49 protein-coding genes (2 of these 49 cut by a window edge) are annotated in these 56,760 nt (G+C 63.3%); 27 read left to right on the forward strand and 22 right to left on the reverse strand.

The window, feature by feature from the left end:
• From AB9K35_RS21395 to AB9K35_RS21415, 5 genes are all read left to right on the forward strand, one after another.
• Positions 1-2,058 carry the 3' portion of a DUF3971 domain-containing protein gene (locus AB9K35_RS21395; protein WP_369929281.1) on the forward strand. 1,419 nt of this gene lie to the left of the window's left edge, so only the last 2,058 of its 3,477 coding nucleotides appear in the window; the start codon falls outside the window, past its left edge; it ends in the stop codon at positions 2,056-2,058.
• Positions 2,059-2,205: 147 nt separating this feature from the next.
• Complete coding sequence (queA, locus tag AB9K35_RS21400; RefSeq protein WP_369929283.1) at positions 2,206-3,270, forward strand: tRNA preQ1(34) S-adenosylmethionine ribosyltransferase-isomerase QueA; 1,065 nt, start codon at positions 2,206-2,208, stop codon at positions 3,268-3,270.
• A 188-nt stretch (positions 3,271-3,458) separates the two neighbouring features.
• Positions 3,459-4,733 carry an MFS transporter gene (locus tag AB9K35_RS21405; RefSeq protein ID WP_222453154.1) on the forward strand — a complete coding sequence of 425 codons (1,275 nt, stop codon included), beginning with the start codon at positions 3,459-3,461 and terminating at the stop codon, positions 4,731-4,733.
• A gap of 139 nt (positions 4,734-4,872) precedes the next feature.
• A complete protein-coding gene (locus AB9K35_RS21410; protein WP_222453153.1) occupies positions 4,873-5,451 on the forward strand; it encodes a DUF924 family protein in 579 nt (192 codons plus the stop codon).
• Positions 5,452-5,634: 183 nt separating this feature from the next.
• Positions 5,635-6,090: a GFA family protein gene (locus AB9K35_RS21415; protein WP_369929286.1), complete on the forward strand. Its 456-nt coding sequence runs from the start codon at positions 5,635-5,637 to the stop codon at positions 6,088-6,090.
• A 6-nt stretch (positions 6,091-6,096) separates the two neighbouring features.
• On the opposite strand, the gene AB9K35_RS21420 is transcribed toward AB9K35_RS21415, so the two are convergent.
• Positions 6,097-6,519 (reverse strand): hypothetical protein, encoded by a 423-nt coding sequence (locus AB9K35_RS21420; protein ID WP_369929288.1) that lies wholly within the window; start codon positions 6,517-6,519, stop codon positions 6,097-6,099.
• 194 nt (positions 6,520-6,713) lie between these two features.
• On the opposite strand from AB9K35_RS21420, the gene lpdA reads away from it, so the two are divergent.
• The 3 genes from lpdA to uvrA all read left to right on the forward strand — a co-directional run bounded on the left by lpdA (position 6,714) and on the right by uvrA (position 12,408).
• Positions 6,714-8,108 carry a dihydrolipoyl dehydrogenase gene (gene lpdA / locus AB9K35_RS21425; RefSeq protein WP_222453150.1) on the forward strand — a complete coding sequence of 465 codons (1,395 nt, stop codon included), beginning with the start codon at positions 6,714-6,716 and terminating at the stop codon, positions 8,106-8,108.
• A 103-nt stretch (positions 8,109-8,211) separates the two neighbouring features.
• Positions 8,212-9,387, forward strand: a complete 1,176-nt coding sequence (locus tag AB9K35_RS21430) for an MFS transporter (RefSeq protein WP_369929290.1) — start codon at positions 8,212-8,214, stop codon at positions 9,385-9,387.
• A 162-nt stretch (positions 9,388-9,549) separates the two neighbouring features.
• Complete coding sequence (gene uvrA, locus AB9K35_RS21435) at positions 9,550-12,408, forward strand: excinuclease ABC subunit UvrA (RefSeq protein WP_369929292.1); 2,859 nt, start codon at positions 9,550-9,552, stop codon at positions 12,406-12,408.
• Between the two features lie 226 nt (positions 12,409-12,634).
• Here uvrA and AB9K35_RS21440 read toward each other — a convergent pair whose 3' ends face one another.
• From AB9K35_RS21440 to AB9K35_RS21460, 5 genes are all read right to left on the reverse strand, one after another.
• The gene (locus tag AB9K35_RS21440) at positions 12,635-13,033 is read right to left on the reverse strand and encodes a hypothetical protein (protein ID WP_369929294.1); all 399 of its coding nucleotides are present in this window, start codon (positions 13,031-13,033) and stop codon (positions 12,635-12,637) included.
• A 98-nt stretch (positions 13,034-13,131) separates the two neighbouring features.
• On the reverse strand, positions 13,132-14,709 hold the full coding sequence (locus AB9K35_RS21445) for a choice-of-anchor L domain-containing protein (RefSeq protein ID WP_369929296.1): 1,578 nt from the start codon (positions 14,707-14,709) through the stop codon (positions 13,132-13,134).
• A 184-nt stretch (positions 14,710-14,893) separates the two neighbouring features.
• The gene (gene mmsB / locus AB9K35_RS21450; protein WP_222453146.1) at positions 14,894-15,766 is read right to left on the reverse strand and encodes a 3-hydroxyisobutyrate dehydrogenase; all 873 of its coding nucleotides are present in this window, start codon (positions 15,764-15,766) and stop codon (positions 14,894-14,896) included.
• Positions 15,763-16,809 (reverse strand): enoyl-CoA hydratase/isomerase family protein, encoded by a 1,047-nt coding sequence (locus AB9K35_RS21455; protein ID WP_369929299.1) that lies wholly within the window; start codon positions 16,807-16,809, stop codon positions 15,763-15,765. Before AB9K35_RS21455 ends, mmsB begins: the two co-directional genes overlap by 4 nt.
• Positions 16,810-16,881: 72 nt before the next feature.
• Positions 16,882-18,021, reverse strand: coding sequence for an acyl-CoA dehydrogenase family protein (locus tag AB9K35_RS21460; protein ID WP_369929301.1), 1,140 nt, complete (start codon positions 18,019-18,021; stop codon positions 16,882-16,884).
• Positions 18,022-18,254: 233 nt separating this feature from the next.
• Between AB9K35_RS21460 and AB9K35_RS21465 the strand changes: the two genes are divergently transcribed.
• Entirely contained in the window at positions 18,255-20,084 is a 1,830-nt protein-coding gene (locus AB9K35_RS21465; RefSeq protein ID WP_369929303.1) for a UDP-N-acetylglucosamine-peptide N-acetylglucosaminyltransferase, read from the forward strand.
• 137 nt (positions 20,085-20,221) lie between these two features.
• On the opposite strand, the gene AB9K35_RS21470 is transcribed toward AB9K35_RS21465, so the two are convergent.
• The 3 genes from AB9K35_RS21470 to AB9K35_RS21480 form a co-directional block, all read right to left on the reverse strand.
• A complete protein-coding gene (locus tag AB9K35_RS21470) occupies positions 20,222-20,824 on the reverse strand; it encodes a L,D-transpeptidase (protein WP_222453142.1) in 603 nt (200 codons plus the stop codon).
• Positions 20,825-21,005: 181 nt separating this feature from the next.
• Complete coding sequence (locus tag AB9K35_RS21475) at positions 21,006-22,040, reverse strand: fatty acid desaturase (protein ID WP_369929306.1); 1,035 nt, start codon at positions 22,038-22,040, stop codon at positions 21,006-21,008.
• Positions 22,041-22,243: 203 nt separating this feature from the next.
• A complete protein-coding gene (locus tag AB9K35_RS21480; RefSeq protein ID WP_222453140.1) occupies positions 22,244-23,743 on the reverse strand; it encodes a CoA-acylating methylmalonate-semialdehyde dehydrogenase in 1,500 nt (499 codons plus the stop codon).
• A gap of 162 nt (positions 23,744-23,905) precedes the next feature.
• Here AB9K35_RS21480 and AB9K35_RS21485 point away from each other — a divergent pair, with 162 nt between their 5' ends.
• The 3 genes from AB9K35_RS21485 (at position 23,906) to coaD (ending at position 25,946) form a co-directional block, all read left to right on the forward strand.
• The gene (locus AB9K35_RS21485; protein WP_222453139.1) at positions 23,906-24,802 is read left to right on the forward strand and encodes a LysR family transcriptional regulator; all 897 of its coding nucleotides are present in this window, start codon (positions 23,906-23,908) and stop codon (positions 24,800-24,802) included.
• 94 nt (positions 24,803-24,896) lie between these two features.
• On the forward strand, positions 24,897-25,331 hold the full coding sequence (locus AB9K35_RS21490; protein WP_222453138.1) for a CBS domain-containing protein: 435 nt from the start codon (positions 24,897-24,899) through the stop codon (positions 25,329-25,331).
• Positions 25,332-25,445: 114 nt separating this feature from the next.
• Entirely contained in the window at positions 25,446-25,946 is a 501-nt protein-coding gene (coaD, locus tag AB9K35_RS21495; protein WP_222453137.1) for a pantetheine-phosphate adenylyltransferase, read from the forward strand.
• Positions 25,947-26,033: 87 nt separating this feature from the next.
• On the opposite strand, the gene AB9K35_RS21500 is transcribed toward coaD, so the two are convergent.
• A complete protein-coding gene (locus tag AB9K35_RS21500) occupies positions 26,034-26,177 on the reverse strand; it encodes a hypothetical protein (protein ID WP_222453136.1) in 144 nt (47 codons plus the stop codon).
• 76 nt (positions 26,178-26,253) lie between these two features.
• Complete coding sequence (gene gap / locus AB9K35_RS21505; protein WP_369929310.1) at positions 26,254-27,255, reverse strand: type I glyceraldehyde-3-phosphate dehydrogenase; 1,002 nt, start codon at positions 27,253-27,255, stop codon at positions 26,254-26,256.
• A 246-nt stretch (positions 27,256-27,501) separates the two neighbouring features.
• Between gap and AB9K35_RS21510 the strand changes: the two genes are divergently transcribed.
• Together AB9K35_RS21510 and AB9K35_RS21515 are read left to right on the forward strand one after the other, a co-directional pair.
• Complete coding sequence (locus tag AB9K35_RS21510; protein WP_369929312.1) at positions 27,502-28,473, forward strand: DUF808 domain-containing protein; 972 nt, start codon at positions 27,502-27,504, stop codon at positions 28,471-28,473.
• 183 nt (positions 28,474-28,656) lie between these two features.
• Positions 28,657-28,989 carry a GYD domain-containing protein gene (locus AB9K35_RS21515; protein ID WP_369929314.1) on the forward strand — a complete coding sequence of 111 codons (333 nt, stop codon included), beginning with the start codon at positions 28,657-28,659 and terminating at the stop codon, positions 28,987-28,989.
• Between the two features lie 71 nt (positions 28,990-29,060).
• Here the strand turns inward: AB9K35_RS21515 and tkt are convergent, their stop codons facing one another.
• On the reverse strand, positions 29,061-31,082 hold the full coding sequence (gene tkt / locus AB9K35_RS21520; RefSeq protein WP_369929316.1) for a transketolase: 2,022 nt from the start codon (positions 31,080-31,082) through the stop codon (positions 29,061-29,063).
• 245 nt (positions 31,083-31,327) lie between these two features.
• Between tkt and AB9K35_RS21525 the strand changes: the two genes are divergently transcribed.
• From AB9K35_RS21525 to AB9K35_RS21535, 3 genes are all read left to right on the forward strand, one after another.
• Complete coding sequence (locus AB9K35_RS21525; protein WP_369929318.1) at positions 31,328-32,167, forward strand: colicin transporter; 840 nt, start codon at positions 31,328-31,330, stop codon at positions 32,165-32,167.
• Positions 32,167-32,568 carry a cell division protein ZapA gene (locus AB9K35_RS21530; RefSeq protein ID WP_222453130.1) on the forward strand — a complete coding sequence of 134 codons (402 nt, stop codon included), beginning with the start codon at positions 32,167-32,169 and terminating at the stop codon, positions 32,566-32,568. Before AB9K35_RS21525 ends, AB9K35_RS21530 begins: the two co-directional genes overlap by 1 nt.
• A 251-nt stretch (positions 32,569-32,819) precedes the next feature.
• Entirely contained in the window at positions 32,820-34,004 is a 1,185-nt protein-coding gene (locus tag AB9K35_RS21535; protein ID WP_369929320.1) for a calcium-binding protein, read from the forward strand.
• A gap of 74 nt (positions 34,005-34,078) precedes the next feature.
• Here AB9K35_RS21535 and grxD read toward each other — a convergent pair whose 3' ends face one another.
• The 7 genes from grxD to AB9K35_RS21570 form a co-directional block, all read right to left on the reverse strand.
• Positions 34,079-34,441 (reverse strand): Grx4 family monothiol glutaredoxin, encoded by a 363-nt coding sequence (gene grxD, locus AB9K35_RS21540; protein WP_222453128.1) that lies wholly within the window; start codon positions 34,439-34,441, stop codon positions 34,079-34,081.
• A gap of 155 nt (positions 34,442-34,596) precedes the next feature.
• Positions 34,597-34,836, reverse strand: a complete 240-nt coding sequence (locus AB9K35_RS21545; protein WP_369929323.1) for a hypothetical protein — start codon at positions 34,834-34,836, stop codon at positions 34,597-34,599.
• Between the two features lie 242 nt (positions 34,837-35,078).
• Complete coding sequence (locus tag AB9K35_RS21550) at positions 35,079-35,315, reverse strand: BolA/IbaG family iron-sulfur metabolism protein (protein ID WP_369929325.1); 237 nt, start codon at positions 35,313-35,315, stop codon at positions 35,079-35,081.
• Positions 35,316-35,380: 65 nt separating this feature from the next.
• Positions 35,381-35,899 carry a hypothetical protein gene (locus tag AB9K35_RS21555; protein WP_222453125.1) on the reverse strand — a complete coding sequence of 173 codons (519 nt, stop codon included), beginning with the start codon at positions 35,897-35,899 and terminating at the stop codon, positions 35,381-35,383.
• A 98-nt stretch (positions 35,900-35,997) separates the two neighbouring features.
• Positions 35,998-38,163, reverse strand: a complete 2,166-nt coding sequence (gene purL, locus AB9K35_RS21560; RefSeq protein ID WP_369929327.1) for a phosphoribosylformylglycinamidine synthase subunit PurL — start codon at positions 38,161-38,163, stop codon at positions 35,998-36,000.
• 225 nt (positions 38,164-38,388) lie between these two features.
• On the reverse strand, positions 38,389-40,665 hold the full coding sequence (locus AB9K35_RS21565; protein ID WP_369929329.1) for a mechanosensitive ion channel family protein: 2,277 nt from the start codon (positions 40,663-40,665) through the stop codon (positions 38,389-38,391).
• 521 nt (positions 40,666-41,186) lie between these two features.
• On the reverse strand, positions 41,187-42,092 hold the full coding sequence (locus AB9K35_RS21570) for a LysR family transcriptional regulator (protein WP_222453122.1): 906 nt from the start codon (positions 42,090-42,092) through the stop codon (positions 41,187-41,189).
• Between the two features lie 169 nt (positions 42,093-42,261).
• On the opposite strand from AB9K35_RS21570, the gene AB9K35_RS21575 reads away from it, so the two are divergent.
• The 10 genes from AB9K35_RS21575 (at position 42,262) to AB9K35_RS21620 (ending at position 54,007) form a co-directional block, all read left to right on the forward strand.
• Positions 42,262-45,681, forward strand: a complete 3,420-nt coding sequence (locus tag AB9K35_RS21575; protein WP_369929332.1) for an indolepyruvate ferredoxin oxidoreductase family protein — start codon at positions 42,262-42,264, stop codon at positions 45,679-45,681.
• Positions 45,682-45,871: 190 nt separating this feature from the next.
• A complete protein-coding gene (locus AB9K35_RS21580) occupies positions 45,872-46,750 on the forward strand; it encodes a lysophospholipid acyltransferase family protein (protein ID WP_369929334.1) in 879 nt (292 codons plus the stop codon).
• Between the two features lie 9 nt (positions 46,751-46,759).
• Positions 46,760-47,569, forward strand: a complete 810-nt coding sequence (locus AB9K35_RS21585; RefSeq protein ID WP_369929336.1) for a glutamate racemase — start codon at positions 46,760-46,762, stop codon at positions 47,567-47,569.
• Positions 47,570-47,687: 118 nt separating this feature from the next.
• Entirely contained in the window at positions 47,688-48,716 is a 1,029-nt protein-coding gene (gene argC, locus AB9K35_RS21590; protein ID WP_369929338.1) for an N-acetyl-gamma-glutamyl-phosphate reductase, read from the forward strand.
• Positions 48,717-48,764: 48 nt separating this feature from the next.
• Complete coding sequence (ccmE, locus tag AB9K35_RS21595; protein ID WP_369929340.1) at positions 48,765-49,208, forward strand: cytochrome c maturation protein CcmE; 444 nt, start codon at positions 48,765-48,767, stop codon at positions 49,206-49,208.
• Positions 49,209-49,412: 204 nt separating this feature from the next.
• Entirely contained in the window at positions 49,413-50,024 is a 612-nt protein-coding gene (locus tag AB9K35_RS21600) for a holin-associated N-acetylmuramidase (protein ID WP_369929342.1), read from the forward strand.
• Positions 50,015-50,590: a holin family protein gene (locus AB9K35_RS21605; protein ID WP_369929344.1), complete on the forward strand. Its 576-nt coding sequence runs from the start codon at positions 50,015-50,017 to the stop codon at positions 50,588-50,590. Before AB9K35_RS21600 ends, AB9K35_RS21605 begins: the two co-directional genes overlap by 10 nt.
• 93 nt (positions 50,591-50,683) lie before the next feature.
• Positions 50,684-52,648 (forward strand): heme lyase CcmF/NrfE family subunit, encoded by a 1,965-nt coding sequence (locus AB9K35_RS21610; protein WP_369929346.1) that lies wholly within the window; start codon positions 50,684-50,686, stop codon positions 52,646-52,648.
• On the forward strand, positions 52,645-53,127 hold the full coding sequence (locus tag AB9K35_RS21615; RefSeq protein ID WP_369929348.1) for a cytochrome c-type biogenesis protein CcmH: 483 nt from the start codon (positions 52,645-52,647) through the stop codon (positions 53,125-53,127). The genes AB9K35_RS21610 and AB9K35_RS21615 overlap by 4 nt, the downstream gene beginning before the upstream one ends.
• Before the next feature lie 103 nt (positions 53,128-53,230).
• Complete coding sequence (locus tag AB9K35_RS21620) at positions 53,231-54,007, forward strand: enoyl-CoA hydratase-related protein (RefSeq protein ID WP_369929350.1); 777 nt, start codon at positions 53,231-53,233, stop codon at positions 54,005-54,007.
• 52 nt (positions 54,008-54,059) lie between these two features.
• Here AB9K35_RS21620 and AB9K35_RS21625 read toward each other — a convergent pair whose 3' ends face one another.
• The 3 genes from AB9K35_RS21625 to gltX form a co-directional block, all read right to left on the reverse strand.
• Positions 54,060-54,926 (reverse strand): calcium-binding protein, encoded by an 867-nt coding sequence (locus AB9K35_RS21625; RefSeq protein ID WP_369929352.1) that lies wholly within the window; start codon positions 54,924-54,926, stop codon positions 54,060-54,062.
• A 268-nt stretch (positions 54,927-55,194) separates the two neighbouring features.
• Positions 55,195-56,490, reverse strand: coding sequence for a citrate synthase (gene gltA / locus AB9K35_RS21630; RefSeq protein WP_222453110.1), 1,296 nt, complete (start codon positions 56,488-56,490; stop codon positions 55,195-55,197).
• Between the two features lie 128 nt (positions 56,491-56,618).
• Positions 56,619-56,760, reverse strand: the 3' end of a protein-coding gene (gene gltX / locus AB9K35_RS21635; RefSeq protein WP_369929354.1) for a glutamate--tRNA ligase. The gene runs 1,259 nt beyond the window's last position; only the last 142 of its 1,401 coding nucleotides appear in the window; its start codon lies off the right edge, out of view — the gene reads right to left on this strand; the stop codon is at positions 56,619-56,621.

The following is a 56,760-nucleotide window of genomic DNA, read 5'->3' on the forward strand; positions in this document are numbered from 1 at the left end:
GATCAGGTCAGTGTGGCCCGGATCAAGGCGCTCTGGCCCGAGGCGGTGGCCCCCAAGCCGCGCCAGTGGCTGCGGGAGAACCTGCATTCGGGCGTGGTGCGGGACGCGGGCGTCTACATGCGGGGGCGTGGCAGTGGCAAACCGTTCATCGGGCTGGACCTGAGTTTCGCCGAGGTCGAGGCGCGGTTTCAGAAGCATATGCCGCTTTTGCGGCAGGCCGAAGGTCAGCTGAGCCTTTACGGCAACCGGCTGGTGGCGACGGCCTCCAAGGGCGTGGTGACAGCGGACGAAGGCGGCGACATCGATGTGACCGGCACCGCTTTCATCATCCCCGACATCACCGTGAAGGAGGGGACACCCGGGATTGTCCGGGCGGTGGCCAGCGGGTCCGTCACGGCGGCGCTGTCCTTGCTGAACCGGCCGCCCTTGCAGGTGATGGACAAGGCCAATCTGCCGGTTGCCCTGGCGGACGGGCGGGTCGCTGCAGCGGGCACGTTGTCCCTGCCGCTCAAGAAGAAAGTGCCGGTGGAGGAAATCCGCTATCACTACCAGGCCGAGCTGCGGGATGTGCAAAGCGACAGGCTGGTGCCGGGGCACGAGGTGGTTGCAGAGGTGTTGACGGTCGAGGGCGATCAGGGCCAGGTGCGGATCTATGGCGATGGCCAGTTGTCGGGTGTGCCGCTGAGCGCCAGCTGGCAGCAGGCTGTCGGCAAGGGCGCTGCAGCGGGCAGCCGGGTCGACGGGACGATCGAACTCTCGGCAGAGGCGGTGGAGGCTTTCAATCTGGGTCTGCCGCCCGGCGCGATCTTCGGCCGCGGCGCGGGGCAGTATCATGTGGAGTTGCGCCCGGACACGCCGCCGCGCTTGCATCTGCAGTCGGATTTGCAGGGCGTGGGCCTGCGCATCGCGGAAATCGGGTGGCAGAAGGGCGAAGCCGCCACCGGGCGACTGGACCTTGAAGCGGTGCTGAAGGCGCCCGCCATGGTCGAGCGGCTGGAGCTGGAGGCGCCGGGCTTGCAAGCCTCGGGGCGGATCACGACGCGCACAGGCGGTGGGCTGGACGCGGCGGAGTTCACTTCGGTGCAGGTTGGCAACTGGTTCCGTGGTGCAGTGACCTTCCGTGGGCGAGAGGGCGCCGCGCCAGCGATCGAGGTGCCGTCTGGACGGCTGGCCTTGAACCGGTCACCCTTTTCAGCCTCAGGCAGTGCCGGGTCTGTGGGCTCCGGCGCGGGTGCGGCAGTGCCGGTCTCGCTGCAACTGGGCACTTTGCAGGTGACGGACAGCATTGCCTTGCAGAACTTTCGGGGGCGTCTTTCGACGCAGGGCGGCGTGAACGGTGAATTTACCGCGCGACTGAACGGGCAGACGGCGGTGGAAGGCACGCTGGTGCCGCGAAATGGCGGCACCGCCGCCCGGATCCGCTCCAGCGATGCCGGTGGAGTGTTCCGCTCTGCCGGGGTGTTTGCCCATGGCCGGGGCGGCAGCTTTGACATGACGCTGGTTCCGACAGGAGAGGCAGGCCAGTACGACGGTCGGGTGGATGTTCGCAACATCCGGGTGCGCAATGCGCCGTCGATGGCGGCGTTGCTGAATGCGATCAGCCTGGTTGGGCTGCTCGACGAAATGACCGGGCAGGGCATCCTGTTCACCAATATGCAGGCGCGGTTCCGGCTGAGCGAAAATCACCTTGTGCTGCATGAAAGCAGCGCGGTTGGCCCGTCGATGGGCTTGTCGCTGGATGGGGTCTATGACCTTGCCAGTACGCGATTGAACATGCGCGGGGTGCTGTCGCCGATCTACCTGCTGAATGCCATCGGCCGCATCCTGTCGCCGCGGGATGGCGAAGGGTTGATCGGCTTTACCTTCACGCTGCGCGGAACGGCCCAGGATCCCTCGGTTTCGGTGAACCCGCTGGCGGGGCTGGCCCCCGGCTTCCTGCGCGAGATCTTCCGTGGTCCGGCCCCGTCTGCGCCGGGGCAATCGCAGGACAACGGCGCAAGTGGCGCACAAGGCGAACAGAGGCGCAATCCGCGTCCGCTGACAGGGAGTGAACGCTAGGATCGCGCCCATCTATTTCTGTAGCTCCGTGCGTTGTCAGATGTGAAAACAGTCTGACCGGCGGCGCAGCTGCAAGGGGGGCTGACTCGGGCGAAACCGCGAAAAATCCCCATGGATTTTCCCGCCGTGAAGGCTTATAGCGCGGCCATGAAACTCAGTGATTTCGACTTCGATCTGCCCGACGACCTGATCGCCACCCGCCCTGTGAGCCCGCGCAGCGCGGCCCGTCTGCTGGTGGCCGAAGGCGACACCCTGCATGACGGCCGCGTGACCGATCTGGTGCAGTGGCTCAATCCCGGCGACCGGCTGGTTCTGAACGACACCCGCGTGATCCCGGCCCGGCTGAGCGGCCAGCGTCACCGCGACAGTGCGCAGGGTCCCGTTGCCGCCCGCATCGAGGCCACCCTGCTCGAGCCGCGCGCCGATGGGACATGGGCGGCGTTGCTGAAACCGTTGAAGAAGATCAGGCCGGGCGAGGAGATCATCTTCTCCGACGCATTGAGCGCAACGCTGGAAGAAGTGGCCGAGGGCCAGGGACACCTGCGGTTCAACCTTTCCGGCACCGATTTCGACGCTGCCCTGGCCGAGGCCGGGGCCATGCCGCTGCCGCCGTATATCGCTGCGAAACGGCCCGCGGACGAGCGCGACAAGACCGACTACCAGACCGTCTGGGCGCGCAACAGCGGCGCCGTTGCGGCGCCGACCGCCTCGCTGCATTTCGACGAACCGTTGCTGGAGGCGCTGGCGGCGCGGGGGATCGAGATCTCCTATGTCACGCTGCATGTGGGGGCAGGGACCTTCCTTCCGGTCAAGGTCGAGGATGTGACCACCCACCGGATGCACGCCGAATGGGGCCGCGTGAGCGAGCAGGCCGCGGCGGAAATCGCGGCGACCAAGGCGGCGGGAGGCCGGGTGATACCCGTTGGCACCACGGCGCTGCGGTTGATCGAAAGCGCGGCGCGCGACGGGCAGATCCACCCGTGGGAAGGCGATACGGATATCTTTATCTACCCCGGCTTCACCTTTCAGGTGGCCGATGCCTTGATGACCAATTTCCACCTTCCCAAATCAACGCTGATGATGTTGGTCTCGGCGTTGATGGGGCAGGAGCGCATCCGGCGGATCTATGCCCATGCGGTTGCTGAGCGGTACCGGTTCTTTTCTTATGGGGATGCGTCGCTTTTGATCCCCGGCAAGGCGGTTACGCCTTAGAAAACGGACGCGAATCCGCGCAAAAGCGCCGCATTGTCCCGCTGCCGCCTGTTGCGCCAGCGGGCAATACGTCATTCTGCGACCGCGTCTCGCGGGCGTAGGGCCGCCACGGGCGGTACATCGAGATGAAACCAGACCCGGCCCGTCCCGCGTGGAGGGCCGTGTTGCATTGGTCAGGAGGCATGCGAATGCTGCAAGTGCTGTCGAGCGCCTGGGCGCTTCTCTTGGGGGTCTGCCTGCTGATGGTGGGCAACGGGTTGCAGGGCACCATGCTGGGTGTGCGTGGGGACCTTGAGGGGTTCAGCTCGTTCGAGATGTCGCTGGTGATGGCGGCCTATTTCGTCGGCTTCCTTGGCGGGTCGCGTCTGGCCCCCGAGATGATCCGCCGGGTTGGTCACGTGCGGGTCTTTGCTGCGCTTGCGTCCTTCATCTCGGCCGTGATGATCCTCTATCCGATCCTGCCCAACACGATTGCCTGGGGACTGGGGCGGGTCATCATCGGCTTTTGCTTTTCCGGCGTGTATGTCACCGCCGAAAGCTGGCTGAACAACGCCGCTGACAATACCAACCGCGGCAAGGCGCTGTCGCTGTACATGATCGTGATGATGGTGGGGATCATCGCCGCGCAGGGGCTTATCCTGGTGGGGGATCCGGGCGGCTACGAGGCCTTCATCATCGCCTCGATCCTCGTTTCGATCTCCTTCGGGCCGATCCTGCTGTCAATTTCGCCGACCCCGGCCTTTGACACCACCAAGCCGATGACCCTGAAACAGCTGATGAATATTTCACCGCTGGGCTGCGTCGGCATGTTCCTTCTTGGTGGCGTGTTCTCGGCCCAGTTCGGCATGAGCGCGGTTTACGGCACCGCGGCCGGGCTGAGCCTGAGCCAGCTGTCCGTCTTCATTGCCGCGTTCTATGTTGGCGCGACGGTGATGCAATATCCGCTGGGCTGGATCTCGGACCGGATGGACCGGCGGGTGCTGATCATGTTCGTCGCACTTGGCGGCGGCATTGGCGCGGTGGCCGGGTTCGTCTTTGGCGGCGATTTCTACATGCTGCTGCTGTCGGCCTTCTTCATCGGTGGCCTGTCGAACCCGCTCTATTCGCTGCTGATCGCCTATACCAATGACTACCTCGAGCATGACGACATGGCGGCGGCCTCGGGCGGTCTGGTGTTCATCAACGGTCTGGGCGCCATCGCCGGTCCGGTGATCACCGGTTGGCTGATGAGCGATGCGGTTTTCGGACCTCCGGGCTTCTTCGCGCTGCTGGCGGCGCTGATGTTCCTGACCGCCGCCTATGCGTTGTACCGCACGACTCAGCGTGCCTCGATCCCTGTCGAGGAGACCGGTACCTTCACCGCGATGTCGCCCGCCGCGACACCGGTGGCGGTGGAATTTGCCCAAGAATATGCCATCGAGACCGAACTGGAAGAGCAAGAAACCGCCGCTGGCGAAAATTGATTGCGCTAACCCGCCGGGATTGTGAGGTTTATTTCAGCAGCTGCCCTTGCCTGTTGCAAATTGTGACCCAAGGTTACTTGTAAAGGCAGCAGAAAATGTCCTGTTGTGGGCGTCAGGAAAACACTTGGAGAAAAGACCGATGGCTGGTCCCGAAGAGATACTTTCATTCTGGCTCGATGAGGTGGGAGAAAAGGGATGGTATCTGCAGGATGAGGAGTTGGATCAGAAGATCCGCGACAAGTTTCTCAACACCTGGGAGGCGGCCTGCGACGGGCGGTTTTCCTTCTGGCTGACCTATCCCAGTGGCACGCTGGCCTATATCATCCTGCTGGACCAGTTCCCGCGCAACATGTTCCGAGGCGAGGCGCGCGCCTTCGCTTCCGACCAGGCGGCGCTGGCTGCGGCCAAGGTCGCGATCAACAAGAAATGGGATCTGAAGATCGATGAGCCGGCGCGGCAGTTCTTCTACCTGCCGCTGATGCATTCCGAGAACCTCTGCGACCAGGAACGCTGCATCCGCCTGATGATGGAGCGGATGCCGGAGACCGGCGGCAGCAACCTGCTGCACGCGCGCGCGCACCGCGAGGTGATCCGCCAGTTCGGGCGCTTTCCCTACCGCAATGAGGCGCTGCACCGGCCCAGCACCGCGCCGGAGCGGGACTATGTGATGTCGGGGGGCTACGGGGAAACCGTGCGCCAGGTGCAGGCCGCGGGCTGACGCCAGCCGCCTGATGATTTTGACCGCCGTGTCCGGGATCGGGCGCGGCGGTTTTTGATTCCGGGCCGGTAGGGTGCAGGCGATTTCCACACGGCAGGATTGTGTCGGGCCGCCGACTGTTGCATTGCTGGGGCGGCAAAGACTCTTGCCCATTTTTTTTCAATTGATTGTTGAGGTCCGAATATGTCCAAACCGCCCCTGCCGCTGACCGGCAGCTGCCGTTGCGGTGCCACCGTGATTGAAGCCTCCGCCGCCCCGGTGCTGACCGCCGCCTGTCACTGCCGCGGCTGCCAGAAAATGACCGCCAGCGCGTTTTCCCTGACTGCGATGTTTCCGTCTGCGGCCTTCAGGGTGGTGCAGGGGGACCCGGTGCCGGGCGGCGCAAAGGGCGAGGAGTTGACCCATTTCTGCTGCCCGGAGTGCCTGAGCTGGATGTTCACGCGCATTACCGGCTTTGACGACTTCGTCAATGTCCGGCCGGTGATGTTCGAGGACAGCAGCTGGTTCACGCCCTTCATCGAGACCTGGACCGCGACGCGCTTGCCGTCGGTCTCGGTCGCGGTCGAGCACAGCTATGACGCCTTCCCCCCGATGGAGGAATTCGGCGCGCTTCTGGAAGCCTACGCGGCGCAGGGCTGAGCCGTGTCAGCTGCCGGGGGGCAAGCAGCCGGTCTCTGCCGCGCCAAGACCGGGTGTGGCGGCGATCAGCCGGGCTGCCAGCTCGGAGGCCCCGGCACGGGCCGCGCTGGCGGCGGCCTGCTGCGGCAGCGTCAGGATGTCTGCGAGCCGGTCCTGCACCTCTGACAGCTGCTGTTCAAGCCGCGCCAGTCGGGCAGAGGGCGGCGGGCCGTCGCCCACACGCATGTCACCGCGCAACCCGGCCACATCCTGTTGCAGGTTGAGGACCGCATCGCGCATCGGCTGCAGCTGTTGCGCGATTTCGGCGGCATTGGCGCTGACACCCTCGGTGGCGGTCAGCAGCTTCCAGCCCAGGAACAGGCACAGCGCCAGCAGGATCAAGGTGGCGTTGAGGCAGGCCTTGAGAAGATCAAAAAGGATTCGGGCCATGAAAATTTAGTGTCCATCTGTGGATTGCCGGAAAAAATTGTGCCTATGCTGTCCCGCAAATGTAGGTCTGCCAAGCGCAAACTGGGGCATTCTTGCCCTGCTGCAATGCCGCAGTACTGGGTGATTGCAGTGTGCTGGCAATTAGTTTAACGGTAAACTAGTTTTTTGAACCTGTTCAGGGGCGAGGGAGCACCATGGCCGCACAAACCTATGACGTGATCGTAATCGGGGCAGGACCGGGGGGCTATGTTGCCGCCATTCGGGCTGCACAGTTGGGGCTGAAAACCTGCGTGGTCGAGCGCGAGCACCTGGGGGGCATCTGTCTGAACTGGGGCTGTATCCCGACCAAGGCGCTGCTGCGCTCTTCGGAAGTGTTCCACCTGATGGAGCGGGCCAAGGATTTCGGCCTGAAGGCCGAGAACATCGGCTATGACCTTGACGCGGTGGTGAAGCGCTCGCGCGGGGTGGCCAAGCAGCTGTCCTCGGGCATCGGCCACCTGATGAAGAAGAACAAGATCGACGTCGTCATGGGCGAGGCCACGATCCCCGCCAAGGGCAAGGTCAGCGTCAAGACCGACAAGGGCAGCCAGGAGCTGACCGCCAAGAACATCGTGCTGGCCACCGGTGCGCGGGCGCGGGAACTTCCGGGACTGGAGGCCGACGGCGATCTGGTCTGGACCTACAAGCACGCGCTGGATCCGGTGCGGATGCCGAAGAAGCTGCTGGTCATCGGCTCTGGTGCCATCGGCATCGAATTTGCCAGCTTCTACAACACGCTGGGTGCCGACACGACCGTGGTCGAGGTGATGGACCGGGTGCTGCCGGTGGAAGACGCGGAAATCTCCGCCTTTGCCAAGAAGGCCTTTGTCAAACAGGGCATGAAGATCATGGAGAAAGCCATGGTCAAGCAGCTGGACCGCGGCAAGGGCAAGGTGACCGCCCATATCGAGACCGGCGGCAAGGTGGAGAAGCAGGAGTTCGACACCGTGATCTCGGCCGTGGGCATCGTCGGCAACGTCGAAGGGCTGGGGCTGGAAGAGCTCGGCGTCAAGATTGACCGCACCCATGTTGTCACCGACGAATACTGCCGCACCGGCGTTGATGGGCTTTATGCCATTGGCGACATTGCCGGGGCGCCCTGGCTGGCGCACAAGGCGTCGCACGAGGGCGTGATGGTGGCAGAGCTGATCGCGGGCAAGCACGCGCATCCGGTGAAACCCGAAAGCATCGCGGGCTGCACCTATTGTCACCCGCAGGTGGCCTCGGTCGGCTATACCGAGGCAAAGGCCAAGGAGCTGGGCTACGACATCAAGGTCGGCCGCTTCCCCTTCATCGGCAACGGCAAGGCGATCGCGCTGGGAGAGGCCGAGGGCATGGTGAAGACCATCTTCGACGCCAAGACCGGTGAGCTGCTGGGCGCACATATGGTCGGCGCCGAGGTGACCGAGATGATTCAGGGCTACGTGGTGGGCCGCCAGCTGGAAACCACCGAGGAAGACCTGATGAACACCGTCTTTCCGCATCCGACCCTGTCGGAAATGATGCACGAAAGCGTTCTGGATGCCTTTGATCGCGTGATCCACATGTGATCCGTGCAATCCCCGCTTGCGGACGCGGCGGGGACGCGAGAAAAGTTCTGCAAGGCAGGCGCGGGCTGCGCCTGCCTTTTGCTGTTTTCGGGAGGCGCTGCACATGGCCGGTTTGGCAAATACCCGGTGGGGGCTGGTCCTGGCGGTCTGGGCCGCTGGCCTAGGCGCGGCGGCGCAATACGGCAAGGTCTCGGTGGTCTTCGACCGGATCGCCGCCCTGTACCCGGGTGCCGAGACATGGCTCAGCCTGAGTGTGTCGATGACCGGGTTGATGGGGATCCTGCTGGGCGTCGTGGCTGGTTTGTTCGTGGCGTCCTTGGGGTTTCGGCGCACGCTTGTGTGGTCGCTGGCGGTGGGGGCGGCCATGTCCGCGTTGCAGGCGCTGCATCTGCCCTATGGTCTGTTCCTGCTGACCCGCGTGATCGAGGGGATGTCGCATCTTGGCATCGTGGTGGCCGGGCCGACGCTGATGGCGCTGTTGGCCAGCCCGGGCCACCGGGGCACGGCGTTGACGATCTGGAGCACCTTTTTCGGCGTCTCCTTTGCGGTGTTGAACTGGGTGGGGCTGCCACTGGTGGCAGAGCATGGCGTGCTTGCGCTGTTCGGGGCCCATGCCGGGGTGATGGCGGCGCTGGCGCTGCTGTTGCATCGTGCGCTGCGGGATCTGCCGGTGCCGTCCCGCCAGCCGTTGCCCGCGCTGGCGGCCTTGCCTGGCTTGCATCTGCGGATCTACCGATCGCCGTTCAAACTGGCACCTGCAGCGGGTTGGTTGTTCTACACCTGTTGTTTCGTTGCGCTGATGACCGTTCTGCCGCCGCATCTGCCCGAGGCGCAGCGGGCGCTCGTGATGGGAGCGTTCCCGCTGGTCTCCATCCTGTCGTCGATGTTGCTGGGGGTGGCGCTGCTGCGCTGGCGCATGCCGCCCGTGCATTTGGCGCAGCTGGGGTTTGGCCTGTGTCTGCTCGCCGGGCTGTGGTTGTGGTGGATGCCGGGTGACTGGCTGGCCTGCCTTGCGCTCGCCTTGGCGTTTGGTCTCGTGCAGAGCGGAAGCTTTGCGGCAGTGCCGCATCTGAACGACAGCGCCGTCGACCAGGCCGAGGCCAACGGAGCCATGTCGCAAGCTGGAAATGCCGGAAACGTGATCGGCACCCCGCTGCTGCTGGGTGCGGTCGGGATGGCGGGTTATGGCGGCATGATGCTGGTGGTCTGCGGGCTGTTTTTGGCCGGTATCCTTGCGCATCAGCTGCTGGCAGCGCAGCGCAGGCGGTCAGTCGCGTAACGCCGCGGTGCGGGGATGCAGGCGGAAACTGTCAGTTGATGGCGGCAAACTTTTGCGAGTTCGTGAAATGTTCTCATTTGGGGCTTGGCGTTTATAATTGCTTTGCCTATCTGTAGGGCGGACGTCCGCCGCAGGTTTGGCGGGCGCGGGTACGGGGGCACTATGGCTGAGTTGAAATCCATCGAAGTGCGCGGCGCGCGCGAGCACAATCTGAAGAGCATCGACGTGGATATTCCGCGCGATGAGCTGGTGGTGATCACCGGCCTTTCGGGCTCGGGCAAATCCAGCCTCGCGTTTGACACGATCTATGCCGAGGGCCAGCGCCGTTATGTCGAAAGCCTGAGTGCCTATGCGCGGCAGTTCCTCGACATGATGGAAAAGCCGGATGTGGATCACATCAGCGGGTTGTCTCCGGCGATTTCGATCGAGCAGAAGACCACCTCGAAGAACCCGCGCTCGACCGTTGGCACGGTTACCGAGATCTACGACTACCTGCGCCTGCTGTTTGCCCGCGCAGGCACCCCCTACAGCCCCGCCACCGGCCAGCCGATCGAGGCGCAGCAGGTGCAGGACATGGTCGACCGGATCATGACGCTGGAGGAGGGCACCCGCGGCTATCTGTTGGCGCCGATCGTGCGCGACCGCAAGGGCGAGTACAAGAAAGAGATGCTGGAGCTGCGCAAGCAGGGCTTCCAGCGGGTGAAAGTGGACGGCGAGTTCTACGAGCTGGACGAGCCGCCGACGCTGGACAAGAAGTTCCGCCATGACATCGACGTTGTGGTCGACCGCCTGGTGGTGCGCGAGGGGCTGGAGACGCGGCTGGCGGACAGCTTGCGCACCGCGCTGGATCTGGCCGACGGCATCGCCATCCTGGAGACCGCCCCGCGCGAGGGCGAGCCTGAGCGGATTACCTTCAGCGAGAATTTTGCTTGTCCGGTCAGCGGCTTCACCATCCCGGAGATAGAGCCGCGGCTGTTTTCCTTCAACGCGCCCTTCGGGGCCTGCCCGGAGTGCGATGGCCTCGGCGTCGAGCTGTTCTTTGACGAGCGGCTGGTGGTGCCGGACCAGAGCCTCAAGGTCTATGACGGCGCGCTGGCGCCCTGGCGCAAGGGCAAGTCGCCCTATTTCCTGCAGACCATCGAAGCCATCGCGCGGCACTACGAGTTTGACAAGAACACTGCCTGGAAAGACCTGCCAAAGCATGTGCAGCAGGTGTTCCTTTACGGCTCCGGTGATGAGGAAATCCAGTTCCGCTACGACGAGGGGGGGCGCGTTTACCAGGTTGAACGCAGCTTCGAAGGTGTGATCCCAAACATGGAGCGCCGCTACCGCGAGACGGATTCCAACTGGATCCGCGAGGAGTTCGAGCGCTACCAGAACAACCGTCCCTGCCATCACTGCGAGGGCTACCGTCTGCGCGACGAGGCGCTGGCGGTGAAGATCGCGGGCGTGCATATCGGGCAGGTGGTGCAGCTGTCGATCCGCGAGGCGCTGGCCTGGATCGAGGATGTGCCGAACCACCTGAGTCAGCAGAAGCAAGAGATCGCCCGCGCCATCGTAAAGGAAATCCGCGAGCGTCTCGGTTTCCTGAATAACGTGGGACTTGAATACCTTACGCTGTCACGTTCATCCGGCACCCTGTCGGGCGGCGAAAGCCAGCGGATCCGTCTGGCCAGCCAGATCGGCTCGGGTCTGACGGGCGTGCTCTATGTGCTGGACGAACCGTCCATCGGTCTGCACCAGCGCGACAATGACCGCCTGATCACCACGCTGAAGAACCTGCGGGACCAGGGCAACACGGTGATCGTGGTCGAGCATGACGAGGACATGATCCGCCAGGCGGATTACGTGTTTGACATCGGGCCCGGCGCCGGGGTGCACGGCGGCGAGGTCGTGAGTCACGGCACGCCGCAGCAGATCGCCTCCGACAGCAACTCGATCACCGGGCAGTATCTGGCGGGCACTCGCGAGATCCCGGTGCCCAGCAAGCGTCGCAAGGGCAACAAGAAGAAGATCAAGGTGGTGAAGGCCACCGGCAACAACCTGAAGGATGTCACGGCGGAATTCCCGCTGGGCAAGTTCGTCTGCGTCACCGGGGTTTCCGGTGGTGGCAAGTCGACGCTGACGATCGAAACCCTGTTCAAGACCGCCTCGATGCGGCTGAACGGTGCCCGCCAGACGCCTGCGCCCTGCGAAAGCATCAAGGGGCTGGAGCACCTGGACAAGGTGATCGACATCGACCAGCGCCCGATCGGGCGCACGCCGCGGTCGAACCCCGCGACCTATACCGGCGCCTTCACCCCGATCCGGGAATGGTTTGCCGGCCTGCCGGAGGCCAAGACCCGCGGCTACAAGCCGGGGCGGTTCAGCTTCAACGTCAAGGGCGGCCGCTGCGAGGCCTGCCAGGGTGACGGCGTGCTGAAAGTGGAAATGCATTTCCTGCCCGACGTTTACGTCACCTGCGAGACCTGCAACGGTGCCCGCTACAACCGCGAAACGCTGGAGATCAAGTTCAAGGGCAAGAGCATCGCCGATGTGCTGGACATGACGGTGGAGGATGCGCAGGCGTTCTTCCAGGCGGTGCCCGCGATCCGGGACAAGATGGATGCGCTGATGCGGGTGGGCCTTGGTTATATCAAGGTCGGCCAGCAGGCGACGACGCTGTCGGGCGGCGAGGCGCAGCGGGTGAAGCTGTCCAAGGAACTGTCGAAACGCTCGACCGGGCGGACGCTCTACATTCTGGACGAGCCGACGACCGGCCTGCATTTCGAGGATGTGAAGAAGCTGCTGGAGGTGCTGCACGAGCTGGTCGAGCAGGGCAATTCGGTCGTGGTGATCGAGCATAACCTGGATGTGATCAAGACCGCGGACTGGATCATCGATATCGGTCCCGAGGGCGGCGACGGCGGCGGTGAGATCGTCGCGGCGGGCACGCCGGAAGCGGTGGCAGAGGAGCCGCGCAGCCACACCGGGCGCTATCTCAAGGATATCCTCGCGGCCCGAAAGGTCGCGGCGGAGTAGCGGTCGGGGCCTGCGCGTAGGTCGGGCCAGTGGGGTGAAGGTAGAGGGGCGCTGCCCCTCTTGGCCTTCGGCCAATTCACCCCGGAGTATTTTTCCAAAGGTGAACAGGGGGCGGCGCAGTTTCCTGCGCGGCTCGGGGCTGTGCTGTACCGGGGTGTGCAAGCTGCCGCGGGGGCGGCAGCTTGGCGTCGTTGGGTGCGCGCCCGGGACGCGGGCAGGGGCGGTGTCAGTTCGACAGCTTGTCCATGGCACCGACCAGTCGCAGCACGTTCTGGGTCTCGCGGTTGACCTGGTACACATAGCCACCGGCCTGCACGTAGCTGCCGTAGGGGTCCGGCGCCCAGTCGCCGGGGCTGCGGATCCACAGGTAGTCTTCGACGATGCGGTCGCCGCGGCGGTAGAACTTGCGGATCTGGCCGTGCGGCGCGCAGCGTCCGCCCTGGCGTTGCAGGCCACCGGGGCAGGCGGTGGCGACGGCCTGGTCGGTGGCCGCGATGGGCTGGGCACTGGGCTTCGCGGCGCGGGTGTCGGCATCCGAGCCGGAGCCATATCCCGCGGTCAGGGGAACGATCACGGCCGAGGCCGCAGCGAGGAGGAGAAGGGAAACAAAATGACGGGCTACCATGAACAACGGTTCCTTGTTGCACTGCCCTTCACATATCCGGGCCTGCGCAATTTCCAAGGGGAAGAATTTGACGCCGGCGGCACGCCGCCGGTTGCTGGTCAGGCGGCGGCAAGAAGCCGCGCTTCGAAGCTGCGCAGGGCCGGGCGCACAGAGGGGCCATAGCCACGTCCGGTGTCTGGGCAGAGCTCGGGGAAAAGGGTCTGGATTTCGCCCAAGGTGGCCGCATCAAAGCCTGTCGCGCTTTCGGGTCCGGGTTGGTAGCTCTCGCTGAGTGCGCCGTTGGCCCACAGCAGCTGGTGGCATCCGAACAGGAGGTGGAAATATTCGACCTCGGCCAGATCCGTGGCCGGGCGAATGGCATGATCGTCAACCATGTCCTTCGCCTTGACGAGGACCTCCGGCGTGCCGAACAGCATTTCCGCGCGATTGCCACGCAGCAACATCCGGTGTTGCGGCGACACGAGCAGCGGGCGGTCGTTGCCGCAGCTGCCGGGGGCAAAGCGGATCGGGGTGGTGTCCGGCGTGCAGGTGACGCGTCTGCGGCCGATCCACCGCAGGGTTTGCGGGCCGTGGTCATAGGTCATGACCTGCATGCCCGGACGCAGGTCCTGCACCGGGACTTCGCCGCCGGGGACGCGGATCATGGTGCCGTGCAGAAAGCAGGGGACGGTCTGTGTCAGCTTGACCAGGCCGGTGTCGGAATTGCCCTGATCGTTTTCGGCGGTGTAGGTGAAATGGACGGTTTCGAGATCCGCATCGGTGACCACTGTGAAGGTGCCATCCGCGTTCAGCGTGATCTCCTGACCGGTTGAAAGGGTGACGGTGTCACCGGCTGCGACCGGCTGGCCGTTGATATGGGTGATGGTGAGCACGCCGCCGGAGGCATCGCTGTCGTTTTCCAGAACATCGAGGGTCCGGGTCTTGCCGACTGCGAATTCGGCCTCGTCGTCCTGCGCCACCACGCCGGTTTGCACGGAACCGCCCGCGACCAGAAGATTGGTGTCGTAATTGCTGTCGGCGACATCGGCGACACCGATCTTGAGCGAGTTGACCTCGCCGACGTTCACCGGGGCGACGAACGTGAGGGTGATGGTGAAGCCGTCCATCTCGGTGTTGTACTGATCGCTCGTATTGTCGACATAGACGTTTTCGGCGGTCCCTTGGTTGATATTGCCGATCGAGGCCTTGCCGTTGCCGATGGACACCTGCGCCTCGACGCCGTTGACCCAGACGCCGATCACGTCGTTGTACTGGGAATTGGCAAATTCCGGGTATTCCTCGGAGGACAGCACGAAGTCGAGCGTCAGCAGGTCGCCTTCGGGAATGAAGTCCACTTCGAGGAAGGCGGCGTCCCGGGTTCTGACACCGGCGAGCGCATTGAAATCGGCGTCATTGTCGACGCCGTTGGTGTTGGTGCTGGTGTTGTCGCTCTCGTTGGTGTTGCTGGTGCCGGAATTGTTGGTGAAGTCGCGTGCATGGCCGGTGGAGAGGATTACACCGGTATCGGCTGGCGCGACGCCGGGCGTGGCGCTGTCGGCGCCGCTGTAGATCCCCGAGGACTGCGCGTCGCCGCGGTAGGTGGCATCCTCGATCTGGACACCCGCACCGAAGATTTCCTCCGCCATCTGGAGGGCGGTGGCGTTCGTGTTGATGTCAAGCTCGGTTGCCGTTGCCATGCCGTTACTCCTTCCCGGATAGGCCAAAATGTCGGGCCTATGTAGTAAGGAATATTAAAGATTCTAGTCGAAATTGTGGCAACTTGCGGCCCGTCCCGCCTGCCGAGGGGCGGGACGTGGCGTCAACTTTGGCCAAGGCAACCGAAAACCGGTGCCTTGGCTGTTGGGTCAGTGTCGTTGAGTGTCAGCTCCGGCCGCGCTCGGAAAAGCGGGGCAGCATGGCCGAGAAGTCCTTGCCCTTGCCGCCTTCGTCTTCGACGAAGCGCTTGTAGAGTTCCATCGCCAGCTGGCCCATCGGGGTGTCGGCATCGGCGCTTTCGGCGGCCTGCTGGCTGAGGCCCAGGTCCTTCAGCATCAGCTCGGCGGCGAAACCTGGCTGATAGCCGTTGTCGGCGGGCGACTGCGGGCCGACGCCCGGGGCCGGGCAATAGGCATTCATCGACCAGCTGTAACCGGAGGAGGTGGAGACCACGTCGAACATCTTCTGGCGGTCGAGACCCAGCTTGTCGGCCAGCGCAAAGGCCTCGCAGGTGGCGATCATGGTGACGCCAAGGATCATGTTGTTGCAGATCTTGGCGGCCTGGCCTGCGCCCGCCTCGCCGCAATGCACGGCCTTCTGGCCCATGATGTCGAATAGCGGTTCCGCTGCGGCAAAGGCTTCGGCGGTGCCGCCGGCCATGAAGGTCAGCGTGCCGCCTGCCGCGCCGCCGATGCCGCCGGAGACCGGCGCGTCGACAAACAGCAGCCCGGCGTCTGCCGCCTGCTGCGCCACTGCGCGGGCGGAGTCGACGTCGACGGTGGAGCAATCGACCAGCGCCGCGCCCTTGGTCATCGCCGGGATGACTTCTGCCGCGACATGCCGCAGGATGGCGCCGTTGGGCAGCATGGTGATGACAACGTCGGCACCGGTGGCGGCTGCCGCCCCGGAATCGGCCATTGTGACGCCATCGATCTCGACCGCGGCCATGTCAAAGCCGGTGACCTCATGGCCCGCCTTGGCGAGGTTCGCCGCCATCGGGCCGCCCATGTTGCCCAGGCCGATGAATCCGATCTTCATGTGTTGTCCTCCTCAAATGTCAGCTCATCCGCCCCCAGGGGCGCCAGCAGCGCCTGAACCTCGGCGGCGGGCACCTCCAGCCCCTCGTGCCGCCAGTTCGGGTTGCGGTCCTTGTCGATGATCTGGGCGCGGACGCCCTCGAGAAAATCGCTGTGTTCCATGGCGCGGTAAGTATAGCGGTATTCCAGGTCCAGCGCGCGGCGGATCGCCGGGCCTTCGGCGCGCAGACGGTGCAGCATCTCAAGCGTGCAGGCCATCGACAAGGGCGCGTTGCGGTTCAGCGATTTCAGTGCCGCTTGCGCAAGGCCGCTGTCCGCGGCGCTGAGGCTTTCGTGAATCTCCGCCAGGCTGGCGTGGGAGAAATGCGTCGCGATCTCGACGCGCTGCTCGCGCAGCTTGCCTGCCGGGGCCGGTTGGGCGGCGGCCTCCACTGCGGCGGCGCGACCGGTTTCTTCGAGCGTGGCGATCAGGGCAGGCCATTGCTCCTGCGGAATGAAATAGTCGGCAAAGCCTGCGAGGATCGCATCATCCGCCCCCATGCGCGCCGCCGTCAGGCCGAGGTATTCGCCCAGATGGTCGGGCGCCAGCGCCAGCATCAGCGAGCCGCCCACGTCCGGGACCAGGCCGATGCCGGTTTCGGGCATGGCGATCTGGCTGCTTTCGCCCACCACCCGGTGGGTGCCGTGGCAGCCGATGCCGACACCGCCGCCCATGGTGAACCCCTGCATGAAGCTGATGATCGGCTTCTTGTATTCAAAGATGCGCGCGTTGACCCGGTATTCGTCGCGCCAGAACCGGCGGCCGTAGTCGAAATCGCCCTTGGTGCCGGTCTCGTAGAGTTCGGCAATGTCGCCGCCTGCGCAGAAGGCTTTCTCGCCCTCTGCGTCGATCACCACCAGTTTTACGCTCTCATCCCCGGCCCAGTCGCGCAGGGCGGTGTCGATCGCCATGCACATATCATAGCTCAGCGCATTGAGGGCCTTGGGGCGGGTGAAGGTGATGCGGCCCGCGCAGCCCTGCTTGCGGATGTGGATGTCACTCACGGTGAGGCTCTCCCCTTGGCTGGCCCGGCGGCAGGCCGGGCAGGATGTGCTGTTTGCCCTTGGTGGCGCGGATCACTCCGCGATCATCTGGCGCGCCACGATCAACCGCATGATTTCATTGGTGCCTTCGAGGATCTGATGCACCCGCAGGTCGCGCACGATCTTTTCGATGCCGTAATCCGCAAGGTAGCCATAGCCGCCGTGGAGCTGCAGACAGCCGTTGGCGACATCAAAGGCTGTGTCGGTGACCATGAGCTTGGCCATCGCGCAGAACTTGGTCGCATCATGCGCGCCGTTGTCCAGTTTCCACGCCGCCTGGCGCAGGAAGGTGCGGGCCGCCTGCAGCCTGGTTTCATATTCGGCCAGCCGGAACTGCAGTGCCTGAAACTGGTTGATGGATTTGCCAAAGGCCTTGCGCTCGGACATGTATTGCACGGTCTGGTCCAGCGCCGCCTGGGCGCCGCCCAGGGCACCGGCGGAAATGTTCAGCCGACCTCCGTCAAGACCTGCCATCGCGTAGGTAAAGCCCTTGCCCTCTTCGCCGATCAGGTTGTCGGCGGGAATGGCGCAATCGTCGAACTGCACCTGCGAGGTGGGCTGGGCCTTCCAGCCCATCTTGTCCTCCAGCGCGCCAAAGCTGAGACCTGGTGTGCCATCCTCGACCACCACGGTTGAGATGCCCTTGGGGCCATCGCCGCCGGTGCGGCACATCACGACGTAGGCGTCCGAATAGGAGCCGCCGGAGATGAACGCCTTGGTGCCGTTCAGCACGTAGCCTTCGTTGGTCCGCTCGGCGCGGGTTTTCAGCGCCGCGGCGTCAGAGCCGGAGCCGGGTTCGGTCAGGCAGTAGGAAAAGACCTTTTCCATCGAGCACAAGGCGGGCAGCCATTTCTGCTTGGTCTCTTCCGAGCCGAACTTGTCGATCATGCCGCCGCACATGTTGTGGATCGACAGGAAGGAGCCAACCGCTGGATCGGCCATTGCCAGCGCTTGGAAGACCAGCGCGGCATCCAGCCGTGACAAGCCTGTTCCGCCGTAGTCCTCGGACACGTAAAGCCCGCCAAAACCGAGTTCGGCCAGCTGCGGCCACAGCGATTTGGGGATGGTTCCGTCCTTCTCCCACTGGCGGGAATGGGGGGCGATGTTTTCCTGGCCAAAGGCCAGCGCCATGTCAAAGATGGCCTGTTGTTCCTCCGTCAGCGCGAAATCCATGTGCAGCTCCTCCCCTGGGCCTGATGAATTGAACGGTTGTTAATTTAATAGCTGTCGCAGCGAGGTGAAGCAACCTGCGCAAATGCAAAGCCGCCGTGCAGCAATACCACAGCAGGGCAGGCAAGTGGGGCGAAGTTGGTGAGGGGAAAATTAACCCCTTTACGCGACAGTCGGCTGCAAACGGACCACGCGCAGGGGAATCCTGCCAAGACATTCCAAAAGGAGTAGACGCAGTGTCGAATTCTGGGGCGCAGCATTTTCTGGCAACCGCGGGCGCTGGCGGCAGGGACAAAACCAAGCAGGCCTTTGCAGAGGCGGTCGCGGGCAACGCGCGGGCGGACCTGGCGCTGTCGATGCGGTGCGGTATGGTAAAGCAGACCGCCGGCTCGCCAAGGGAACAGGCGCTGGCCTTGCACCGGCGCGCGCGGGAACTGGGCTTGAAACGTCAGTACAAGGATGCCGAGTACCTCCTGCGTGAAGCGCTGAAACTGGATGACAAGAACCGGCTGCTCTATGCCTCCCTCGGCGAAGTGCTCGAGATGATGGGCAAACACGAGCAGGCCATTCTGGCGCATATCGACGCGTTGAAGCTGGACCCGTCCAACTCGCAAAGCCTGTCTTACATCGGCAGCTATCTGAAGAGGCTGGGGCAGGATGAAGAGGCGATCAACTATTTCGCGGCGGCGGTGCAGTTTGACCCGAACAATGCCACGGCCCTCGCGCGCCTGATCTACCTGCGGCGTCGCAGCTGTGACTGGACCGATCTTGGCAACCGGGAAAAACGCATTCGGGTGTTCCGCAAGACCGAGGTCTGCATCGACCCGTTCTCCTTTCTGTCGATGACCGATGACCCCGGCCTGCAAAAGAAGTTTTCCGTCAAGGTGGCGCAGCTGGAAAAGACCACTGCGGATCAATGCGAGTTCGAGAGGCCGCGGGCCGAGGGGCGCAAGATCCGGCTTGGTTATTTCTCCAACGACTTTTTCGATCACGCCACCATGTTCCTGATGGGACGCCAGCTGGAGCTTCATGACCGCGAGCGTTTTGAAATCTTCATCTACGACTACGGCGATCCCAACCAGCAGGAGGGCCGTCTGCGGGCGGAGAAGGCCGCGGATGTCTACCGCCAGGTGGCCAGCCTGCAGAACGACGACATCGCCCGGCTTGCACGTGAAGACGGGCTGGACATCGCCATCGACCTGAAGGGCTATACCAAGGGCAACCGGCTCAATATCTTCAACAACCGCCTCGCACCGGTCCATGTGAGCTATCTGGGCTATCCGGGCACGACCGGCATGGACGAGATGGACTATCTCGTCGCGGATCCGCACATCATCCCGGAGTCGCTGCGCAAGTACTACAGCGAAAAGATCCTCTACATGCCGGACTGTTATCAGCCCAATGACGACCTGCGCGAGGCCTCCGGGCAGAGGCCCACGCGGGCGGACGTCGGCTTGCCCGAGGAAGCCTTTGTGTTCTGTTCCTTCAACAGCCCGTACAAGGTCTCGCCCGACGAATTCGATGTCTGGATGAAGTTGCTGGATCGAGTGCCGGGCAGCGTGTTGTGGTTCTACGCGCCGGTTGAAAAGACCCGGAAGAACATCCTGAAAGAGGCCAAGCGGCGCGGTATCGGTCCCGAACGTATCGTGTTTGCAGGGTTTGCCGCGCAAAAGGATCACCTGGCGCGTCTGGCGCTGGCGGATGTCTTCCTGGATGCCTTTGCGGTCAACGCCCATACCACCGCGAGTGACGCGCTGTGGGCCGGGGTGCCGGTGGTGACAAAGACGGGCAAGCAGTTCGCCGCACGGGTGGCGACCAGCCTCGTGAACGCGGTGGGGCTTCCGGAAGTGGCGGCACCGACCACCCAGCAGTACCAGGCACTGGCCCTGAAGCTGGCCCGTGATCCCGACTACCTGGCGGACGTGAAGGCCCGCCTGAAGCAGGGGATCGAGACCGGCCCGCTGTATGACACCGAGACATTCACCCGGAATTTCGAGGCGCTCATGGAAAAAGCGCTGCAGCGGTTCAATGTGGGACTGAAGCCGGACCACCTGAGCCTGCGCTGATGGCCTCCTTGGCGGCGGAATGGCAGTTTAACTAATAAAAAGGGGGGCGTGCAGCCGATGCACGCCCCCTTATTTGACTTCACTTGCGCCGCACGGATGGGCGCCGTTCGTGGCGATCTATGACCAGTGCGTCGAGGTTACAGCAGCCGCACCTGGGTGCCGATCTGGACCAGCTCGTAGAGTTCCTCGACATGCTGGTTGTAAAGGCCGATGCAGCCCGAGGAGCTTTGCCGCCCGATCTTGCGGGTGTCATGGGTGCCATGCACCAGGTAGGCCGGCCAGTCGAGATACATGGCCCGCGTTCCCAGCGGGTTGCCCGGCACGCCGCCTTCGATGCGCTGCGGCAGGGTGGGATCGCGTTCTCGCATGTTCTGGGTCGGGGTCCAGCTTGGGTTTTCGCGTTTGCGCACGATGCGGGAATATCCGCGGCGGGTCAGCTCCTCGCTCATCGGGACCGACGACGGGTACAGGCGATATGTGACGCCATCGCCGCCCCAGTAGTGCAGCGCACGGGAGGAGATGTCGGCCAGCAGACAGCCGACGCCCAGCTCGTCAAAGTGGTCGCGCCAGTCCTGCTGCTTGAAGGCGGAAATATTGCGCTGTACCGGGATCTCCTCGCGGATTGCCGGTTCGTTCTGCGGGAAGGCATCGGTCGATTGTGCCCGCAGCAGCGCCGGGGTGGCCAGGGTGGCGCCCAACCCCAGAAGGGTGGCGCGGCGGGTGATGGGAGATCTGCTCATGGTGTCCTCAACCCTCAGTCATTCGTTCACGTTCATCGCCGCAAGATAGCCATGTGCGCGGAATTTCCTAGCCCGTGCGAAGGGCTAAAAAGGGGTGATCACGTGTATGTGTTTGCGTGTGTGTGCCGTTTCTGGCGGCTTTCTGCCGACGCGGCGGTGTCGCGTCGGCAGTGGTGTGATGTCAGCTGTAAAGCTGGCGCGCCTGGGCAAAGGACAGCAGGCGCTTGCTGTCTTCGTCCCAAAGATGCAGGCGGGCGTTCGCCAGGCTTTCACGGATGGTCATCCGGTTGCCCTCGGCCAGTTCCCCATGGTCGCGCAGCACCTCGGTCAGGCGGTAGAACGGGATCCGGCTGTAGAGGTGGTGCACATGGTGGATACCGATGTTGGCGCTCAGCCACTGCAGGACCGGCGGCAGCACGTAATGCGAGCTGCCGTGCAGCGCCGCATCATGCAGCTGCCAGTCCGCGTCCTGCTCCCACTGGGTGGTTTCGAACTGGTGCTGCACATAGAACAGCCACAGACCGGCGGTGGCGGCCAGGAGGGTTGCGGGCAGGAAGATCAGCAGGATCGGGGCAAGGCCACCAAAATACCAGATCAGCGACAGGGCCGAGAGGATGGCCAGATTGGTTCCCATGGCGCTGATCCAGTAGCGGCTTTGTCCCATCAGCCCGTAGGGCAGGCGGTTCTGCAGGAAGAACAGATAGCCCGGCCCGATGCCGAACAGGGTGACGGGATGGCGGTACAGCCGGTACATCAGCCGCCCCCAGCGCCCTTCGGCCCGGTATTCCGCGACGGTCATGGTGTGAATATCGCCCATGCCGCGCTTGCCGAGGTTGCCGTGGGTGCTGTGGTGGATCGAATGGGTGCGGCGCCAGACGTCATAGGGCGTCAGCGTCAGAACCCCGATGGTGCGGCCCACCCAATCGCTGAGGTGGCGGTTGGAAAAGAACGAGCCGTGGCCGCAGTCGTGCTGGATGGTGAACAGGCGCAACAGGAAAGCGGCGATCAGCACCGAGATTGCCAGTGTCAGCCAGTAGCTGACTGACAGGGACCACCAGGCCAGGGCCCACAGCAGCAGGAATGGCACCACGGTGACCAACAGTTCAAAGGCGCTGCGCCAGGGGTTCGGGTCCCGGTACTTGGCCAGGATCTTGACCCAGTCGCGTGCGGATTTGGTGGCCGGGGTGGCCTGTTTCGTGGTCGTGGAAATGCTCATGCGCCTGCCGTTATAGTTCTGTTACCGTCCGGATAGACGAGTTGCCGCGTGGAGCAAGTAAAAAAGACGGAATTTCTGACAAAAGCGGCGCACGTGCGCGGGATGTTGCAGGTGCCCGGATCGCGCCTGTGGGGTGGGAGCCAGCCCAAAGAAACAGGGCCCCGCCATGGCGGGACCCTGAAGATTTTCGCAATATCGGACGGTTAGTCCATGGCCTTGAAGTTGAACTCGCCGCCTTCCTTGATGCCCGAGGGCCAGCGGGAGGTCACGGTCTTGGTGCGCGAGTAGAACTTGAAGCTGTCCGGGCCGTGCTGGTTCAGGTCACCAAACATCGATTTCTTCCAGCCGCCAAAGGTGTGGTAGGCCAGCGGCACCGGGATCGGGACGTTGATGCCGACCATGCCGATGTTCACTCGGTGGGCGAAATCGCGCGCGGTGTCGCCGTCGCGGGTGAAGATCGCGGTGCCGTTGCCGTACTCGTGATCCATTGCCAGTTTCAGCGCGTCCTCATAGGTCGCGGCGCGGACGGTCGACAGCACCGGGCCGAAGATCTCCTGCTTGTAGATGTCCATGTCGGGGGTGACATGGTCGAACAGGTGGGCGCCGACAAAGAAGCCGTCCTCGTAGCCCTGCAGTTTGAAGTCGCGGTTGTCGACCACCAGCTTGGCGCCCTGGTCGACGCCGGACTGGATCAGACCCAGGATGCGCTCCTTGGCGGCGGCGGTCACCACCGGGCCGAGGTCGACGTCATCGCCCGCGGTGTAGGGGCCGACCTTCAGTTTCTCGATGCGCGGCACCAGTTTCTCGATCAGCTTGTCAGCGGTTTCCTCACCCACCGGCACGGCGACCGAGATCGCCATGCAACGTTCGCCTGCCGCGCCAAAACCTGCGCCGACCAGCGCGTCGGCGGCCTGATCCAGATCCGCGTCGGGCATGATGATCATGTGGTTCTTGGCGCCGCCAAAGCACTGGGCGCGCTTGCCGTTGGCGGTGGCGCGGGAATAGATGTACTGGGCGATCGGGGTGGAGCCGACAAATGACACCGCCTGGATGGTCTCGTTGTCGAGCAGGGTGTCAACCGCTTCCTTGTCGCCGTTGACGACCTGGAACACGCCTTCGGGCAGACCGGCCTCGACGAACAGTTCGGCCAGCATCAGCGGCACGGAGGGATCGCGCTCGGAGGGCTTCAGCACCACGGCGTTGCCGCAGGCCAGCGCCGGGCCGACGTGCCACAGCGGCATCATGGCCGGGAAGTTGAAGGGCATGATCGCTGCCACGACACCCAGCGGCTGGCGCATGGAGTACATGTCGATGCCGGGGCCGGCGCTGTCGGTGAACTCGCCCTTCATCATCTGCGGCGCAGCGATGCAGTATTCGATCACTTCCAGACCGCGCTGCAGGTCACCCTTGGCGTCGGGGATGGTCTTGCCGTGCTCGCGGCTCAGCGCCTCGGCCAGCTTGTCCATGTCGCGGTTCATCAGGCTGACCATCGCCATCATCACGCGGGCGCGTTTCTGCGGGTTGGTGGCGCCCCACTTGGGCTGTGCCGCCGCCGCCTTGTTGATGGCGTCAGTGGTTTCTTCGGCGCTGGCCATCGGGCATTTGTACTGCACTTCGCCGGTGGCAGGGTTGAAGACATCGTCGAAACGACCAGACGTGCCGGACACGATCTTGCCGTTGATAAAATGACCGAGCTCTTTCATCGGATCCTCCTCTATTCATTTGAGGTCAATCCTAGGCTTGCAAAAAACGTCGCAAAAGGGGAAAGATTTCAAAGAGGCTTTGCAGTAACGCAATAGGTTAACAGCTGTCACAACGCCGCAAAGCGGCGGTCGAATGGCAGCCTGTACGGAGGATCCGGCGCGATGGACCCGCAATGGGATGATATGAAGGTGTTTTTGGCGGTCGCCCGCGAGGCGAGCCTGTCGGGGGCAGGGCGGACATTGAAGATGGACCCTGCCACGGTGGGGCGCCGGGTGGCGCGGTTCGAGGCTGCGCTGGAGACGCCTTTGTTCGTGAAATCGCCGCAAGGCTATGCGCTGAGCGCCGCTGGCGACCGGCTGCTGGTCCATGCCGAAGCGGCGGAACAGGCGATGCGCGCGGGCACCGAGGCGCTGACCGGCCCCAGCGATACCTTGTCGGGGCAGATCCGCATCGGGGCACCGGACGGGGCGGCCAACTACCTGTTGCCGCAGGTCTGCGCCCAGATCTCCGAGGATAACCCGGACCTCGATATCCAGATCGTCGCGCTGCCGCGTGTCATCAACCTCAGCCGTCGCGAAGCGGACATGGCGGTGACGGTCAGCGCGCCGACCGCGGGCAAGCTGCTGGTCCAGAAGATCTGTGATTACAAGCTGCACCTGGTGGCCTCGCGTCACTACCTGAAGAACCACCCGCCGATTCAGACGCTGGAGGATCTGAAAGGGCACAAGATGATCGGGTACATCCCCGACATGATCTTCGACAAGGAGCTCGACTATCTGAACGACATCGGCGTCGAGCGGGTGGCGCTGGCGTCCAATTCGGTATCGGTGCAGATCAAGATGGCGGCCGAGGGTACGGCAATCTGTATCGCCCATGACTTCAGCCTGCCATCGCATCGGATGCTGCGTAAAATCCTGACCGACAAGGTGAGCCTGACACGGGGGTTCCACCTGGTGCGGCACCAGGGGGATCAGCGCAGCGAGCGGCTGAACCGCTTTGCCGCAGCCCTGTCGCGGGGGATTCGCGATGAAGTGGCGCGGCTGGAGGCGCTGACCTGAACTGGGCAGATGGCCGAGCGCGCGGACACCTTGACTTGTAGCTGCATTGCGGCAAACCTTGTTTACACGCAAGAAAATTTCGAAGAGGTGCAGAATGCTCATTCAGGCCATCTTGAAGTCCAAGGCCACCACCGGCGTTGTGACCGTCAAACCGGATGCCACCGTTGCCGAGGCTGCCAAGCTGCTGGCGGAAAAGAAATTCGGCTCCGTCGTGATCTCTGCCGACGGGGAAACCGCGGAAGGAATCCTGTCGGAGCGGGACATCGTGCGGGAGCTGGCGGCCAGCGGTTCGGGGTGCCTCGACAAGCCGGTGCGCGACTACATGACTCGTGAACTGGTCACCTGCACCAGCCATGAGAACGTCGAAGAGATCCTGACCAAGATGACCCATGGTCGCTTTCGCCACATGCCGGTGGTGGAGAATGGCAAGCTGATCGGCATTGTCACGCTGGGCGATGCGGTCAAGGCGCAGCTGGCGGAAGTGGCGATGGAAAAAGACGCGCTCCAAGACATGATCATGGGCCATTGAGCTCCGCTGCCGCCTGAGGAGGCCGTAGCGAAAAATTCCGTATTTCTGCGCTCTTGCAATCGCGTGGTCAAACGTGTTTGCGTGTGCGAAATTTGACTAGGCAGGAGGCCGCAGATGCGCGTAGGTCTGTATCCCGGCACTTTCGACCCGATCACGCTCGGGCATATCGACATCATCCGCCGTGCCAGTGCGCTGGTGGACAAACTGGTGATCGGCGTTGCGATCAACCGCGACAAGGGGCCACTGTTCTCGCTCGAGGAGCGGGTCGAGATGATCGAGGCCGAATGCGCCAAGCTGAGCGCAGAGACCGGCACCGAAATTGTTGCACATCCCTTCGAGAACTTGTTGATCGACTGCGCCCGCGACGTTGGCGCGCAGATCATCGTCCGAGGCCTGCGGGCTGTTGCCGATTTTGAATATGAATTCCAGATGGTTGGCATGAACCGGGCATTGGACAGCTCGGTTGAGACGGTGTTTCTGATGGCCGAGGCGCGCCATCAGGCGATCGCGTCCAAGCTGGTGAAGGAAATCGCCCGGCTGGATGGCGATGTGTCCAAATTTGTCACCCCACTTGTGCGGGAGAAGCTGTTGCAGCAGTTGGGAAAATCCGCCTGAACTAACGCTTTGGATTGCACCTGAAACAAAGCCGGGCTCATTGGGCCCGGCTTTGTGCTGTCAGGGGGCGGGACGTGCCCTGCGGGCTCAGCGCCAGAAGGCGAGCCAGTGGATTAGGGCAAACAGCTTTTTCCCGAGGAAAACCATGTGCTGGTTTCCAAACAGGGCGATGTCCACCACGGCGGCGAGGGTCAGGAGCACGCCGAGGGCAATGGCAATCCGGTTGGTCATGAAAACTCCGCCGCAAATGAAAACGCCTGCCCAGATAACCTGAGCAGGCGTGAAATCTCAAGCTGTTGGACTGCGATCAGCCCAGCTTGCCCATGGCGACGGCGACATCGGCCATGCGGACCGAGAAGCCCCATTCGTTGTCGTACCAGGCCAGGACGCGCACCATGCGATCATCGACGACGCGGGTCTGGTCCGGCGCAAAGATCGAGCTCTCGGGCGAGTGGTTGAAGTCAACCGAGACCAGCGGCGCGGGCTCATACCCCAGAACGCCTTTCATCGGGCCGGTGGCGGCCTCCTTGACGGCGGCGTTGATCTGCTCGGCGGTCACGTCGCGGCTGGCGCGGAAGGTCAGGTCCACGGCGGAGACATTCGGGGTCGGCACGCGGATCGCGGAGCCGTCGAGACGGCCTTTGAGGTTCGGCAGCACTTCACCCAGGGCCTTGGCGGCGCCGGTCGAGGTCGGGATCATCGACATGGCGGCCGCGCGGGCGCGGTACAGGTCGCCATGGCGGCGGTCCAGCGTCGGCTGGTCGCCGGTATAGGCGTGGATGGTGGTCATGATGCCGTGTTCGATGCCAAAGGCCTCATCCAGCACTTTTGCCAGCGGCGCCAGGCAGTTGGTGGTGCAGGAGCCGTTCGAGATCATCTTGTCGCCGACTTCCAGCTGGTCATGGTTGACACCGTAGACGATGGTCTTGTCGACGTTCTTGCCGGGGGCGGACAGCAGCACCTTGCCGGCGCCGCGCTCCAGATGCGCCTTGGCCTTTTCACCGTCGTTGAATTTGCCGGTGCATTCCAGAACCACGTCGCAGCCGGACCAGTCCAGCTCGTTCATGTCGTAGGTGGAGAACATCTGCATGTCGCCGCGGCCCAGGTTCATGGTGCCGTCGCCGATGGTCACCTCACCCGGGAAACGGCCATGTACGGAGTCGTATTTGATCAGATGCGCTGCGGTCTCCAGCGGGCCGGTTGCATTGACCTTGATCACCTCGATGTCGTCGCGGCCCGAGGCGGCGATATGCGACAGGGTGCAGCGGCCGATGCGGCCAAATCCGTTGATCCCGACTTTGATGGTCATCTGAGTGTCTCCAAGCGAGCAAAAACCTTTGGCTGCCATATAGCCCGCTGCCTATGTGGTCTAAAGGGGTAAAAGCGCCACAATATGAAACTGTTAGCGCAAAAAATGCATGTTGGCGATAACGGCTGGCGCCGGTGGCGTTAACGAAAATCGCGGCTTGCCGGGCGGTGGCGCTAACGCTTGTGCTGCGGCGCGGAAGCAGGCAGATTGCGGATCAACTGCGGGCTGAGATTTGAGGGATTTGGCATGAGCGGATTGCTGGCGCTTCTGGATGATGTTGCGGGGATTGCCAAGGTTGCGGCTGCCTCGGTCGACGATGTGGCGGCGGCTGCGGGCAAGGCAGGGGCCAAGACCGCCGGCGTGATCATCGACGATGCCGCGGTTACGCCCAAGTACCTGCAAGGTTTCGCGCCTGCGCGCGAGCTGCCGATCATCTGGCGCATCACCCGCGGCTCCGTGTTCAACAAGCTGATCCTGCTGTTGCCGGTCGCCATGCTGCTGGCCAATTTTGCGCCCTGGGCGATCACGCCCTTGTTGATGCTGGGCGGCTGCTACCTGTGTTTCGAGGGCGCGGAGAAGATCTTTCACGTGCTGTTCCCCCACGCGAGCCACGCGATTGACGAGGATATGAGCGTGAAGGACCCCGGCCACCTCGAGGAAGAGAAGATCAAGGGGGCGATCAAGACCGACTTCATCCTGTCGGCCGAGATCATGACCATTTCGCTGGCCGCGATCGAGGCGCCGAATGTCTGGATGCAGGCGGCCACGCTGGCAGTGGTGGCGATCGGCGTCACGCTGGCGGTTTACGGCTCTGTCGCGCTGATCGTGAAGATGGACGACGTCGGTCTGTATCTGGCCGAGAATGCCCGCACCGGGCTGGGCCGCGGGCTGGGGCGCGGGCTGGTCAAGTTCATGCCGGTGCTGATGAAGATCCTGTCAGTGGTTGGCACCGCGGCGATGCTGTGGGTCGGCGGCTCGATCATCATCCACGGGCTGGAGGTGCTGGGCTTTGGCTGGCTGGGGTACCACATCCACGACTGGGCCTATGCGGTGGGCCACGCGGTGCCTGCCGCCTGGGAGGGCTTTGCCGAGTGGGTGGCCAAGGCGGCGATGGACGGGGTGTTGGGCCTCGCGCTGGGGCTGGTGCTGATCCCGCTGGCGACCAAGGTCATCATGCCGACGATTGCGGCGGTATCGGGGAAACAGGCAGGTCACTGAAGTCAACGCTCTGCGAACGTCCAGCGGGTCAGCACAAGCTGTTCCGCTGCCTTTTGCTTCCCATGTGCAGCGGCGGTGCCAAATTTCCCGCTTTTGTGATACACTGGCGTGTGCCCGTGCCTCTTGGCAAACAGGCATCCCAGCCGCGCGGGCTAAGCGCATCACAAAATCATGGAGGATCACATGGCCCTGTTCATGTGGCTGGCCCGGTATACGCCGCAGGCCGTTAAATCAATTGTGGAAAGCGGATCCAACCGGGAGGAAATGGCTCGCCAAACCGTCGAAGCGGCTGGAGGTAAACTGCTCGGCTTTTACGGGCTGGTTGGGCAAGAGCATCATATCGCGCTGATCTGCGACGTTCCCAAGCAAAGCGACTTTATAGGGATCGTGCTGCGGGCAAACCTTGGCGGTGCCATAGAAAGTTTCAAGACAGTGCCAATGTTTGACTGGCCTGAATTTGAGCAAGCGCTGAAGACATATAGCAGCCTCGGCGGGGTCTACGCGCCGCCCAGTTGAAAGGCAGGCCAAAACGAAAGACGCCGACAGCTGGGAGCTGCCGGCGTCCTGATTGTGGATGAACCGTGGGGTTAGCCCAGCAGCTCTTTCACCTTGGCGACGGTACCCTCGGCGGTGATGCCGAAGCGCTCGAAGAGCTCACCGGCCGGGGCGGAGGCGCCGAAGCGGTCCATGCCGACGAAACCGGCTTTCTTCTCCTGGCCGCGCTCGCCCAGCAGCCAGCGGTCCCAGCCGCCGTCGCGCACGGCGGCTTCGATGCCGACGCGGATCGGGCCTGCGGGCAGCACCTTGCGGCGGTAGGCTTCGTCCTGCTCGGCGAACAGCTCCATGCAGGGCATGGAGACCACGCGGGTGCCGATGCCCATGCCTTCGAGCTGGGCCTTGGCTTCCAGCGCGACCGACACTTCGGAGCCGGTGGCGATCAGGATCACCTGGCGCTTGCTTTCGGCCTCGGCCAGCACGTAGGCACCCTTTTCGACCAGGTTGGTCAGCTTGTGCTCGGTGCGCACGGTGGGCAGGTTCTGGCGGGTCAGCGCCATCACCGACGGCGTCTCCTTGGAGGTCAGCGCGATCTCCCAGGCCTCGGCGGTTTCAACCGAATCTGCGGGGCGGAACACATAGGTGTTCGGGGTGGCGCGGCAGATCGCCAGGTGCTCGACCGGCTGGTGGGTCGGGCCGTCTTCGCCGACACCGATCGAGTCGTGGGTCATCACGAACACGGTCGGGATCTTCGACAGGGCCGCCAGGCGCATCGCTGGGCGGGCATAGTCGGTGAAGCAGAAGAAGGTGCCACCATAGGGGCGGATGCCGCCGTGCAGCGCCATGCCGTTCATCGCCGCGGCCATGCCGTGCTCGCGGATGCCCCAGTAGACGTAGCGGCCCTTGCGGTTGTCGGTGTCAAAGACGCCCAGATCGCCGGTCTTGGTGTTGTTGGAGCCGGTGAGGTCAGCCGAGCCGCCGACGGTTTCCGGCATGATCGGGTTGATCACTTCCAGCGCCATTTCCGAGGATTTGCGGGTCGCAACCTTGGGCTGGGTTTCCGAGATCTGCTTTTTCAGCGCCTTGATGGTGGCGGACAGCTTCTTCGGTGCCTCGAGGTTGTAGGCGCGGTTGAAACGGTCCTGCTTCTGCTGCGACAGCTCGGCAAAGCGGGCTTCCCAGGCTTCGCGCTCGGTTTTGCCGCGCGCGCCGATCTCTTCCCACTGGGATTTGATCTCGGCCGGGACTTCGAACGGGCCGCCGGTCCAGCCGTAGGCGTCCTTGGCGGCCTTCAGCTGATCGGGATCGGTCAACGCGCCGTGGCCCTTGGAGGTGTCCTGCGCGGCGTGGCCCAGGGCGATGTGGGTCTTGCAGGCGATCATCGACGGCTTCTTCGACTTCTTTGCGGCGGTAATCGCCTCGTCGATGGCCTTGGGGTCGTGACCGTCGATTTCCAGCACCTGCCAGCCCGAGGCCTTGAAGCGCTGCACCTGGTTGGTGCGGTCGGACAGCTCGACCGTGCCGTCAATGGTGATGTTGTTGTTGTCCCAGAACACGATCAGCTTGCCCAGCTGATGGCGGCCCGCAAGGCCGATGGCCTCCTGGCTGATGCCTTCCATCAGGCAGCCGTCACCGGCGATCACATAGGTGTGGTGATCCACGACCTTCTTGCCGTAATGCGCGCGCTGCATTTCTTCTGCCATGGCAAAGCCGACGGCGTTGGAGATGCCCTGGCCCAGCGGGCCGGTGGTGACTTCGACCGCATCCAGCAGGAAGTTCTCCGGGTGGCCGGCGGTCAGCGCGCCGGACTGGCGGAAGTTCTTGATCTGCTCCAGGGTGACCTGCTTGTCACCGACAAGATACAGCAGCGCATAGATCAGCATCGAACCGTGGCCCGCGGACAGGATGAACCGGTCGCGATCCGGCCACTTCGGGTTGGATGCGTCGAATTTTAGGTGCTTTTCGAACAGGACCGTGGCCACATCTGCCATGCCGATCGGCATTCCGGTATGTCCGGAGTTGGCGGCGGCGACGGCGTCGAGGGCCAGCGCGCGAATGGCGGCGGCCTTGTTCCAATGGTCTGGATTGGCGGTGCGCAGGGCTGTCAGGTCCACTTGGTATGTCCTTTGGCGTTAACAGGCATTAGGTGCGCTCAATACCAGCGATGCCACAAAGATCAAGCGGGGTTGCGCATATGTCCGCCGCGCCGCACGAAGTTGTCGTGGCAAGTGGTTGAAACGCAAAGGGCGGTGTTTTATTCGTAGACTGGAGAAACATGGCCCATGTCAACCGCGCCCGGCGCGATTCGTGCAGGCGGCGGCGTAAAATCGAACAGATGTGGACGGCTGAGGAAGCAGGCATGACCCAGATCGAAGAGTTGCAAGGCCGCATCCAGGCTGCGCTGGTGCGGATCAGCGATGGCGCTGCCGCGTTGCAGGAGGCGCGTCTGGCGGACCGCCAGCAGGCTGCGGAAGCCGCGGCCGAAGCCGCGCGGCTGGCCGAAACAGCCGCCGCGAATGAGGCCAGCAAGGTGCTGGAGCAGGAGCTCGACGAGGAGCGCCTGGCCAATGCTCAGCTGACCGAGCGTGTGCGTGTCCTGAACGCTCGCCTGAAGGAGGCCGGTGGTGGTCGCCCCGGTGACGCGGGTGAGCTGGAGGCGCTGCGGGCCGAGGTCCAGTTGCTGCGCAATGAAGCCGGCGACCCGGCCGAAAAGGAAGCGTTGCGGGCCGAAGTTGCCCGTCTGAAGCGCGAGTTGGAAGTGGCGGCCAATACCGCGGCCAGCGAACACGATGCGTTGAAGGCTGAACTGGCGGAACTGGCCGCTCAGAACGAGGCCCTGACGGCCCAGTTGCAGCAGGCCCAGTCCGGGGCGTCCGGTGGATCGGACCATGCGGACGTCAGCGCGCAGCCCGAAGATCCGTCCGCGGCCCTGGTGCGGCTTGACGCCGAACATCAGCAGCTGCGTCAGGCCAATGACGAGTTGCGTGCCGTCAATGCGGCGCTGCGCGATGCCAATGCCCAGGGCGTGGCTGATGCGTCATTGATCAATTCCGCGATGGAGGCGGAAATCAGTGGGTTGCGCGCGGCGCAGGCCAGCGACAAGGCGCAGGTGAACGCTGTGTTGGCCAAGCTGGAGCCGCTGCTCGCCAATGCCCGCAGCCTGCCCGCCGCCAAACTGCCCGAAGGGGAGGAAGTCTGATGCCGGAAGTAACCATCATGATCGGTGGCCGTGGCTTTGAGGTCTCGTGCCAGGAGGGCGAGGAAAGCTATCTGCATTCCGCCGCCAAGATGCTCGACGACGAGGCGCAGGTCCTGTCGGACCAGATCGGCCGGATGCCCGAGGCGCGGATGCTCCTGATGGCCGGCCTGATGCTTGCGGACAAGACCGCCGCGGTCGAGGATCGGATCAAGGAAGTCGAAGCGAAACTGGCCGAGCGTGAGCAGGAGCTGGAAGCGCTGAAATCGGCCCCTCCGCCCGAGCCCGAGCGCATCGAGATTCCCGTGGTCCCGCCGCAGGTCGAAGAAACCCTGATGGATATTGCCGCACGCACCGAAGCGCTGGCGCTGGACATCGAGGCAAAGGCAAGCGGCGCTGCCTGACGTCCGGCGGGGCTGACCGCATGGGCGGCAAGCAGGCGAGCGGGTAAACGACGACCCTATAAGCCACACATCATGCAGAAGCGTTGGCTTGCAACCCGTTGTGCGCCAACGCTTTTTTCTTTGTTTCCGGATCGAAGACAGAGCATGCACGCAGGGCGCCCGATAAAATCTAAGCAAATTCTGGAAAAACTGTTCCTATTGAGTTAATTCGGTTGCGTGCAGTTTTTTCTTGCTACTTTTAGGGGACTTTTATGATTGGGGCGTTTATTCTGGGCAGCCTTGCGATTGCCGGCCTGGCCATCAACCTTGATGACGACGAAAACGAAACACTGGTGGAAGACACTGGTGAGCCGGACACCGGCTCCGGGCCGACCGAGTACCTGCTGACAGATGGTCCCGACGATATTGTTTCTGGGGACGAAGATGATGTCATCGACGCGGGAAGCGGTTTTGATCGGATCAACGCGGGTGCTGGCAACGACTTGATCTCTGCCGGGGCAGGTCAGGATACCGTGCTGGCCGGTGACGGCGACGATACGGTTTCCGGCGGCGACTACCACGATGTCCTTTATGGCGGTGCTGGCAACGATTCCCTGTCCGGTGACGGTGGCCTCGACCGGTTGTTCGGCGATGAAGGCAACGACACGCTGGACGGTGGCGCCTGGAACGACACGCTGACCGGTGGCTCCGGCTACGATTCCCTGTCTGGCGGTGCCGGGAATGACATGCTCGCCGGTGAGGCCGGCAAGGATGTTCTGTTCGGCGATGATGGCGACGATACCGTAATGGGCGGCGATTATCATGACATCGCCTATGGCGGTGCCGGCGATGATTCCATGCAGGGCGACGGTGGCATTGACGTGCTGTTCGGCGGCGATGGCGACGATACGCTGGAAGGTGGCGCCTGGAATGACGACCTGATCGGCGGCAACGGCGACGACCTGCTGGATGGCGGTGACGGGAACGATGCCCTGAGCGGTGTGAACCTGAGCCGTGAACTGTCACCCGAAGAGGTCGCCGCCGTGCGGGACCAAGGGGACGCGGGAGGCGCCGAGGACGGCCAGCTCAGCAATGTCGAGTTCATAAACGATGCCGATGGCGCGGACACGCTGATTGGCGGCGCGGGTGATGATTTCCTGCTGATGGGCGCGGGTGATACCGGCACAGGTGGTCTGGGCGAAGACAATTTCGCGCTGTTCATGTCGCAGGACGCGGAGGGCGTCATCGCGGTGACCGATTACACTCCGGGCGAAGACATGATCCAGCTCATCGTCAACAATGGCGGCGGTAGCCTCGGAGCAGAGGACTTCGCGGTCGAGGCCGACGCCGAAACCGGCGATGCGCTGATCCTGCAGCAGGGGCAGCTCGTCGCCCGTGTCGAAGGGGCTGCGGCGACATTTACCACCGCGGATCTGGTGCTGATCGACGCAGCCTGACCAGGCCAGAGTCAAAACAAAAGCCTGCTGCAGATCGCTCTGCAGCAGGCTTTTCATTTTTCAGGGCAGGCGGATCAGGCGTTGGCTTCGCGGATCTTGTCTGCGGCATCCTTGTCGAATGCAATATTGTTGCTTTCAAACAGGCCGTCGAGCTCGGCCGACAGCGCCATTTCGGTGATGATGTCGCAGCCACCGACGAACTCGCCCTTCACGTAAAGCTGCGGGATGGTCGGCCAGTCGGAATATTCCTTGATCCCGGCGCGCAGCTCTTCGTCTGCCAGCACGTTCACGTCGGTGTAGTCTACACCGATGTAGTTCAGCACCGCGGCCACGCGCGAGGAAAATCCGCACTGGGGCATTTCCTTGGTGCCTTTCATGAACAGCACCACGTCGTTGGCTTTGACGGTTTCGTCGATGCGGGTTTTTACGTCGGTCATTTATCCATTTCCTCTTGGCGTTTCCGCCGGTCGCGGTTTGTTTCGATATAGGGGAGAAGCGCGAAAAAGGTAAGCCCCGCAAGCGCAGCTCTTGCAACGAGGGCCGCCAGGGCATCCCGGATGGTCTTGGCAATGCCTGCGGTTCCGACCTTTGGTCACAAATGCCTCCGGCTTCGGCGGCGGTTTTCGCGCTCAATTTTCTGGTTCTTTGCATGGGTCTTGTTGACCAGCTCGATGTCGATGGCTTCCTGCCCAAATTCAACCTCGTCAGTTTTGAGGACGGGTCGTGTGCTGGAGAGGCTCCGCCGCCGGTTTCGTTTCAGGTAAGCTTCCACGGCGATAGCGGCAGCAACCAACGCGACAATTCCAATGAGGATATAGGCGGCTGTGCTCATCAACACGGGCCACAGTGGCGGATCAGGGATGTGTCAGCGGCAGCTGTGACCATTGTTACCACCTGCGTTCTGTTCTCCCATTCCCGGTCGGGTTCCAGCTCCGGATGCTGGTCAACCGACCGCAGGAAAGGGAATACGCGAGTCAAAGGCTTGTCATTACGTTTCAAAAACAACCCCTCTCGTGTCGATATCGGGCCAAGTTACCAGTCCTCCCCAAAGGGGGCTGAGCGCGTCCCGTTTTCTTACTCCGGCGCTTTGGTGGTCAGCGCCAGCGCGTGAAGTTCGCCGTCGGGGCCGTCCATCTTGCCTTTCAGTGCGGCGTAGACGGCGCGTTGCTGCTGAACGCGGTTCTTGCCGCGAAAGCTCTCGTCGATCACCATCGCCGACATGTGAACACCATCGGTGCCGCCGACCTGGATCTCGGCATTCGGAAAAGATTCGCGCAGCAGTTCTTCGATTTCGTGGGCTTGCATGGGCATCCGCAGAAGTCCTTTGTCTTGTTTGGTAAAAATGTAGGTGGCCGCGCGGAGCGGTGCAAGCAGGATTAGTCGCGCGGCGTTGCGAAGGGGGCCAGCAGTTCGACAAAGCCGGGCAGTTCTTCCAAGGCGCCCTGCACGTGCTCCTCGGTGAAGTCCCAGACACTACTGGCAGCTTCCGGACATAGGGCGTCCGTCAGTTCGGCGCATTTGCGCGACAGGTAGTTGGGCAGCGGCAGCGCTGCGGCCTCCTGCAGGATCAGCAAGGCCTCGTGGATCGGGCGCAGGACCCGCAAGGCGCGTGTCATATGGGGCAGCAGGTCCGGATCATCGCGCCATGTCTCGCCGCCAAACAGCTCTTGGGTGACGCGTTGGCCGGCACCGGCGCAGGAATAGGCGACGCAGCCGCCGAACCCCTGTGGTTTCAGCTCTGCATGGATCGAGCAGCGAAAATCCTCGCCCAGGTTGGGGCAGGGCGTGTCCGCCGATTTGAGGATGGCGAAATCTTCGTGCTCCGCAAAGGAATAGGCGACGCAGCACAAGGCCGCGCAGCGACTGCAGTCTTCGGACAGCTCCGGTAGTTTCATGATCCTAGGCTCTCCCCCTCAGGCCAAGGAAAAAGGCGGAACGGCGTTTGCCATTCCGCCCGTGTGTGAAGTGCCCGGAGCGCCTCCGGGCAGGATCGTCAAGCGACAGCGGCGGCAAAGCTGCTGCGGAAAATCTCCTTGAGCTCGGACAGAGGTGCCTCCGAATTGCCGAACTTCACGCTGTCGCCACCGAACTTGCCGACCGTGGTCAGGGTCACGCCGGCCTGACCGGCTGCCAGCATCAGCGCCTCGGCCTGGTCGAAGTTGCAGGCGATCAGATAGCGGGCCTGATCTTCGCCGAACAGGGTCTGGGTGTCACCGGCATCGATCTGCACGCCCACTCCGGCTTCCTCGGCCAGCTCGAACGCTGCGAGTGCGAGACCGCCATCGCCGAGGTCGGTACAGGCCTTGATGAAGTCGCGGTTCGCGCGGATGAATTCACCGTTGCGCTTCTCGGCGTCCAGATCCACATGCGGGGCATCACCGTCTTCGCGGTTGAAGACCTCGGCCAGCAGGGCCGATTGACCCAGATGACCGGTGGTTTCGCCAACCAGCAGGGCGACGTGGCCTTCACGGGCCTCGCCGATGATCGGCTCTTCGCCCGCGGCAATCAGGCCAACCGCGCCGATGGTCGGGGTCGGCAGGATGCCCTTGCCGTCGGTTTCATTGTAGAGCGACACGTTGCCGGAAACGATCGGCATGTCGAGCGCGGCAACCGCCTCGCCGATGCCCTTGATGGCGCCTACGAACTGGCCCATGATCTCGGGCTTTTCGGGGTTGCCGAAGTTCAGGTTGTCGGTGGTGGCCAGCGGCTTGGCACCCACGGCGGTCAGGTTGCGGTAGGCCTCGGCCACCGCCTGCTTGCCGCCCTCGAAGGGGTTTGCCTTGACGTAGCGCGGGGTCACGTCGGAGGTGAAGGCCAGCTTCTTGTCGGTGCCATGCACCCGCACGATGCCGGAGCCCGCACCCGGACGGCGCTGGGTGTCACCCATCACGGTGGTGTCGTACTGCTCGTAAACCCATTGCTTGCCGGCGTAGTTCGGCGAGGAGATCAGCGCCTTCAGGCCATCGATCGGGTCGATGGTCGGCACGTCCTCATCCGCCAGCGGATCGGGGGTCGGGGTCGGAACCCAGGGGCGGTCGTATTCCGGTGCGGTGGAGGACAGTTTCGACAGGACCAGATCGGCCTTCACTTCGCCGTTGTGCATGATCAGGAAGCGGTCTTCGGAGATGGTTTCACCAACGATCGCGAAATCGAGGTCCCATTTCTCGAATACGGCGCGGGCCTCGGCTTCGAGTTCCGGCTTCAGCACCATCAGCATCCGCTCCTGGGATTCCGACAGCATCATCTCGTAGGCGGTCATGTTCTCTTCGCGCTGCGGCACGTTTTCGAGATCCAGACGCACGCCCAGCTTGCCCTTGTCGCCCATTTCCACGGCCGAGCAGGTGAGGCCCGCGGCGCCCATGTCCTGAATCGAAATCACCGCGCCGGTCTGCATCAGCTCCAGCGTGGCCTCCATCAGGCGCTTTTCGGTGAAGGGGTCGCCGACCTGCACGGTGGGACGCTTTTCCTCGATCGTGTCGTCGAATTCGGCCGACGCCATGGTCGCGCCGCCGACACCGTCACGGCCGGTCTTGGCGCCGAGGTAGACCACCGGCATGCCGACGCCGGAGGCCGCGGAGTAGAAGATGCTGTCGGTCTTGGCCAGGCCAGCGGCAAAGGCGTTGACCAGACAGTTGCCGTTGTAGGCCGGATGGAAGCGCACTTCGCCGCCAACGCAGGGCACACCAAAGCAGTTGCCGTAGCCACCGATGCCTTCAACCACGCCGTTGACCAGCTGCCGGGTCTTGGGGTGGGACGGTTCGCCAAACGACAGCGAGTTCATCGAGGCGATGGGCCGTGCGCCCATGGTGAACACATCACGCAGAATGCCGCCAACGCCGGTTGCGGCGCCCTGGTAGGGTTCGATGTAGGAAGGGTGGTTGTGGCTTTCCATCTTGAAAACCACCGCGTCGCCGTCACCGATGTCGACGATACCGGCGTTCTCGCCGGGGCCGCAGATCACCTGCGGGCCTTCGGTGGGCAGGGTGCGGAGCCATTTCTTGGAGGACTTGTAGGAACAGTGCTCGTTCCACATCGCCGAGAAGATGCCCAGCTCGGTAAAGGTTGGCTCCCGCCCGATGATTTCGAGGATCAGATCGTATTCCTCGGGCTTCAGCCCGTGGTTTGCAATCAGTTCAGGCGTGATGGCGGGTTCCTGCATCCGTAAACGTCCCCAATGGCTGCGGTTGCGCGCCTTTTAGAGTAAGCTTTGCCGTTGGGAAAGAGGGGTTGCGCATTCACCGCCCCGCCTGCGCCGTTGTGACCGGGCATCTGGGGCGTCACAGAGCAGAAAACGTGCCGATTTGGGTGACTTCCTGCAAGAGGATCCCATGCCCGGGCTGGCCGGGACATGGGGGATGGGTGATCTGCCGGGCAGGCGGTCCGTCTATCCGGTCTTGCCGCCCTTGCCGTCGCTCTCTGTCTGCGTTTGGGATGACACGGCGGAGCTGGCCGCGGCCGCGACGGCTGCCTTTTGCGAATCGTTCAGATGGTCGGCGTCCTCCAGCCCGGGAATCGCGACACGGACCTCGCGGCGGGCAAAATCAATCCCGTTCTCCGCAAAAGCCGCCTTCACCCGGTTGTAGATCTCCTTGCGGATGGTGAACTGGGTGCCCGGCTTGGCCATGAACTTGCCCCGTATGATCATGCCGACATCGTCAAAGTCGAAGACCCCCTGGCTCTTGAACGGTTGCAGGAAATCCTCCTTGTAGAGGTCGTCCTGCATCATCTCGGCGCCGATCTTCTTGAAGATCTTCTTCACCTTGTTGGGATCGGTATCGAAGGGCACGGTGAAGCGAAGCTTCATGATCACCCAGTCGCGACTGTAATTGGTCAGCTTCGGGATTTCGCCGTAGGGGATGGTGTTGACCGGCCCGCGGTGGTGACGCAGCTGCATCGAGCGGATCGAGATCTTTTCGACTGTGCCGCGGGTGCCTTCGACTTCGACATATTCGCCGACCCGGAACGCATCGTCGATCAGGAAGAACACGCCAGAGACGACATCCGACACCAGTTTCTGCGCGCCAAAGCCAATGGCCAGCCCGAGAATACCCGCGCCAGCCAGAAGCGGCGTGATGTCGATGCCAAGGGCTCCGATTGCCAGCAGGGCAAAGATGATGGCGATGGCGATCTGCGCGCTGACCCGCAGCAATGGCAGTACCGTCGCCAGGCGTGAGCCGCCAGCGCCGCCCCCTTCGCCACCCGGTTCGGTGTCATCGGGGGTGGTCTGCTCACGCGCGAGGCGGCGGTTGATCCACAGCGAAACTGCCTCGTAGACCACATAGCCCACGCCGATCGTCACCAGGAAACCGACGATGTTGTCGGCTATCCCATCCGCATTGGTGGCAATGCCCATCAGGTTCACGTCCCAGGCGTTCGAGATGACCATCAGAACAAGCCCGGCGACCGCGACCCGGCCGATGCGAATGTAGCTGCGTTTGGTCGAACGATAGGCCTGTGCGGCGACGTGCCCGTCGCCGGACATCGGGGGCACCAGATGTCTGACGAGACCGCGGATCGCGGTGTCGAGTGCGGGCGCGGCCAGCAGCCAGAACATGGTGACATAATGTGCACCCTGCGCCAAATGCCGGGTTTTGCCCAACCCGACCAGCGTGCCCACGGAAACCCACGTCAGCGCCGCCACAGCCATGGCGAAATAGGGGTAATAGCGCGCCGCGGCCTCGTCAAAGCGGCTGCGGTCCGGGTCGCTGCCCCGCATGATGTCCGTCAGCCCCGTGCGCGCCGTCCAGGCGATCCAGATGATGTAGGCATAAACAAGGGTGTCGAGCCAATAGCTCAGCCGGATCGCCTCGGGGTCGATGCCGTTTGCCTTGTTGAAATGCGCGGAAAAGATCGTCAGCCCCGAAAGAAAGGCCAGGCCGATGATGTGCAGATGCAGAAAATCAGCCCATTGGGTGGAGGCGTTCACCAGCCGGTGGTCCGGCCGTTGCGGCGCCATGACAAAGCGCGAGACGGCTGCTGCGACTCGGGGGAGCCAGACCAGATAGGTGACCATCGGCGCGGCGAACGCGATCATCTGCTCTTCGAGCAAGGCGTGTCCAAGGGTGCGGATCACCACGTAGAAAACGGCAAGACCGATTATTTCCCGCAGGAAGCGGCGTGCCAGAAAGATCAGCGTTTCGGCAAGGGACGCGCTAGGGCTGGTCGAGGCACCGGGGGCAGCCTCCAGCAAGCGCGAGCGTGCGAGGATCTTGCGCACGGCGAATTCCGCCAGAAAGCCAAGGCCGAGAACGACCGCGATCCAGGCGAACAGTTCCAGCACGCCGGTGAGGCCACCATGGCGTTCGCCAAAGACCCGGAAAGACTGGCCCTGCGCGGCGGGCAGCGCAGGTAACTTGCGGACTGCGTCGCTCACCGGTTCGGTGAAAGCGGTCCAGAGCTGGGCAACACGCCCCGACAGCGTCTGCGGCTCGTCCGGCTGCCCGGATGCAGCGGCAACCGCGTCGAGCCGTTCCAGCAGCAGGGCGCGCACCTCGTTGTCGGACATCCGGGCGACCATCTCGTGCACCGCAGCTGGCGGAAGATCGGCCGTTGTCGCCTCCTGTTGCGCACGGGCCGCGCTGCCTCCGGCGGCGACGATGATGGTCAAGGCGATGAAGAAACCGCCCAAATAGCGGGCAAGCTGCTGAAATAAAGGTGCCATAAATCTCTTTGCCCCTGAATGAGACTGAAAATTGGAACAGAAGTCTCGTCCAGTTGACCCGATGGGCCTTATGCAGGTCAAAGAAAAAGCTCACGGTGCCGGACTGTACCGCACCTGCTGCGCGCACCGAAGGGATGCGGCTGGCAAAGAACGGGGATCTTGCGGGTAGCGACCGGCCAAAAAAAAGGCCGAGCACTAAGCTCGGCCGAAGTCCAACAGGGAGGTATGAAGGAGGGCGTCAGCGCCGCCTTCATGAGGGTCATTTAGGGCTGCGCGCCGAACCCTTCAAGAGGCGAGATGCGAAATGAACGTCAAAGCTGCTATGCGGTTTCTGCATGGCTTTGATTTCGCGAGAACAACCCTGCCATCCGATACCCAAAGACGCAGGCGCGCGCGGCGCTTTCCCCGGTCTGTGCACCGGTAGACGGGCGCGCGCACAGAGCAGCGCAGCCAGTGCCGCGCGGCAAGGCTGTGGCGGGTGTGCGGCAGCAGATGAGGCGTCTAACCGATGTCGGTGCTGGTTACAGCTTGCCCAGTTCTTTCATGTGCTTGCGGTGCGCCATGATCTCGGATTGGACAAAGTCCCGGAAGGCACCAACGCGTTGCGAATGGCGCAGCTCTTCGGGATAGGCAAGGTAAACCGGGACAGTGTTCTGTCCTTCGTCAGGCAGAACCTCGACCAGTTCCGGGAACTCTTCGGTCACGTAGTCCGGCAGGATGCCGATGCCCATGTCGTGCACCACACTTTGCAGCACACCAAAGTAGTTGTTCACCGTCAGCAGCGACTTCGGTTCGTAGGACATCAGTTTGCGGATGACGACGGCCGCCGAACTGACCTGCGCGGCGCGCTGGTTCTGGCAGATCAACCGGTGATCCGAAATGTCCTCGATCGTTTCCGGCACACCGTATTTTTCAAGGTAACGGGGCGAGGCGAACAGGGCCATCCGCACCGTCATGAGGCGCTTGCGTACCAGGTCGGCCTGGCTCGGCTCCTTCATGCGGATGGCGACATCGGCCTCGCGCATCGGCAGGTCCAGCACCCGCTCTTCCAACATCAGATCGATTTTCAGGTTCGGATACTGCTCGTACAGCTTGGTCAGGCGCGGCGCCAGCCAGAGGGTGCCAAAGCCGGTGGCCGTGGTCACCCTGAGTTCCCCAAAGACCTCTTCTTCACTGTCGCGGATGCGCGCCGCGGCCGCGTCAAGGCGGCTGGTCATCGACTGCGTCGCGTCGAACAGCAATTCCCCCTGTTCGGTCAGAATCAGTCCGCGTGCATGGCGGTGAAACAGGGTTGCGTTCAGGCTCTCCTCCAACGCGCGGATCTGGCGGCTGACGGCCGACTGTGACAGGTTCAGCTTGTCACCGGCATGGGTGAGACTGCCCGCATCCGCGACCGCGTGAAAGATTCTGAGCTTGTCCCAATCCATATCCGTTACTTTCCGTGCATTTCGGGGTCAGTAGATGAAACCTTAGTTATGTATCAGTTTTCGCGGTGCAAGCGAGTAAAATCGAAAAAAAAGCGGCTACACAGGTCAGTATTTCTGACCTATTATCGAAACGGGAGAGAGCAAGCTATTCTTTGGGCGGGAGGCCAAGATGAGCACGCAGAAGATTTCACTGAACGACAAATACGATCTGACCAAATCGCCGGTGCTGCTGAACGGCACCCAGGCGCTGGTGCGGCTGATGCTGATGCAAAAGCACCGCGACAAGGCGGCAGGTCTGAACACGGCCGGTCTGGTCACCGGGTATCGGGGATCGCCCCTGGGTGCGGTCGACATCCAGATGAGCCGCGCCGCCAAGCAGCTGAGTGCCGCTGATGTCAAGTTCCAGTACGGGCTGAACGAGGACCTGGCGGTCACCGCGCTCTGGGGGGCGCAGCAGGCGGAACTGCGTGGGGAGGGTAAATTCGACGGTGTCTTCGGCCTGTGGTATGGTAAGGGACCGGGGGTGGACCGCTCGGGCGATGCGATCCGTCATGCCAATATGGCGGGCACCTCGAAACATGGCGGCGTGCTGCTGGCCATGGGGGACGACCACACCGGCGAAAGCTCCACGGTGCTGCACCAGTCGGAATGGTCGCTGCTGGATTGTTATCTGCCCATCGTCAGCCCCGCCGGAGTGCAGGAGATTCTCGACTACGGCATCTATGGCTATGCGCTCAGCCGGTTCTCCGGGCTTTGGGTTGGTCTGAAAACCATGAAGGACACGATCGAGGTCACCTCGGTTGTCGATGCCCGCCCGGACCGGGTGCAGCTGGTGACGCCCAAGTTCGACATGCCGCCCGACGGACTGAACATCCGGCTGGACGATGATCGTTTCCGCCAGGAAAACAGAATCATCGACTATCGCCGCTTTGCCGCGGAGGCCTTCAGCCATGCCAACAAGATGGACAAGCGCGTCTGGGGCAAGCCCGGCGCCAAGATCGGGCTGGTTGCCGCGGGCAAGAACTGGCTGGACCTGGTGCATGCGCTGAAGCTTCTGAACATCGACGAGGCGATGGCCGAACGGCTTGGCATCACCACCTACAAGGTGGGTCAGACCTGGCCGATGGACATGAAGGGCTTCAACGACTGGGCCGAAGGGCTGGACCTGATCGTTGTGGTCGAGGAAAAGCGCAAGCTGATCGAGATCCAGATCAAGGAAGCGTTGTTCGACAACCGCCGCGGCCGCCGGGTGTATGGCTGGTACAAGGGCGGCGCCGGTGCGCTGCACCGCGAGGAACTATTCCCGACCAAATACGCGCTGGACCCGATCATGATCGCCGAAAAGCTCGGCGGCATCCTGATCGAAGAGGGTCGCGACACCGAGGCCATCCGCGCAGGCATGGCCAAGCTCGACGAGGCCCGATGCGCCGACAACGCCGAGGAAATCGCCAGCCGGTTGCCCTATTTCTGCTCGGGCTGCCCGCACAACACCTCGACCAAGCTGCCCGAGGGCGCGCGCGCCTATGCCGGTATCGGCTGCCACTTCATGGTGCAGTGGATGGACCGCGAGACCACCGGCTTTACCCATATGGGCGGCGAGGGCGCGAACTGGATCGGCGAAGCGCCGTTCTCGACGCGCAAGCACGTGTTCCAGAACCTCGGCGACGGTACCTACAACCACTCGGGCGTGATGGCGATCCGGGCCGCGTTGGCCGAGGGCACCAACATCACCTACAAGATCCTCTACAATGATGCCGTGGCGATGACCGGCGGGCAGGCGGCCGAGGGCGGTCTGACAGCGCATCAGATCGCGCATGAGCTGACCGCGATGGGGGTGAAAACTATCGCCGTGGTCTATGACGAGAAGGAGGACGTCGATCCGTCCTTGTTCCCGGCGGGCATGCGGATGCACGAACGTGCCGAGATGATGAAGATCCAGCGCGAGTTCGAAGAGATCGAGGGCGTCTCGGCCATCATCTACATCCAGACCTGCGCCGCCGAGAAACGCCGCCGCCGCAAGCGCGGGCAGTTCCCGGATCCCGACCAGCGGGTGTTCATCAACCCCGACATCTGCGAGGGCTGCGGTGATTGCGGCGTTCAGTCCAACTGCGTCTCCATCGTGCCCAAGGACACCGAACTGGGCCGCAAGCGTGCCATAGACCAATCCTCCTGCAACAAGGATTTTTCGTGCCTGAACGGCTTCTGTCCCTCGTTCGTGACGGTTGAGGGCGCAAAGATCCGCAAGGAGGCGACTGCCACGCTGGAACTGCCGGACCTGCCGCAACCGGACCTGCCTGCGATCAACGGCACCCACAACGTGGTGATCACCGGCGTCGGCGGCACCGGCGTCGTGACCATAGGCGCGGTGCTGGCGCAGGCTGCGCAGATCGACGGCAAGGGTGCAGGGTTGATGGAGATGGCTGGTCTCGCCCAGAAAGGCGGCGCGGTGCACATCCATTGCCGGATCGCCAACCGCCCCGAGGACATCTCGGCGATCCGGGTGGCCACCGGCGAAGCAGACGCGCTGATCGGCGGTGACCTGGTGGTGAGTTCCGGTGCCAAGACGCTGGGGCTGACGACGGCGGGGCGCACCGGGGCCGTGGTCAACAGCCACGAGATCATCACCGGGGAATTCACCCGCAACACCGACTTTGCGATTCCGTCCGACAGGCTTGAGGTTGCCCTGCAGGCGCGTCTGCGCGAGCGCCTGGACCTGTTTGACGCCTCGGAACTGGCCCGTGTCACTATGGGCGACTCGATCTTTTCCAACATGATGGTCTTTGGCGCGGCCTGGCAGCGCGGGCTGGTGCCGGTTGGGCATGCGGCGCTGATGCAGGCGATCGAGATGAACGGCGCCGCGGTGGAGGCCAACAAGCGCGCGTTTGATATTGGCCGCTGGGCAGTTCTTTATCCCGCCGATGCCGCCGCGCTGAGCCAGCCGAAAGTGGTGGCAAAGCCCAAGTCTCTGGACGAGAAAATCGCCTTCCGCGTCGACCATCTGATCGCTTATCAGGGCAAGGGGCTGGCAAAGCGTTACACGCGCCTGCTGGAGGGCATCAGTGATCCGGCACTCAAGGAGGCCGTGGCCAAGGGCTATCACAAGCTCCTTTCCTACAAGGATGAGTACGAAGTCGCGCGGCTGCTGCTGAACAGTCGCAGCCAGGCGGAGGCGGAATTCGAGGGCGACCTGAAACTGTCCTATCATCTGGCGCCGCCGATGCTGGGCGGAGTGGATCCCAATGGGCGGCCGAAGAAACGCAAGTTCAGCCAGGGGCTGGATCGCTGGCTGCGGCTGCTGACCCGTTTCAAACGCCTGCGCGGCACGCCGCTGGATGTCTTTGGCTATACGGCGGAGCGCAAGATGGAGCGCGCGCTGATCGCGCAATATGAGCGCGACATGCGGGAATGGCTGCCGAAAGCCGCGCCGGAGACCATGGATGCCCTTATCGCGCTGGCCGAGTTGCCGTTGCAGATCCGGGGATTTGGCCCGGTGAAGCAAACCAACGAACAAAAGGCTGCCAAGCGCCGCGAGGAGCTGCTTGCGGTCCTTCGTGAGGGAGGGACGGCTGTGAAGCAGGCGGCGGAGTAACCGCCGACGAAGCGCTCCCGCCCGGTGCAGGTCCGGCCCTGCGGGCGCTGGCCCTACGCCGGTTGGGCCCGGCGCCGCGCTGTCGCGCGGCGCGGTGGCGCCATTCCGTCACGGCAGTGTCATGTCGCTTGAATATGGTGCGCTTCCGGCCCTAATTGGCCGGGAGCCGCCGTTCAGGACGACACAGAAGATGCAGTACGATCGTCAGATTGCCCGAGATATATCCTATGCCCATTCCGCGGCGACGCGTCCGGGTCGCGCGCTGATCCGCTTGATGGAAAACGCCACGGGGCGGCTGCACTTGATGCGTCGGGCGGAAGGATATGAACGCGACATCGCGGCCGGGCGCAGCTTCTGGTCGGTGATGGCCGAACGCTATGGTCTGACGCTGGACGTGGTGGGGGGAGGCCTTGGCAATATCCCGCGGGACCGGCCACTGATCCTGATTGCCAACCACCCCTATGGCATCCTTGATGGGCTGATGATGGGGTATATCCTGTCCCAGACCCGCAGCGACTTCCGGATTCTCGCGCATCAGGTCTTTCGCAAGGCCGAGGATCTGAACCGCGTGATCCTGCCGGTCGATTTTGCTGAAACCAAGGAAGCGCTGCGCACCAACCTTGCCACCCGCAAGGCGGCGCTGGAGTTTCTGGGGCAGGGAGGGGCGATTGGGATTTTCCCCGGCGGCACCGTCTCGACGGCTGCGCGGCCGTTTGAACACCCGATGGACCCCGGATGGCGCGCCTTCACCGCGCGGATGATCGCCAAATCCGACGCGGTGGTGGTTCCGGTGTTCTTCGACGGGCACACATCGCGCCTGTTCCAGATCGCCAGTCACCTGCACGTGAACCTGCGGATGGGGCTGCTGTTGCAGGAGTTTCGCAAACGGGTCGACACCCCGGTCCGGGTGGTGATCGGCGAACCGATTGCGCGCCGCGACCTGGCGCCACTTGCGGGCGATGCACAAGCGCTTATGGATTTCCTGCGCAAAGCCACGTATGACCTGTCTCCAGTACCGCTCAGATCTTATGCCCACGGGTATGAGTTTGAGGACAAACACCGCGCCTGAGAGAGCATTATGGCAGTTGGCATCTTTGATTCAGGTCTTGGCGGCCTGACCGTTCTGAACGCGGCCCAAGCGCGGCTGCCGGACGTGGAATTTCTGTATTACGGCGATAATGCCCACGCCCCGTACGGCGTGCGGGATGCCGAGGACATCTATCAGCTGACGCGCGCGGCGGTGCACAGCATGTGGGACCAGGGCTGCAACCTGGTCATTCTCGCCTGCAACACCGCCTCGGCGGCGGCACTGCGTCGCATGCAGGAGGGCGGTCTGCCCAAGGGGAAACGGGTGCTTGGCGTCTTCGTACCGTTGATCGAGGCCCTGACCGAACGCCAATGGGGGGACAATTCGCCGCCGCGTGAGGTTGCGGTGCAGCATGTGGCGCTGTTTGCCACCCCTGCCACCGTTGCCAGCCGGGCGTTCCAGCGCGAACTGGCTTTCCGCGCCATCGGGGTAGATGTCGAAGCGCAAAGCTGTGGTGGCGTGGTCGATGCCATCGAGGATGGCGACATGATTCTGGCCGAAGCCCTGGTCCGCAGCCATGTCGATGCGCTGAAGCGCAAAATGCCGCAGCCGCAGGCCGCGATTCTGGGCTGCACGCATTATCCGCTGATGCAGGATGTGTTCCAGGCTGCGCTGGGGCCCGAGGTGAAGGTGTTCAGCCAGGGGACCCTGGTGGCAGAGAGCCTTGCGGACTACCTCGAACGCCACCCGGATATGCTTGGCTCCGGCCCCGGCGGTTTCGTAACCACCGGCAACCCGGCCCGTGTCAGCGATCGTGCAACGCAATTTCTCCGACGAGAAATCACCTTTCGCTCGGCGTGACGGTCGGCGGCTGCAAAAATCCTGCGGCCAGTCTGGCCTGCGCGGCAGCCCTCCTTCGTTACATGTTCCGCAGAAGGCTGCGGATATGGCTCATCACATTTGAAAGACGAGGTCTGACATGACCCATAAAGTGGCTATTCTGGGCGCTTCCGGCTATACCGGCGCCGAACTGGTGCGGCTGATCGCGCAGCACCCGAACATCGAGATCGCGGCCCTCGCGGCAGAGCGCAAGGCTGGCATGACCATGGCCGAGGTGTTCCCGCACCTGCGTCACATGTCCCTGCCAACCCTCTGCAAGATCGAGGAAATCGACTTCTCCGCCATTGACCTGTGCTTCTGCGCGCTGCCGCACAAGACCAGCCAGGAGGTGATCGCGGCGCTGCCCAAGAACCTGAAGATCGTCGATCTGTCGGCGGACTTCCGGCTGCGCGATCCGGCCGAGTATGAAAAGTGGTACGGCAATGCCCATGCCGCGCTGGAACAGCAGCAGGAGGCGGTCTATGGCCTCACCGAATTCTACCGCGAAGACATCAAGGCCGCGCGCCTTGTGGCCGGCACCGGCTGCAACGCCGCTACCGGGCAGTTTGCCCTGCGGCCGCTGATCGCGGCGGGCGTCATCGATCTGGATGACATCATTTTGGATCTGAAATGCGCGGTGTCGGGCGCTGGCCGGGCTTTGAAGGAAAATTTGCTGCACGCGGAGCTGAGCGAGGGCTACAACCCCTATGCCATCGGCGGCACCCACCGGCACCTTGGCGAATTCGACCAGGAGTTCAGCAAGATTGCCGGTCGACCGGTCAAGGTGCAGTTCACGCCGCACCTGTTGCCGGTGAACCGGGGCATCCTGGCCACCACCTATGTCAAAGGGGACGCGCAGGCGATCTATGACACCTTCGCCAAGGCCTATGCCGATGAACCTTTCATCGAATTGCTGCCCTTCGGCGAGGCACCCAGCACGCATCACGTGCGCGGTTCGAACTTCTGCCATATCGGGGTTGCCAAGGACCGTATCGATGGCCGCGCCATCGTGTTCGCGGCACTGGATAACCTGACAAAAGGTAGCAGCGGCCAGGCCTTGCAGAACGCAAACCTGATGTTAGGTGAGGAGGAAACCTGTGGCCTGATGATGGCGCCGCTGTTCCCCTGACGGGGCGGCGCTGTCAGCCCGGCTCCTGGGTCTTGACCAGAGGACACCATGAAGAACCTGAAGAAACAGCGCCGTATACAGGTCATCGCCCTTGCGGCGGTGGCGCTGATCGTCGCCACCGCGCTGATCGGCTACGCGATGCGGGATGGCATCAACTATTTCCGCTCCCCCAGTCAGGTCGTCGAGGCACCGCCGGAGCCGACCGAGGTCTTCCGCATCGGCGGGCTGGTTGCCGAGGGGTCCTTGGTACGGGGGCAGGGTGAGACGGTGCGTTTCGCAGTGACCGATGGGGGGGGCACCGTTGATGTCACCTACACCGGTGTGCTGCCCGATCTGTTCGAGGAGAACCAGGGTATGGTCGGCACCGGTCGCTACGTGAACGGTGTGTTCGAAGCATCTGAAATTCTTGCGAAACACGATGAGACCTACATGCCCAAGGAGGTCGTGGACGCGCTGAAGGAACAGGGTGTCTACCAAGAGCCCGAGAGTTGACCGCCTAAACTGGCCGGTGCGCTCCCACCCCAAAGACGCCTCCCTTTCGGGAGGCGTTTTGCGTTGGGCCGGGCGCCGCGCGGCGCGCGGCGCGGCGGCGCCTCACCGGGGTGTTGCGCAAGCAGCGCACGCCGGTCTCAGCGGATCTTAGCAGATTTTCGGCAGTCTCATCGCGTCCGGCAAACCGGAAAAGGGTGAGGTGCAATGCAGACAGTTCAGGACATCGCGGCAGAGATCGTCGCCCGCGAAGGCGGCTTTGTGAATGACCCGGATGATCCTGGCGGCGCTACCAAATACGGCGTCACCATCGGTACCCTGCGGCGGCTGGGGCTGGATCTGACCGGCGACGGGCGGATCGGTGTGGATGACGTGCGCGCCTTCAGCCCCGAAGACGCTGAGCGGATCTTCATCCGCCATTATTTCGATGCGCCGGGCATCGGCGCGCTGCCACAGTCGGTGCAGGCGTCGGTGTTCGACATGTATGTGAACGCGGGCAGCAATGCGGTGCGGATCCTGCAGCAGCTACTGGTTCAGATGGGCTACCAAGTGACGGTGGACGGCGTGATCGGCCGACAGACCGCAGGTGCCGCGCGACAGGCGGCAGAGGTGGATGCGCAGGCCTTCCGCGATGCCTACGGGATTGCACGGCGCAATTATTACTTCCGCCTTGCCGACAGGCGCCCGGCCAGCCGCAAATATGCGCGCACCCGTGCGGGCACAAAGGGTGGCTGGATCCGACGGGCCGAGGCCTTCCTGTCCCCCGAGTACCACCTCAGCCAGCAGGCATTTCAGCAAAGGACCGCAGCATGGGAATGATTACAGATATCTTGGCGCTGGTGTTCGGCAGCCGTCGCAATCTTGTGCGCGAAACCGCAGAGGTGTTCCGCGAAAACGCCGAAGGCAGCGCGCAGCGCGCCCATGCGGTGCAGGTCGCGGCGCTGTCACAGCTGGGGGCCGAGTTCCAGCGGGCGCAAAAGGGCAGCTTTGACCGTTTCATGGACGGGGTGAACCGCCTGCCGCGCCCCATGCTGGCGCTGGGGACGCTGGGGCTGATGGTCTCGGCGCTGGCGGACCCGGTGTGGTTTGCCGCCCGCATGCAGGGCCTTGCGCTGGTGCCGGAGCCGCTGTGGTGGCTGCTGGGCGTGGTGGTCTCCTTCTACTTCGGCGCGCGGCATCAGGTGAAAACCCAGGAATTTCAGCAGGGTCTGGCGGCCAGCATGGCGCGTCTGCCGCAGGCTGTTGAAAACATTGCCGCGCTGAATGGCCTTCGCGCAGACAGTCCCGGCAGTGCCGCCACCGGCACGGATGCGGCCGCCCGGCTGGACACGGTAACAGCCGTCGAAAACCCGGCGCTTGAGGCGTGGAAAGCGCGGCGTGGCTGATCACATTTGCGCGGCTGCGGCGGCGTGGCGCGCCGATTGCCATTGGCCCCGCAGGCAGAGCGGCGTATAGCAGACAGGCGAATAGGAGACCCCATGATTACAGAGCTCGGCCACTTTGCCCTGATCCTCGCCTTCATGATCGCCATCGTGCAGATGGTGGTGCCCCTGATCGGCGCCCAGAAACGCTGGCCCGGATGGATGGCCGTCGCGGAGCCGGCAGCACAGGCGCAGTTCCTGTTCACCGCCTTTGCCTTCGGCGCGCTGATGTGGGCCTTTGTGACCTCGGATTTCTCGCTGAAGCTGGTGGTGCTGAACAGCCATTCGGCCAAGCCGTTGCTCTACAAGATCTCCGGCACCTGGGGCAATCACGAGGGCTCCATGCTGCTCTGGGTGCTGATCGTGGCGCTGTTCGGGGCGCTGGCCTCCGTATTCGGCGGCGGGTTGCCCCCGACGCTGAAGGCGCGAGTGCTGGCGGTGCAGGCCGCCATTGGCGTGGCGTTCTTTGCCTTCATCCTGTTCACCTCCAACCCGTTCCTGCGGCTGGTGGTGCCGCCCTTTGACGGGCAGGACCTGAACCCCTTGCTGCAGGATCCCGGTCTCGCCTTCCATCCGCCGTTCCTGTACCTCGGCTATGTCGGCCTCAGCATGGCGTTTTCCTTTGCCGTGGCCGCCCTGATCGAGGGGCGCGTGGATGCGGCCTGGGGGCGCTGGGTGCGGCCCTGGACGCTGGCGGCCTGGATCTTCCTGACCATCGGCATCGCGCTGGGATCCTGGTGGGCCTATTACGAGCTGGGCTGGGGCGGCTTCTGGTTCTGGGATCCGGTCGAAAACGCGTCCTTCATGCCGTGGCTGCTGGCGGCGGCGCTGTTGCATTCGGCCATCGTGGTGGAAAAGCGCGAGGCGTTGAAGAGCTGGACCATCCTGCTGGCGATCCTGGCGTTCGGCTTCTCGCTGATCGGCACCTTCATCGTGCGATCCGGCATCATCACCAGCGTTCACGCCTTTGCCAACGACCCGGAGCGCGGCGTTTTCATCCTGATGATCCTTGCCTTCTTCACGGGCGGCGCGCTGACGCTGTTTGCCGCGCGCGCCCAGGCGATGGAGGCCAAGGGCGTGTTTGGCGTGCTCAGCCGTGAAAGCGCGCTGGTGGCGAACAACATCCTGCTGGCGGTCAGCTGCTTCGTGGTGTTCTTCGGTACCATCTGGCCGATCGTTGCGGAGATGCTGTTCGACCGCAAGCTCAGCGTTGGCCCGCCGTTCTTCAACTCGGCCTTCACCCCCTTCATGGTGGTTCTGGGGCTGCTGCTGCCGGTGGGCGCGATGCTGCCGTGGAAGCGGGGCAAGATCGCGCGGGCCGCCTGGCAGCTGCGCTTCGTGTTCGTCCTCGCGGTGTCACTGGGCGTGCTGGCCTGGGCGGTGCAGACCGGGCGCAGTGCGCTGGGGCCTGTGGGGCTGTTCCTCGGCGCCTGGGTGGTGTTCGGCGCGCTGGCGGACCTGTGGCTGCGCAGCGGCAAAAGCGGACGCTTGCAGCGGATCGCACGCCTGCCGAGGGCCGATTGGGGCAAGGCGGTGGCGCATGCGGGACTTGGCATCACGATTTTTGCCGTCGCGGGGCTGACCGCCTGGGAGCAGGAAGACATCCGCGTTGCCAATCTGGGCGAGCCTTTCACCGTCGGTGGGTATGAGCTGGTGCTGAAGGACGTCAGCCGCGAGCAGGGGCCGAATTACTTCAGCACCAAGGGCCATGTCGAGGTGCTGCGCAACGGACGCCTCGAGGCGGTTCTATACCCGGAAAAGCGCGACTACCCGGTGGCGCGGATGCCGACCACCGAAGCGGCGATCGACTATCGGTTCACCCGAGACCTCTACGTGGTACTCGGTGCTCGTCAGGAGAATGGCGGCTGGACCATGCGTACCTACATCAAGCCTTTCGCGAACTGGATCTGGGGCGGGTCCATCCTGATGGCGCTGGGTGGTCTGCTGAGCCTGAGTGACCGGCGCTTCCGCGTTGCGGCTGGCGCACGCAAGACCGCGGCAACAGGAGTGGCGGCAGAATGAGGTTGGCAGGTCTGAAATCCCTGATCGTTATTGGGCTGACCACGCTCAGCCTTCTGGCAGCAGCGCCGGGCGGGGCTGTTGAACCGGACGAGGTTCTGGACGATCCGGTTCTGGAACAGCGGGCGAGGCACCTGTCAGAGGGCCTGCGCTGCCTGGTGTGCCGCAACGAGAGCATTGACGATTCAAATGCCGAATTGGCGCGGGATCTGCGCATTCTTGTGCGGGAACGTCTGCTGGCCGGCGACAGCGACACCGAGGCGCTCGATTTCATTGTTGACCGCTACGGTGAATACGTGCTGCTGCGCCCGGCGATCAGCGGCGCGAACTGGCTGTTGTGGGCGGCGGGACCATTGATGCTGCTGATGGCGCTGGTCATCGGGGTGCTCTACGTGCGCGGTCGCGCGCGTGCCCCCAAAGTTGCGGAGCAGTCGCTGAGCCCCGAAGAGCAGGAACGCCTGCGCAAAATCCTCGAGGAGTGACGCCGGGTTGGGCTTTCCCGTAGGCGGGCTTTGGGCCAACATGGCGGCAAAAGGGCGGGCCGTTTCGCGGCCGCTGCCAGGCTCCAACAGATGAGGCGCGCCGATGGACTATAAGGAAATCCTGTTTTCGCTGGAGAACGGGTTGGCCGTTGTGACCCTGAACCGGGAGGCGCGCAAGAACGCGCTGAACAGTCGCATGCGGCTGGAGATCACCCATGCGATGCAGCAGGCCGCGGCCCAGGCCCGTGCGGTGGTCTTGACCGGGGCAGGCGATGCCTTCTGCTCGGGGCAGGATCTGAGTGATGCGGGCAACGGCGGGGACCTCGACCTCGAACGCACGCTGCGCGATGAATATCTGCCCATGCTGGAGGCAATCTACGATTGCCCGGTTCCCGTGGTTGCCGCCGTCAATGGCGCGGCAGCGGGGGCAGGGGCGAACCTGGCGCTGGCTGCGGATGTGGTCATCGCCTGCGAAAGCGCCTTCTTCATGCAGGCGTTTTCCAAGATCGGCCTGATCCCCGATGCCGGCGGCACCTGGTTCCTGCCGCGCCAGATCGGATTGGCCAAGACGATGGGAGCTGCCCTGTTTGCCGAGCGCATCTCGGCGCGCAAGGCAAGCGCCATGGGCATGATCTGGGAGGCGGTGCCGGATGCCGAATTCGCCGCCCATTGGCAGGCGCGTGCCACCTATCTCGCAAACGGGCCGAGCAAGGCCTTTGCCGCCACCAAAACCGCCTTGCGGGACAGCAACGGGAATTCTCTGGCGGAGCAATTGCAACTGGAAGCGCATCTTCAGGGGCAATGCGGCAAGAGCCGGGATTTCCTCGAAGGCGTGACCGCCTTCATGGAAAAGCGCCCCGCGAAATTCGAGGGGCGCTGAGAGCCACTGGCGGGTGTCGCTGTGAGGGGGCCGGGGCTGTTGCCCCGGCGTCTTACAGGGACATCAGCGGCGAGGACGAGCGGTCAACAATCGAAATGTCGCTGGCCGACAAACTGGTGCCCGCGCCCGGAACCCGCGCGATCAGCGTGTTATTCGCGTAGATCAGTGCCGAGCCTGCGCCATCACCGGTGCCGTCGTCGTCCCAGCCGAGTTCCAGATCCGGCAGGGCGCCTTCACCGTCGTGAGAGTAGACAATCACGTCCTCTCCCTGGGTGAAATCGGTCAGGACCACCGGGTCGTGATCCTCCTCCATCCAGTCACCGATGGCCAGCGTATCGAAACCTTCGCCAAGCGTGACCGTGTCACCGTCTCCCGCGATCACGATATCATCGCCATATCCGGCATGGATGCTGTCCGCGTCGCTGTCGGTATCTTCGTCGTCGGCGCGCAGCAGCGCCTGCAGGTCTTCCTGCGTCACATCAGGTTCTTGACCGGCCTCCAGTGCGTCGGTGATTTCACGGGCCATTTCCGCGATTTCCTCACCGTCCATCGCGCTGGTGGCCACGATCGTGTCATCGCCCAGATCGCCCCAGATCGTATCTGCGCCCTCGTGATCGAGGATGGCATCATTGCCGCTGCCACCACGCATGAAATCGTCGCCGGTGCCGCCAGTGAGGAAATCGTTGCCTTCTTGCCCGAACATCCGATCATCGCCGCCACGCCCTTCGATCAGGTCATCGCCCGCACCGGCGAATACCACGTCGTCCTCCTCGCTGCCGACCACGACATCGGCTTCGTCGCTGGTTTCGAGATCGGTCTCTTCGGAGGAAGCTTGATCGCTGCCGTCGTCATCGTCGTCAAAGATTGCCATGCCAAGTCCAACGGCGAGGCCAAGCGAGAGCAAAATCAGCAATTCCATCAAGAAAATCCTTTTGAAAAATAAACCGGGCCCGGCCCGACCATCGAACAGCCTCTCGCCTTCGGCCGCGTGGAATTGAGTGGCAACTGTGAAGGCGGCTTGTGGGTAATTGGTACGGGGCAGAACATTTTATGTCAAATTTGAGCGGCCACTGTCCCGGGGTGCCGGACAATAGGACTTGGCGGTGAATTTTGTTCAGAAATCGGGCTTTGAAACGAAGAACGCCCCGCAATCAGCGGGGCGTTCAGGTCGTCTATAAGGGCGCGATTCAGCGCTTTTCGATATCGACGTAGTCGCGTGCGGTCTCGCCCAGGTACAGCTGGCGCGGGCGACCGATCTTGTTCTGTGGGTCCGCGATCATTTCCTTCCACTGGGAGATCCAGCCGACGGTGCGCGACAGCGCGAAGATCGGGGTGAACATCGAGGTCGGGAAGCCCATCGCCTCGAGGATGATGCCCGAGTAGAAGTCGACGTTCGGGAACAGCTTTTTCTCGATGAAGTAGGGGTCGTTCAGCGCGGTGCGCTCCAGTTCCTTGGCAACCTGCAGCAGCGGGTTGTCTTCGACGCCCAGCAGTTCCAGCACCTCGTCCGCGGATTGCTTCAGCACCTTGGCGCGCGGGTCGGTGTTCTTGTAGACGCGGTGGCCAAAGCCCATCAGGCGGAACGGGTCGTTCTTGTCCTTGGCGCGGGCGATGAACTCGGGGATGCGATCGACCGAGCCGATCTCCTTGAGCATTTCCAGGCAGGCCTGGTTGGCGCCACCGTGGGCCGGACCCCAAAGGCAGGCGATGCCGGCCGCGATACAGGCAAACGGGTTCGCACCCGAAGACGAGGCCAGACGCACGGTCGAGGTCGAGGCGTTCTGCTCGTGATCCGCGTGCAGGGTGAAGATCCGGTCCATTGCACGGCTGAGGATCGGGTTGACGTTGTAATCCTCGGCCGGGACCGAGAAGCACATGTGCAGGAAGTTCGCGGCGTAATCCAGATCGTTGCGCGGGTACACGAAGGGCTGACCGATCGAGTATTTATACGCCATCGCCGCAATCGTCGGCAGCTTTGCGATCAGACGGATTGCAGCCACTTCGCGCTGCCAGGGATCCGAAATGTCGGTGGAGTCGTGGTAGAAGGCGGACATTGCGCCGACCACGCCGACCAGGGTCGCCATCGGGTGCGCGTCGCGGCGGAAGCCGCGGAAGAAGTTGTGCATCTGCTCGTGCACCATCGTGTGACGGGTCACACGGGTCTCGAAATCCTCAAGCTGGGTCGCGGTCGGCAGTTCACCGTAGAGCAGCAGGTAGCAGACCTCCAGGTAGTGCGACTTGCTGGCCAGCTGGTCGATCGGGTAACCGCGGTGCAGCAGAATGCCCTCGTTGCCATCGATATAAGTGATGGTGCTGTCGCAGCTGGCGGTGGAGGTGAAGCCCGGGTCGTAGGTGAACACGCCGGCCTGCGCGTAGAGCTTGCGGATGTCGAGGACATCTGGCCCGGCCGTTGGAGAGAAAATGGGCAGCTCGTATGTTTTGCCATCCAGGCTGAGCGTGGCAGATTTCTTGGTCTCGGTCATAGATGTCCCTTCCTGTTGCAGGCACGACCTCCGCCGAAAGCGGCGGAGATGTGCAGGGCAGCGCCTGCGCTGTGTCGCGCAGGGCTTGTCGTATCAATAAAGGGCTTACCCGAGAGTGAAGACCGGGGTCAGCCCGTGGCGTCAGCGAGCCGGGCGAGGGTTTCCTCACGGCCCAGAATCAGCATCATGTCGAACACCGAAGGCGTTACCGCCCGGCCTGCCAGCACGGCCCGTAAAGGGGCAGCCAGCTTGCCGAACTTGGTATCATGT

This window comes from Leisingera sp. XS_AS12, assembly GCF_041224635.1.
In the GTDB taxonomy this organism is placed as follows: domain Bacteria; phylum Pseudomonadota; class Alphaproteobacteria; order Rhodobacterales; family Rhodobacteraceae; genus Leisingera.

What these genes read in the sequence shown, in the direction of transcription:
- queA (WP_369929283.1), top strand. Translation starts at nt 2,206, where the DNA reads ATGAAACTCAGTGATTTCGACTTCGATCTGCCCGACGACCTGATCGCC.
- AB9K35_RS21405 (WP_222453154.1), top strand. Translation starts at nt 3,459, where the DNA reads ATGCTGCAAGTGCTGTCGAGCGCCTGGGCGCTTCTCTTGGGGGTCTGC.
- AB9K35_RS21410 (WP_222453153.1), top strand. Translation starts at nt 4,873, where the DNA reads ATGGCTGGTCCCGAAGAGATACTTTCATTCTGGCTCGATGAGGTGGGA.
- AB9K35_RS21415 (WP_369929286.1), top strand. Translation starts at nt 5,635, where the DNA reads ATGTCCAAACCGCCCCTGCCGCTGACCGGCAGCTGCCGTTGCGGTGCC.
- AB9K35_RS21420 (WP_369929288.1), bottom strand. Translation starts at nt 6,519, where the DNA reads ATGGCCCGAATCCTTTTTGATCTTCTCAAGGCCTGCCTCAACGCCACC.
- lpdA (WP_222453150.1), top strand. Translation starts at nt 6,714, where the DNA reads ATGGCCGCACAAACCTATGACGTGATCGTAATCGGGGCAGGACCGGGG.
- AB9K35_RS21430 (WP_369929290.1), top strand. Translation starts at nt 8,212, where the DNA reads ATGGCCGGTTTGGCAAATACCCGGTGGGGGCTGGTCCTGGCGGTCTGG.
- uvrA (WP_369929292.1), top strand. Translation starts at nt 9,550, where the DNA reads ATGGCTGAGTTGAAATCCATCGAAGTGCGCGGCGCGCGCGAGCACAAT.
- AB9K35_RS21440 (WP_369929294.1), bottom strand. Translation starts at nt 13,033, where the DNA reads ATGGTAGCCCGTCATTTTGTTTCCCTTCTCCTCCTCGCTGCGGCCTCG.
- AB9K35_RS21445 (WP_369929296.1), bottom strand. Translation starts at nt 14,709, where the DNA reads ATGGCAACGGCAACCGAGCTTGACATCAACACGAACGCCACCGCCCTC.
- mmsB (WP_222453146.1), bottom strand. Translation starts at nt 15,766, where the DNA reads ATGAAGATCGGATTCATCGGCCTGGGCAACATGGGCGGCCCGATGGCG.
- AB9K35_RS21460 (WP_369929301.1), bottom strand. Translation starts at nt 18,021, where the DNA reads ATGGATTTCGCGCTGACGGAGGAACAACAGGCCATCTTTGACATGGCG.
- AB9K35_RS21470 (WP_222453142.1), bottom strand. Translation starts at nt 20,824, where the DNA reads ATGAGCAGATCTCCCATCACCCGCCGCGCCACCCTTCTGGGGTTGGGC.
- AB9K35_RS21475 (WP_369929306.1), bottom strand. Translation starts at nt 22,040, where the DNA reads ATGAGCATTTCCACGACCACGAAACAGGCCACCCCGGCCACCAAATCC.
- AB9K35_RS21480 (WP_222453140.1), bottom strand. Translation starts at nt 23,743, where the DNA reads ATGAAAGAGCTCGGTCATTTTATCAACGGCAAGATCGTGTCCGGCACG.
- AB9K35_RS21485 (WP_222453139.1), top strand. Translation starts at nt 23,906, where the DNA reads ATGGACCCGCAATGGGATGATATGAAGGTGTTTTTGGCGGTCGCCCGC.
- AB9K35_RS21490 (WP_222453138.1), top strand. Translation starts at nt 24,897, where the DNA reads ATGCTCATTCAGGCCATCTTGAAGTCCAAGGCCACCACCGGCGTTGTG.
- coaD (WP_222453137.1), top strand. Translation starts at nt 25,446, where the DNA reads ATGCGCGTAGGTCTGTATCCCGGCACTTTCGACCCGATCACGCTCGGG.
- AB9K35_RS21500 (WP_222453136.1), bottom strand. Translation starts at nt 26,177, where the DNA reads ATGACCAACCGGATTGCCATTGCCCTCGGCGTGCTCCTGACCCTCGCC.
- gap (WP_369929310.1), bottom strand. Translation starts at nt 27,255, where the DNA reads ATGACCATCAAAGTCGGGATCAACGGATTTGGCCGCATCGGCCGCTGC.
- AB9K35_RS21510 (WP_369929312.1), top strand. Translation starts at nt 27,502, where the DNA reads ATGAGCGGATTGCTGGCGCTTCTGGATGATGTTGCGGGGATTGCCAAG.
- AB9K35_RS21515 (WP_369929314.1), top strand. Translation starts at nt 28,657, where the DNA reads ATGGCCCTGTTCATGTGGCTGGCCCGGTATACGCCGCAGGCCGTTAAA.
- AB9K35_RS21525 (WP_369929318.1), top strand. Translation starts at nt 31,328, where the DNA reads ATGACCCAGATCGAAGAGTTGCAAGGCCGCATCCAGGCTGCGCTGGTG.
- AB9K35_RS21530 (WP_222453130.1), top strand. Translation starts at nt 32,167, where the DNA reads ATGCCGGAAGTAACCATCATGATCGGTGGCCGTGGCTTTGAGGTCTCG.
- AB9K35_RS21535 (WP_369929320.1), top strand. Translation starts at nt 32,820, where the DNA reads ATGATTGGGGCGTTTATTCTGGGCAGCCTTGCGATTGCCGGCCTGGCC.
- grxD (WP_222453128.1), bottom strand. Translation starts at nt 34,441, where the DNA reads ATGACCGACGTAAAAACCCGCATCGACGAAACCGTCAAAGCCAACGAC.
- AB9K35_RS21545 (WP_369929323.1), bottom strand. Translation starts at nt 34,836, where the DNA reads ATGAGCACAGCCGCCTATATCCTCATTGGAATTGTCGCGTTGGTTGCT.
- AB9K35_RS21550 (WP_369929325.1), bottom strand. Translation starts at nt 35,315, where the DNA reads ATGCCCATGCAAGCCCACGAAATCGAAGAACTGCTGCGCGAATCTTTT.
- AB9K35_RS21555 (WP_222453125.1), bottom strand. Translation starts at nt 35,899, where the DNA reads ATGAAACTACCGGAGCTGTCCGAAGACTGCAGTCGCTGCGCGGCCTTG.
- purL (WP_369929327.1), bottom strand. Translation starts at nt 38,163, where the DNA reads ATGCAGGAACCCGCCATCACGCCTGAACTGATTGCAAACCACGGGCTG.
- AB9K35_RS21565 (WP_369929329.1), bottom strand. Translation starts at nt 40,665, where the DNA reads ATGGCACCTTTATTTCAGCAGCTTGCCCGCTATTTGGGCGGTTTCTTC.
- AB9K35_RS21570 (WP_222453122.1), bottom strand. Translation starts at nt 42,092, where the DNA reads ATGGATTGGGACAAGCTCAGAATCTTTCACGCGGTCGCGGATGCGGGC.
- AB9K35_RS21575 (WP_369929332.1), top strand. Translation starts at nt 42,262, where the DNA reads ATGAGCACGCAGAAGATTTCACTGAACGACAAATACGATCTGACCAAA.
- AB9K35_RS21580 (WP_369929334.1), top strand. Translation starts at nt 45,872, where the DNA reads ATGCAGTACGATCGTCAGATTGCCCGAGATATATCCTATGCCCATTCC.
- AB9K35_RS21585 (WP_369929336.1), top strand. Translation starts at nt 46,760, where the DNA reads ATGGCAGTTGGCATCTTTGATTCAGGTCTTGGCGGCCTGACCGTTCTG.
- argC (WP_369929338.1), top strand. Translation starts at nt 47,688, where the DNA reads ATGACCCATAAAGTGGCTATTCTGGGCGCTTCCGGCTATACCGGCGCC.
- ccmE (WP_369929340.1), top strand. Translation starts at nt 48,765, where the DNA reads ATGAAGAACCTGAAGAAACAGCGCCGTATACAGGTCATCGCCCTTGCG.
- AB9K35_RS21600 (WP_369929342.1), top strand. Translation starts at nt 49,413, where the DNA reads ATGCAGACAGTTCAGGACATCGCGGCAGAGATCGTCGCCCGCGAAGGC.
- AB9K35_RS21605 (WP_369929344.1), top strand. Translation starts at nt 50,015, where the DNA reads ATGGGAATGATTACAGATATCTTGGCGCTGGTGTTCGGCAGCCGTCGC.
- AB9K35_RS21610 (WP_369929346.1), top strand. Translation starts at nt 50,684, where the DNA reads ATGATTACAGAGCTCGGCCACTTTGCCCTGATCCTCGCCTTCATGATC.
- AB9K35_RS21615 (WP_369929348.1), top strand. Translation starts at nt 52,645, where the DNA reads ATGAGGTTGGCAGGTCTGAAATCCCTGATCGTTATTGGGCTGACCACG.
- AB9K35_RS21620 (WP_369929350.1), top strand. Translation starts at nt 53,231, where the DNA reads ATGGACTATAAGGAAATCCTGTTTTCGCTGGAGAACGGGTTGGCCGTT.
- AB9K35_RS21625 (WP_369929352.1), bottom strand. Translation starts at nt 54,926, where the DNA reads ATGGAATTGCTGATTTTGCTCTCGCTTGGCCTCGCCGTTGGACTTGGC.
- gltA (WP_222453110.1), bottom strand. Translation starts at nt 56,490, where the DNA reads ATGACCGAGACCAAGAAATCTGCCACGCTCAGCCTGGATGGCAAAACA.